Annotated in this window: 54 protein-coding genes, 1 tRNA gene and 1 riboswitch (1 of these 56 running past the window's edge); of the genes, 42 read left to right on the forward strand and 13 right to left on the reverse strand. The window is 52.8% G+C overall.

Annotated features, from left to right (window positions below):
• Positions 1 to 26: 26 nt before the first annotated feature.
• A tRNA-Cys gene (locus SMB34_RS19290) sits at positions 27 to 100 on the reverse strand.
• Between the two features lie 294 nt (positions 101 to 394).
• On the opposite strand from SMB34_RS19290, the gene SMB34_RS19295 reads away from it, so the two are divergent.
• The 10 genes from SMB34_RS19295 to ribB all read left to right on the forward strand — a co-directional run bounded on the left by SMB34_RS19295 (position 395) and on the right by ribB (position 11,948).
• The gene (locus SMB34_RS19295) at positions 395 to 1,048 is read left to right on the forward strand and encodes a protein-L-isoaspartate O-methyltransferase family protein (protein ID WP_007089653.1); all 654 of its coding nucleotides are present in this window, start codon (positions 395 to 397) and stop codon (positions 1,046 to 1,048) included.
• Between the two features lie 103 nt (positions 1,049 to 1,151).
• Positions 1,152 to 1,475: a rhodanese-like domain-containing protein gene (locus SMB34_RS19300; protein ID WP_007089652.1), complete on the forward strand. Its 324-nt coding sequence runs from the start codon at positions 1,152 to 1,154 to the stop codon at positions 1,473 to 1,475.
• A 142-nt stretch (positions 1,476 to 1,617) separates the two neighbouring features.
• Positions 1,618 to 2,970, forward strand: coding sequence for a TolC family outer membrane protein (locus SMB34_RS19305; protein ID WP_007089651.1), 1,353 nt, complete (start codon positions 1,618 to 1,620; stop codon positions 2,968 to 2,970).
• Positions 2,971 to 3,082: 112 nt separating this feature from the next.
• The gene (locus SMB34_RS19310) at positions 3,083 to 3,691 is read left to right on the forward strand and encodes a DUF2497 domain-containing protein (protein ID WP_007089650.1); all 609 of its coding nucleotides are present in this window, start codon (positions 3,083 to 3,085) and stop codon (positions 3,689 to 3,691) included.
• An 89-nt stretch (positions 3,692 to 3,780) separates the two neighbouring features.
• The gene (locus SMB34_RS19315; RefSeq protein WP_037992503.1) at positions 3,781 to 6,447 is read left to right on the forward strand and encodes a valine--tRNA ligase; all 2,667 of its coding nucleotides are present in this window, start codon (positions 3,781 to 3,783) and stop codon (positions 6,445 to 6,447) included.
• A 187-nt stretch (positions 6,448 to 6,634) separates the two neighbouring features.
• Positions 6,635 to 8,032 (forward strand): aminodeoxychorismate synthase component I, encoded by a 1,398-nt coding sequence (pabB, locus tag SMB34_RS19320; RefSeq protein WP_007089648.1) that lies wholly within the window; start codon positions 6,635 to 6,637, stop codon positions 8,030 to 8,032.
• Between the two features lie 54 nt (positions 8,033 to 8,086).
• Positions 8,087 to 8,680: an anthranilate synthase component II gene (locus tag SMB34_RS19325; RefSeq protein WP_007089647.1), complete on the forward strand. Its 594-nt coding sequence runs from the start codon at positions 8,087 to 8,089 to the stop codon at positions 8,678 to 8,680.
• Positions 8,677 to 9,543 carry an aminotransferase class IV gene (locus SMB34_RS19330; RefSeq protein ID WP_037992505.1) on the forward strand — a complete coding sequence of 289 codons (867 nt, stop codon included), beginning with the start codon at positions 8,677 to 8,679 and terminating at the stop codon, positions 9,541 to 9,543. The genes SMB34_RS19325 and SMB34_RS19330 overlap by 4 nt, the downstream gene beginning before the upstream one ends.
• A 57-nt stretch (positions 9,544 to 9,600) precedes the next feature.
• On the forward strand, positions 9,601 to 10,878 hold the full coding sequence (locus SMB34_RS19335; RefSeq protein WP_037992632.1) for an EAL domain-containing protein: 1,278 nt from the start codon (positions 9,601 to 9,603) through the stop codon (positions 10,876 to 10,878).
• A gap of 131 nt (positions 10,879 to 11,009) precedes the next feature.
• Positions 11,010 to 11,160: riboswitch (FMN riboswitch) on the forward strand.
• A gap of 119 nt (positions 11,161 to 11,279) precedes the next feature.
• Positions 11,280 to 11,948, forward strand: a complete 669-nt coding sequence (gene ribB, locus SMB34_RS19345; protein WP_007089643.1) for a 3,4-dihydroxy-2-butanone-4-phosphate synthase — start codon at positions 11,280 to 11,282, stop codon at positions 11,946 to 11,948.
• Between the two features lie 202 nt (positions 11,949 to 12,150).
• On the opposite strand, the gene xth is transcribed toward ribB, so the two are convergent.
• Positions 12,151 to 12,978 (reverse strand): exodeoxyribonuclease III, encoded by an 828-nt coding sequence (gene xth / locus SMB34_RS19350; protein WP_007089642.1) that lies wholly within the window; start codon positions 12,976 to 12,978, stop codon positions 12,151 to 12,153.
• Positions 12,979 to 13,054: 76 nt separating this feature from the next.
• Positions 13,055 to 13,396, reverse strand: coding sequence for an iron-sulfur cluster insertion protein ErpA (gene erpA, locus SMB34_RS19355; RefSeq protein ID WP_007089641.1), 342 nt, complete (start codon positions 13,394 to 13,396; stop codon positions 13,055 to 13,057).
• A 268-nt stretch (positions 13,397 to 13,664) separates the two neighbouring features.
• Here erpA and argS point away from each other — a divergent pair, with 268 nt between their 5' ends.
• From argS to SMB34_RS19425, 14 genes are all read left to right on the forward strand, one after another.
• Complete coding sequence (gene argS / locus SMB34_RS19360; RefSeq protein ID WP_037992507.1) at positions 13,665 to 15,416, forward strand: arginine--tRNA ligase; 1,752 nt, start codon at positions 13,665 to 13,667, stop codon at positions 15,414 to 15,416.
• A 5-nt stretch (positions 15,417 to 15,421) separates the two neighbouring features.
• Positions 15,422 to 16,267, forward strand: a complete 846-nt coding sequence (locus tag SMB34_RS19365) for an SPOR domain-containing protein (RefSeq protein ID WP_037992510.1) — start codon at positions 15,422 to 15,424, stop codon at positions 16,265 to 16,267.
• A complete protein-coding gene (nagZ, locus tag SMB34_RS19370) occupies positions 16,254 to 17,321 on the forward strand; it encodes a beta-N-acetylhexosaminidase (RefSeq protein ID WP_037992512.1) in 1,068 nt (355 codons plus the stop codon). Before SMB34_RS19365 ends, nagZ begins: the two co-directional genes overlap by 14 nt.
• A 14-nt stretch (positions 17,322 to 17,335) precedes the next feature.
• Positions 17,336 to 18,019, forward strand: a complete 684-nt coding sequence (locus tag SMB34_RS19375; RefSeq protein WP_037992515.1) for a site-2 protease family protein — start codon at positions 17,336 to 17,338, stop codon at positions 18,017 to 18,019.
• Between the two features lie 26 nt (positions 18,020 to 18,045).
• Positions 18,046 to 18,954: a segregation and condensation protein A gene (locus SMB34_RS19380; protein ID WP_037992517.1), complete on the forward strand. Its 909-nt coding sequence runs from the start codon at positions 18,046 to 18,048 to the stop codon at positions 18,952 to 18,954.
• A complete protein-coding gene (gene scpB / locus SMB34_RS19385; protein WP_051682430.1) occupies positions 18,944 to 19,714 on the forward strand; it encodes an SMC-Scp complex subunit ScpB in 771 nt (256 codons plus the stop codon). The genes SMB34_RS19380 and scpB overlap by 11 nt, the downstream gene beginning before the upstream one ends.
• Before the next feature lie 135 nt (positions 19,715 to 19,849).
• Positions 19,850 to 20,893, forward strand: coding sequence for an ABC transporter ATP-binding protein (locus SMB34_RS19390; protein ID WP_037992519.1), 1,044 nt, complete (start codon positions 19,850 to 19,852; stop codon positions 20,891 to 20,893).
• Between the two features lie 165 nt (positions 20,894 to 21,058).
• Positions 21,059 to 21,289, forward strand: coding sequence for a twin-arginine translocase TatA/TatE family subunit (tatA, locus tag SMB34_RS19395; RefSeq protein ID WP_007089633.1), 231 nt, complete (start codon positions 21,059 to 21,061; stop codon positions 21,287 to 21,289).
• A 35-nt stretch (positions 21,290 to 21,324) separates the two neighbouring features.
• Positions 21,325 to 21,738 carry a Sec-independent protein translocase protein TatB gene (gene tatB, locus SMB34_RS19400; RefSeq protein ID WP_037992520.1) on the forward strand — a complete coding sequence of 138 codons (414 nt, stop codon included), beginning with the start codon at positions 21,325 to 21,327 and terminating at the stop codon, positions 21,736 to 21,738.
• A 2-nt stretch (positions 21,739 to 21,740) separates the two neighbouring features.
• Positions 21,741 to 22,739, forward strand: a complete 999-nt coding sequence (tatC, locus tag SMB34_RS19405) for a twin-arginine translocase subunit TatC (RefSeq protein ID WP_338057858.1) — start codon at positions 21,741 to 21,743, stop codon at positions 22,737 to 22,739.
• Between the two features lie 112 nt (positions 22,740 to 22,851).
• Positions 22,852 to 24,129, forward strand: a complete 1,278-nt coding sequence (gene serS, locus SMB34_RS19410; protein WP_037992523.1) for a serine--tRNA ligase — start codon at positions 22,852 to 22,854, stop codon at positions 24,127 to 24,129.
• Between the two features lie 12 nt (positions 24,130 to 24,141).
• Positions 24,142 to 24,909 (forward strand): 5'/3'-nucleotidase SurE, encoded by a 768-nt coding sequence (gene surE / locus SMB34_RS19415; protein ID WP_037992524.1) that lies wholly within the window; start codon positions 24,142 to 24,144, stop codon positions 24,907 to 24,909.
• Complete coding sequence (locus SMB34_RS19420; protein WP_037992525.1) at positions 24,906 to 25,559, forward strand: protein-L-isoaspartate(D-aspartate) O-methyltransferase; 654 nt, start codon at positions 24,906 to 24,908, stop codon at positions 25,557 to 25,559. Before surE ends, SMB34_RS19420 begins: the two co-directional genes overlap by 4 nt.
• A gap of 57 nt (positions 25,560 to 25,616) precedes the next feature.
• On the forward strand, positions 25,617 to 26,711 hold the full coding sequence (locus SMB34_RS19425) for a peptidoglycan DD-metalloendopeptidase family protein (RefSeq protein ID WP_240478879.1): 1,095 nt from the start codon (positions 25,617 to 25,619) through the stop codon (positions 26,709 to 26,711).
• 60 nt (positions 26,712 to 26,771) lie between these two features.
• Here SMB34_RS19425 and SMB34_RS19430 read toward each other — a convergent pair whose 3' ends face one another.
• The gene (locus tag SMB34_RS19430; RefSeq protein WP_037992528.1) at positions 26,772 to 27,635 is read right to left on the reverse strand and encodes an ATP-binding protein; all 864 of its coding nucleotides are present in this window, start codon (positions 27,633 to 27,635) and stop codon (positions 26,772 to 26,774) included.
• A 236-nt stretch (positions 27,636 to 27,871) separates the two neighbouring features.
• On the opposite strand from SMB34_RS19430, the gene yajC reads away from it, so the two are divergent.
• The 5 genes from yajC (at position 27,872) to SMB34_RS19455 (ending at position 32,385) form a co-directional block, all read left to right on the forward strand.
• Entirely contained in the window at positions 27,872 to 28,249 is a 378-nt protein-coding gene (yajC, locus tag SMB34_RS19435) for a preprotein translocase subunit YajC (RefSeq protein ID WP_007089625.1), read from the forward strand.
• Between the two features lie 135 nt (positions 28,250 to 28,384).
• Positions 28,385 to 29,959 carry a protein translocase subunit SecD gene (secD, locus tag SMB34_RS19440; RefSeq protein WP_007089624.1) on the forward strand — a complete coding sequence of 525 codons (1,575 nt, stop codon included), beginning with the start codon at positions 28,385 to 28,387 and terminating at the stop codon, positions 29,957 to 29,959.
• Between the two features lie 19 nt (positions 29,960 to 29,978).
• The gene (secF, locus tag SMB34_RS19445) at positions 29,979 to 30,908 is read left to right on the forward strand and encodes a protein translocase subunit SecF (protein WP_007089623.1); all 930 of its coding nucleotides are present in this window, start codon (positions 29,979 to 29,981) and stop codon (positions 30,906 to 30,908) included.
• Between the two features lie 146 nt (positions 30,909 to 31,054).
• Positions 31,055 to 31,954: a DMT family transporter gene (locus SMB34_RS19450; protein WP_037992529.1), complete on the forward strand. Its 900-nt coding sequence runs from the start codon at positions 31,055 to 31,057 to the stop codon at positions 31,952 to 31,954.
• 50 nt (positions 31,955 to 32,004) lie between these two features.
• On the forward strand, positions 32,005 to 32,385 hold the full coding sequence (locus SMB34_RS19455; RefSeq protein WP_007089621.1) for an Mth938-like domain-containing protein: 381 nt from the start codon (positions 32,005 to 32,007) through the stop codon (positions 32,383 to 32,385).
• A 6-nt stretch (positions 32,386 to 32,391) separates the two neighbouring features.
• On the opposite strand, the gene SMB34_RS19460 is transcribed toward SMB34_RS19455, so the two are convergent.
• The gene (locus SMB34_RS19460; RefSeq protein WP_037992532.1) at positions 32,392 to 33,750 is read right to left on the reverse strand and encodes an NAD(P)-binding protein; all 1,359 of its coding nucleotides are present in this window, start codon (positions 33,748 to 33,750) and stop codon (positions 32,392 to 32,394) included.
• A 111-nt stretch (positions 33,751 to 33,861) separates the two neighbouring features.
• Here SMB34_RS19460 and SMB34_RS19465 point away from each other — a divergent pair, with 111 nt between their 5' ends.
• The 3 genes from SMB34_RS19465 (at position 33,862) to SMB34_RS19475 (ending at position 36,601) form a co-directional block, all read left to right on the forward strand.
• A complete protein-coding gene (locus SMB34_RS19465; RefSeq protein ID WP_037992534.1) occupies positions 33,862 to 35,040 on the forward strand; it encodes a mechanosensitive ion channel family protein in 1,179 nt (392 codons plus the stop codon).
• A 6-nt stretch (positions 35,041 to 35,046) separates the two neighbouring features.
• The gene (locus SMB34_RS19470) at positions 35,047 to 35,892 is read left to right on the forward strand and encodes a phytoene/squalene synthase family protein (RefSeq protein WP_037992535.1); all 846 of its coding nucleotides are present in this window, start codon (positions 35,047 to 35,049) and stop codon (positions 35,890 to 35,892) included.
• A 142-nt stretch (positions 35,893 to 36,034) separates the two neighbouring features.
• Positions 36,035 to 36,601, forward strand: coding sequence for a hypothetical protein (locus SMB34_RS19475; protein ID WP_051682437.1), 567 nt, complete (start codon positions 36,035 to 36,037; stop codon positions 36,599 to 36,601).
• A 37-nt stretch (positions 36,602 to 36,638) separates the two neighbouring features.
• Here the strand turns inward: SMB34_RS19475 and trmFO are convergent, their stop codons facing one another.
• Positions 36,639 to 37,985, reverse strand: a complete 1,347-nt coding sequence (gene trmFO / locus SMB34_RS19480; protein WP_037992537.1) for a methylenetetrahydrofolate--tRNA-(uracil(54)-C(5))-methyltransferase (FADH(2)-oxidizing) TrmFO — start codon at positions 37,983 to 37,985, stop codon at positions 36,639 to 36,641.
• 186 nt (positions 37,986 to 38,171) lie between these two features.
• On the opposite strand from trmFO, the gene SMB34_RS19485 reads away from it, so the two are divergent.
• Positions 38,172 to 39,152 (forward strand): hypothetical protein, encoded by a 981-nt coding sequence (locus SMB34_RS19485; protein ID WP_240478880.1) that lies wholly within the window; start codon positions 38,172 to 38,174, stop codon positions 39,150 to 39,152.
• 22 nt (positions 39,153 to 39,174) lie between these two features.
• Here the strand turns inward: SMB34_RS19485 and uvrA are convergent, their stop codons facing one another.
• From uvrA to SMB34_RS19520, 7 genes are all read right to left on the reverse strand, one after another.
• A complete protein-coding gene (gene uvrA, locus SMB34_RS19490; protein WP_037992541.1) occupies positions 39,175 to 42,003 on the reverse strand; it encodes an excinuclease ABC subunit UvrA in 2,829 nt (942 codons plus the stop codon).
• 191 nt (positions 42,004 to 42,194) lie between these two features.
• The gene (fbaA, locus tag SMB34_RS19495) at positions 42,195 to 43,274 is read right to left on the reverse strand and encodes a class II fructose-bisphosphate aldolase (RefSeq protein WP_037992544.1); all 1,080 of its coding nucleotides are present in this window, start codon (positions 43,272 to 43,274) and stop codon (positions 42,195 to 42,197) included.
• 20 nt (positions 43,275 to 43,294) lie between these two features.
• Complete coding sequence (locus tag SMB34_RS19500) at positions 43,295 to 44,362, reverse strand: Gfo/Idh/MocA family protein (protein ID WP_037992545.1); 1,068 nt, start codon at positions 44,360 to 44,362, stop codon at positions 43,295 to 43,297.
• A 43-nt stretch (positions 44,363 to 44,405) separates the two neighbouring features.
• The gene (nagA, locus tag SMB34_RS19505) at positions 44,406 to 45,542 is read right to left on the reverse strand and encodes an N-acetylglucosamine-6-phosphate deacetylase (protein ID WP_037992548.1); all 1,137 of its coding nucleotides are present in this window, start codon (positions 45,540 to 45,542) and stop codon (positions 44,406 to 44,408) included.
• Positions 45,542 to 46,585, reverse strand: a complete 1,044-nt coding sequence (locus SMB34_RS19510) for an SIS domain-containing protein (RefSeq protein WP_037992549.1) — start codon at positions 46,583 to 46,585, stop codon at positions 45,542 to 45,544. The genes nagA and SMB34_RS19510 overlap by 1 nt, the downstream gene beginning before the upstream one ends.
• A 48-nt stretch (positions 46,586 to 46,633) precedes the next feature.
• The gene (locus SMB34_RS19515) at positions 46,634 to 47,395 is read right to left on the reverse strand and encodes a GntR family transcriptional regulator (protein WP_037992551.1); all 762 of its coding nucleotides are present in this window, start codon (positions 47,393 to 47,395) and stop codon (positions 46,634 to 46,636) included.
• Positions 47,392 to 48,282: a glucosamine kinase nucleotide-binding domain-containing protein gene (locus SMB34_RS19520; protein WP_037992639.1), complete on the reverse strand. Its 891-nt coding sequence runs from the start codon at positions 48,280 to 48,282 to the stop codon at positions 47,392 to 47,394. The genes SMB34_RS19515 and SMB34_RS19520 overlap by 4 nt, the downstream gene beginning before the upstream one ends.
• A 266-nt stretch (positions 48,283 to 48,548) precedes the next feature.
• Here SMB34_RS19520 and SMB34_RS19525 point away from each other — a divergent pair, with 266 nt between their 5' ends.
• The 9 genes from SMB34_RS19525 to SMB34_RS19565 all read left to right on the forward strand — a co-directional run.
• Entirely contained in the window at positions 48,549 to 49,436 is an 888-nt protein-coding gene (locus SMB34_RS19525; protein WP_037992553.1) for an N-acetylmuramic acid 6-phosphate etherase, read from the forward strand.
• A 47-nt stretch (positions 49,437 to 49,483) separates the two neighbouring features.
• Positions 49,484 to 50,746, forward strand: a complete 1,263-nt coding sequence (locus SMB34_RS19530; RefSeq protein ID WP_037992556.1) for an ABC transporter substrate-binding protein — start codon at positions 49,484 to 49,486, stop codon at positions 50,744 to 50,746.
• A 189-nt stretch (positions 50,747 to 50,935) separates the two neighbouring features.
• Positions 50,936 to 51,874 carry a carbohydrate ABC transporter permease gene (locus SMB34_RS19535; protein ID WP_037992557.1) on the forward strand — a complete coding sequence of 313 codons (939 nt, stop codon included), beginning with the start codon at positions 50,936 to 50,938 and terminating at the stop codon, positions 51,872 to 51,874.
• A gap of 12 nt (positions 51,875 to 51,886) precedes the next feature.
• Positions 51,887 to 52,738 carry a carbohydrate ABC transporter permease gene (locus SMB34_RS19540; protein WP_037992558.1) on the forward strand — a complete coding sequence of 284 codons (852 nt, stop codon included), beginning with the start codon at positions 51,887 to 51,889 and terminating at the stop codon, positions 52,736 to 52,738.
• 27 nt (positions 52,739 to 52,765) lie between these two features.
• The gene (locus SMB34_RS19545; RefSeq protein ID WP_037992559.1) at positions 52,766 to 53,884 is read left to right on the forward strand and encodes an ABC transporter ATP-binding protein; all 1,119 of its coding nucleotides are present in this window, start codon (positions 52,766 to 52,768) and stop codon (positions 53,882 to 53,884) included.
• A 306-nt stretch (positions 53,885 to 54,190) separates the two neighbouring features.
• Entirely contained in the window at positions 54,191 to 55,279 is a 1,089-nt protein-coding gene (locus SMB34_RS19550) for an extracellular solute-binding protein (RefSeq protein ID WP_110252359.1), read from the forward strand.
• 133 nt (positions 55,280 to 55,412) lie between these two features.
• The gene (locus SMB34_RS19555) at positions 55,413 to 56,525 is read left to right on the forward strand and encodes an ABC transporter ATP-binding protein (RefSeq protein WP_037992643.1); all 1,113 of its coding nucleotides are present in this window, start codon (positions 55,413 to 55,415) and stop codon (positions 56,523 to 56,525) included.
• A complete protein-coding gene (locus SMB34_RS19560) occupies positions 56,522 to 57,403 on the forward strand; it encodes an ABC transporter permease (protein ID WP_007089600.1) in 882 nt (293 codons plus the stop codon). The genes SMB34_RS19555 and SMB34_RS19560 overlap by 4 nt, the downstream gene beginning before the upstream one ends.
• Positions 57,404 to 57,417: 14 nt before the next feature.
• On the forward strand, positions 57,418 to 57,671 hold the 5' end (the start) of the coding sequence (locus SMB34_RS19565) for an ABC transporter permease (RefSeq protein ID WP_007089599.1). Its footprint extends 607 nt past the window's final position; the window shows 254 of its 861 coding nt (coding positions 1-254); the start codon lies at positions 57,418 to 57,420; its stop codon lies beyond the right edge, outside the window.

A 57,671-nucleotide genomic window follows, 5' to 3' on the forward strand; every position in this document is an offset into this window, starting at 1 on the left:
CTACCAACTGAGCTATGCCGGATTAGTGGAGGCGCGAGCCGGAATCGAACCGGCGTGCAAGGATTTGCAGTCCTCTGCGTAACCACTCCGCCATCGCGCCTTCGCGTTGGCTGGCCGGTGTATAGCCCTATCGAATACAGGCCGTCAAGCACCCAATTTTAGATTTTTAAACAGAAAACAATCTGAAGATCGCCAACAAACAATTTGTGCGCGGATAAATCCATTCTGGATATGTTTTCAATATGTTTTCGCGAATAATTGCCGCTCTGCCGTTGATCCGTTGTTGTCAGTTGCCCATGTGCTGACTATAAACAGGGCAACATCTGTGACGTGGTTTTGGGGACAAAGACCGGTTGCAGGCTTTTTCTCGCGAGAATTTTCAGGTCAGATAAACATGGATTACCAAATCGCGCGCCATAACATGGTGGAAAATCAGGTTCGGACCAACAAGGTTACCGATCCCTTGGTCATCGCTGCGATGGAGGAGGTTCCACGCGAGCTGTTCCTGCCGGAAGGCAAGCGTGGCATTGCCTATGTCGATGAAGATATTCCTGTCGGAAATGGCCGATATGCGATGGAGCCGATGGTAATCGCACGCATGATGCAGTCTGCCGAGATTGCACGTAGCGACGTCGCGCTGGTGATTGGCGCAGGCTATGGCTATACGGGAGCAGTTCTTTCGCGCGTTGCCGAAACCGTGGTTGCGGTTGAAAGCGATAAGGAAATGGCATCCATCGCTGAAAAGACATTCCAGGCGCACAGCTATGACAATGTCATCGTGGTGGAAGGCAATCTTGCCGAGGGTTACGCCAAGCAGTCGCCGTATAATGTGATCGTCTTTGACGGTGCGGTTGCCGAAGTTCCTGCCAACATTCTTGATCAGCTTTCCGAGGGGGGGCGTTTGCTGGTTGTCGTTCGGGCACCTGGCAAGGTTGGTGTTGCGCGTCTTTACGAACGTGAAAACGGGGTCGTTGGGCATCGTGATCTGTTCGATGCCAACATTCCCTATCTTCCCGGGTTCGAACCGGCAGAAAGTTTCGTGTTCTGATATGATTTTGTTTTGCCCGGGGAAAACTCCGGGCAAAATTTTATGTAAACCGGTTCAGCAACCCGATCAGGAAAATAGAGCAGGTAAGCAGGTAAGCAGGTAAATGGTGCGCGATCTTCGATGCAGCGAACTGGCATCAAGTCTTGAAGGAAACAATCCCCTCGTACTTGTTGATGTGCGCGAAGATTGGGAATTGGAGATTTGCGCAATCGCGGGCGCGATCCATATACCTTTGGGCGAATTGGCGGACCGGGCAGGGGAACTTGCCCCCGAAAAACCGGTCGCACTTCTTTGCCATCATGGCGTTCGCAGTCGCCATGCCGCAATGCTGCTTGAGGATCGCGGATTTAAAGATGTTTTTAATGTTGCTGGCGGTATAGATGTCTGGGCGTTGGAAATCGACCCGGATATGACACGTTACGATTGATAATTTGATGGCGAAAAGGTCGGCATTTTTATTTTTTCTCAAACAAATGCCTCTTTTGTTGGAAAATATTCGTTCCGTCGTTACCATATGCGAAACTGCGCCGGGGTCGGGACTTGGTGTAGGATCTTACAAGGGTAGATAAATGTTAAAACGGTTCTTGCTGACCTGCAGTATTCTGGCCACTGGTGGCATCGTTGCCAATGGGGCCTCTGCAGAGAGCCTTGAAGAAGCTTTGATCAAGGCATATCAAAGCAACCCGACGCTGGAATCCGGTCGTGCGTCGCTTCGTGCCACGGATGAACAGGTTTCGCAGGCGCTGTCAAACTGGCGCCCGAACGTTTCGCTTTCGGGCGAAGCTGGCTTCCGGGACTTGGATACCGATCAAAATGGTACCGAAACGGACAATAGCCTGACGCCTTATACTGTCGGTGCAGAAGTTGTTCAGCCTCTCTATCGTGGTGGTCGTACCGTTGCTGAAACTGATCGGGCGGAAGCGCGTATCCGTGCGGCACGTGCGGCCCTGCGTTCTTCAGAACAGGATGTGCTGCTGCAGGTTGCAACGGCCTATTTCAACGTTTTGCGTGATACGGCAGTTGTCGAACTTAATCAGAATAACGTCCGCGTGCTTGAACGTCAGCTTGAAGCAACGCGTGACCGCTTCTCGGTTGGTGAAGTGACACGTACCGACGTCTCACAGGCCGAAGCCCGTCTTGCCGGTTCCAAGGCAGACCTGATCTCAGCCCAGGGTAACCTTGCCAATACCCGTGCCCAGTACGAGCGTCTGGTGGGTAACAAGCCTGATAATCTTGAAATTCCGAATCCGCTGTCGGGGCTTCCGACCAGTGTTACGGATGTTCTGGCGATTGCCCAGGAACAGCATCCTGATGTGGTTCAGGCCCAGTATACCGAAGATGCGGCAAAGTCTGACATCCGGCTGAGCGAAGGGTCGCTTTATCCGGAAGTCAATCTGAGTGCCGGTGTGCAGCGCGCTTACGAAGCCTCGCAGGAGGATCTGACCTCGGACAGTGCAGAAATACTCGCACAGGTCACCGTTCCGCTTTATCAGAAAGGTGCGGTTTATTCATCTGTTCGTGCGGCCAAGCAAACAGCCGGTCAGGCCCGGGTTCAGGTTGATGAGGCCCGTCGCGCCGTGATTGAAAATGCAACCAGTTCCTGGGAAACCCTCGTGACGGCACGTGCGAGCATCGAATCCCAGCAGGCGCAGGTATCATCTGCCGAGGTCGCTCTTGATGGAGTGCAGCGCGAAGCTTCTGTTGGTTCGCGTACCGTCCTTGACGTTCTAGATCAGGAACAGGAACTGCTTCAGGCACGTGTGAACCTTGTTGGTTCGCGCCGTGACGCAGCGGTTGCCGAATTCCAGGTCAAGGCGGCGATGGGAGCCTTGAATGCGCAGGTTCTCGGCCTTCCGGTCGAAATTTATGACACTGAATCCAACTATAACAAAGTCAAGGATCAGTGGTGGGGAACGGATTGACCTGATTGCTGACAGGGCCTTTGGGCCCTGTCAGACCTTGGGGAAGGGTCGGTTCGGTAATGAAATCTAGTGCGGAAGATAAAAAATGAGTGACGGGCAACAAGAACCTTCAATGGAGGACATCCTCCAGTCCATCCGCAAGATTCTTGCTGATGAAGGGGATGATGACAAGAAACAGGCCGCTCCTGAACCAGAACCGATGCCGGAACCAGAACCCGAACCGGAAATTGAAGAAGAGATCGACGAGCTCGAACTTGATGAAGAGCCCGAAGAACTTGAATTCGATGAAGAACCGGAAGAGCTTGAGCTTGACGAGCCCGAAGAAGAGCTCGAACTCGACGATATGCTCGATTTCGATGAAACCCCGGAAGAAGACGAATTCGAAGAACCTGAACCCGATCTGATGGATGACTTCGACGAACCGGAACCCGAACCGGCAATGCCGACGGTCTACGAGGACGACGAAGATGACGAGCCGCTGATTTCCCGTGCTACCGAAAACACGGCAACCGGAACCATCTCGGATTTGGCGCAAGCCGTTGCAAAGAAACGTGCCGTCGCCCTTGGCCTTAACGCTGGTCATATCACGCTTGAAGACCTTGTGCGCGATATGCTGCGTCCGTTGCTTAAGGAATGGCTTGACGAAAACCTTCCCTATATGATCGAACGCCTTGTGAAAAAGGAAATCGAGCGGATTGTGAACCGCGCCGAAGACCTGTAGGCGAGCCGAAATATGATTTACAGCGGCGCGCCAACGGTGCGCCGCTTTTTCTTTGTACAGTGATAAAACCCGCAGCGGATCAAAAGACCATGTTGGAGAAGACATATAGCCCGGCCGACGTTGAAGGCAGACTTTACGATAAATGGGAAAAATCGGGGGCGTTTGCCGCCGATCCGGCATCAGGTGCAAATCCCTATGTCATCATGATGCCGCCGCCCAACGTAACCGGCAGCCTCCATATGGGGCATGCACTGACCTTTACGCTTCAGGATATTCTGGTGCGCTATAACCGGATGTCGGGCAAGGATACGCTGTGGCAGCCCGGTACCGACCATGCCGGTATCGCGACACAGATGGTCGTTGAACGCCAGCTTGGCGAACAAAACGTGACGCGTCATGACCTTGGCCGCGAAAAGTTCATCGAAAAAGTCTGGGAATGGAAAGAAAAATCCGGCGGCACTATCACCAATCAGCTTCGCCGTCTGGGCGCATCACCAGATTGGCCACGTGAACGCTTTACCATGGACGATGGTCTGTCGGCTGCTGTTCGCAAGGTATTCGTTACCCTGCACAAACAGGGACTTATTTACCGTGACAAGCGTCTGGTCAACTGGGACCCGAAACTTCTGACCGCGATTTCCGATCTTGAAGTCGTTCAGAAAGAAGTCAAAGGCCATTACTGGCACTTCAAATACCCGATCGAGGGCAAGGAAGGCGAGTTCATCACCGTTGCGACCACGCGTCCGGAAACCATGTTGGGCGATACCGGTGTTGCGGTTCATCCTGATGATGAACGTTACAAGGATCTGATTGGTCAGTATTGCATTCTGCCAATCGTGGGACGCCGAATCAAAATCGTTGCTGATGAATATGCCGATCCTGAAAAGGGATCGGGTGCCGTTAAAATCACCCCAGCGCATGATTTCAACGACTTTGAAGTCGGCAAACGCAATGATCTCGAAAAAATCAACATCATGGATGATCATGCGCGCATCAATGATGACGCGCCGGAAGAATATCGTGGTCTGGATCGGTTCAAGGCACGCGAACTGATCGTTGGCAAAATGGAAGAACTCGGTCTGCTTGAAAAGATCGAAGACACCGTTCACATGGTGCCTTACGGCGACCGTTCAAACGTCGTGATCGAGCCGTACCTGACCGATCAGTGGTTTGTGAATGCCGAAGTTCTGGCCAAACCGGCGACCGAGGCAGTTGAAGACGGTCGTATCAAATTTGTGCCCAAGAACTGGGAAAACACCTATTTTGAATGGATGCGCAATATCCAGCCATGGTGCATATCGCGTCAGCTTTGGTGGGGACATCGCATTCCGGCATGGTTTGGTCCGGACGGTGAAATCTTTGTCGAGGAAACCGAAGAAAAAGCCTTGGCGGCGGCCAAGGCGCATTTCGGCAAGGATGTTGAACTTACCCAGGAAACCGACGTTCTTGATACGTGGTTCTCATCGGCATTATGGCCATTCTCGACCCTTGGCTGGCCGGATAAAACCCCGGAACTGAACAAATACTATCCGGGTGATGTGCTGGTTACCGGTTTTGACATCATCTTCTTCTGGGTTGCCCGCATGATCATGATGGGCATGCATTTCATGGACGGTAAAGTTCCGTTCAAGGATGTCTATATCCATGCGCTGGTCCGTGATGAACATGGTCAGAAGATGTCGAAATCCAAGGGCAACGTGATTGATCCGCTGGAACTGATTGACGAATATGGCTGTGACGCGCTGCGTCTGACCCTGACGGCACTGGCTGCTCAGGGCCGCGATATCAAGCTTGCAGCGTCCCGCGTTGAAGGGTATCGGAACTTCGCGACCAAGCTTTGGAATGCGGCACGTTTCGCTGAAATGAACGAATGCAAACCGGTCGACGGGTTCAATCCTGCCAATGTCAGTTCGACACTGGCACGCTGGATTGTCGGTAAGACCGCCGAGGCGGCAAAAACCGTTTCATCGGGCATCGAAAGCTATCGTTTCAATGATGCCGCGAACGGTGCTTATCAGTTTGTCTGGGGCACTTTCTGCGACTGGTATCTGGAACTGGCAAAACCGGTCCTTATGGGCCAGGACGAAGACGCCAAAGCCGAAATCCGGGCTGTGACTGCATGGGTTCTGGATCAGATTCTTCTGATCCTGCACCCGATCATGCCCTATATCACCGAAGAACTTTGGGAAAAGTCGGCTGATAATCGTGCGACGCTTCTGATGTCGCAGGCTTATCCGAAATTCGACGATGCACTGATTGACCGTGCCGCCGAAGATGAAATCGATCTTGCCATCCGCCTGATCGGTAATATTCGTGGTGTTCGTTCCGAAATGAACGTACCGCCTGCGGCTGAGGTTCCGATCTATCTGGTCGATGCATCCGATGCAATGAAGGCAGCCGTGTCCGCGCAGGAAGCCCAGGTTAAACGTCTGGCACGTGTGGCTGTGGTTGAATTCAAAGGGCAGGGCGATGTTGAAGCCATCGCCAAAGGGGCCATTCAGACCGTCGTTGACGGTGTAACCGTCTTCGTTTCGGTTGCCGATTTCATCAATGTCGTGGCCGAAAAGTCGCGCCTTGAGAAGGAAATCGACGGCAAAACCAAATATATCAAGGGTCAGGAAGGCAAATTGTCGAACGAAAGTTTCGTCAGCCGTGCGCCTGAACATATTGTCGCGACCGAAAAAGCCAAGCTTGAAGAAGCGCGCGATACCCTTGCCAAACTTCAGGAAGCTCACGCCCGCATCGCGGCGATGTAATTCCGGTTGTTGTGATCACGTCAAAGGGCCAGTCCATCGGATTGGCCCTTTTGCGTTTCATTCACTCTGATCTTTGACGAATTTTGAAATTCATCCTCGCCAGAGTTATAGAATCGCATAAATTGGCGACCAACCGTTATCTCGCTATCTGACGCAACTTTATCCCGATGATGGGCCGAACCGTAAAATGCTGATTGAAGAATGCCCTTATATCGAACCGCTTGATGCCTACGGTGCCTTTGCCGGGTTCGCAGACAGTCATTTTCTTGATTCCGGTGACCGGGACCGCTTTGCTTATGTTGTTGCATCGCCGTTGCATAAACTGACTGCCAAGAACGGGCAGGTGAAGCTTGACGGTTTTCCCGTTCCCGGTGATCCGTTCGGGGTTCTTGCCGATCTGATGGCACGCTATCGCGTGGAAGCCGGTCCGGATTTACCCCCGTTTCAGGGCGGGGCTGTCGGTTATTTCGGTTATGAGCTTGCCCAACAGCTCGAAACGCTCCCCCAAGCTCCGCAGGACTGGCTCAACATGCCCGACATAGCGGTTGGCATCTATGACCTTGTCATCGCATTCGATCAGCTTGATCGCCGCATGTGGCTTATTTCGACGGGGATTCCCGAAACATCGCCGACTGCACGGAAAAAACGTGCGGCTGATCGCATCGGGATTATTCGTAAGTACCTTCGGTTTGCACGGCCAATGCTTGAAACGCCCGAAATTCCTCATACGCCAGATATCATGCCGTGGCAGTCGAATTTTGATCGTGTCGGCTACGAAGGTGCCGTGCAGACCGTCGTTGATTACATCCATGCCGGGGATATTTTTCAGGCTAACCTGTCGCAAAGTTTCCGGGCCGAATATGCTTATGATGTCATTCCCAAACGGTTTGACCTTTATCGCCGCCTCAGCCTTGCCAGTCCGGCACCATTCGGGGCTTTCCTGAATTTTGGCGATGTGGCAGTCCTGTCCAATTCGCCCGAGCGGTTTCTGAAGGTCGCGGATGGGCAGGTGGAAACCAGACCGATCAAGGGCACACGCAGGCGCGGGGCCATGCCTGTCGAGGATGCCGAACTCGCACAGGAATTGATGTTATCTGCGAAAGATCGCGCAGAAAATATTATGATTGTTGATCTTCTGCGTAACGATTTATCGAAAGTATGCAAGCCGCATAGCGTAAAGACGCCGCAGATTTGTACGCTTGAGAGTTATGCAAATGTCCATCATTTGGTTTCGACTGTGACCGGGGAATTGCAGGATGGCAAGTCTGCTGTCGATTTGCTAGCAGCCTGTTTCCCGGGCGGTTCGATTACAGGCGCACCAAAAATCCGCGCAATGGAAATCATTACCGAACTTGAAGGATCGACGCGTGGTGCGTATTGCGGAGCAATCGGCTTTATCGGCTTTAATGGCAGCATGGATACCAATATTGCGATCCGAAGCATTTGTGTAAATGGCGGTCGCATGGCGTTCAATGTAGGTGGTGGAATCGTCGCCGATAGCATTCCCGCTGCTGAATATGATGAGACGCTGGTCAAGGCCGCCAAGATATTCGAAGCATTGGGGATCCGGCCCTATGCGGTGTAAGATGGTTGACCTTATGCATTATCATCAACGCACTCATGGACGGATCGGGTTGAAATGATCCTGCTGATCGACAATTACGATTCCTTTGTTTTCAATCTGGCGCGCTATTTCGTGGAGCTTGGACAGAAGGTTGATGTCGTGCGCAATGATCGGATCGATGTTGATGAAGTACGTCGGTTGAATCCCGATGCCATCGTCTTTTCCCCCGGACCATGCGGCCCGGATGAAGCGGGAAACAGTATCGACCTGATTACCAAATTATCCGGCGATTACCCGATGCTGGGGGTCTGCCTGGGGCATCAGTCGATTGCACGGGCATTTGGTGGCGTCGTAAAACGCGCAAATCGGCCGGTACATGGCATGACATCGGCAATTGATCACAATGGTTCGGCACTGTTTAACGGTATCAAATCTCCGCTGACGGTAACGCGCTATCACTCGCTGGTTGTTGATCTTCCGCTGGATGGCACTTTGGTTCAGACCGCGACGGGACCGGACGGCGAAATCATGGCTTTTGCCCATCGGGATCTGCCGATCTTTGGTGTCCAATTCCATCCCGAAGCCGTCTTGACCGAGCAGGGACATGATTTGTTGTCTAACTTCCTTGCCATTGCCGGTGCGACCGTTCCGCGAAAGGCTGCGTCGTGACGAAAGTCTGGCTTAATAGCAATATCATTGGTCAGACGGATGCGCATATTGCCGTCACGGATCGCGGATTGCTGTTGGGAGATGGTTTTTTTGAAACCATGCGGGCCCATAAGGGCAGGGTTGCATGGCTTGAGCGGCATCTTGATCGTTTGACCAGCCATGCCGAATTAATCGGCCTTGATCCGATATTGCTGCCTAATGCCCAAACAGTTGCCGAAGCTATCGCATCGCTTTGTATGGAACTTGGTGGGAATGATGCGGTTATTCGCCTGACCGTTACGCGTGGTAGCGGCCCGCGCGGTTTATTGCCACCCCAGGATTGCCATCCCACGGTTCTTATAACGGCGTCATCCTTTATCAAACCGGCAAAGGATGAGGGATTGATCCTTGCGACGTCAAAACGGGTTCGGCGCAATCCGTGGTCGATTGCAGGCAAGGTCAAAAGCCTTAACTATCTCGACAATATAGCAGCGCGACAGGAAGTCGCCGCTTGTGGCGCGGACGAGGCACTCGTTCTTTCTGTTGATGGTTCTGTCGCGGAAACAACAATCGCCAACCTGTTCGGGATTCGTGACAACACGTTTTATACTGCACCTGCCAATTGCGGAATTCTTGCCGGGTTGGCACGGAAATTCGTCATTGATTGGTGTCGAGATCAGGCGGTTGCCGTCCACGAGGAGTCTATCGATCTGAAAGACCTGCTGTCAATGGATTTGGTTTTTGTCTGTAACGCATTGCAGGGAATAAGGTTTGTTCGCTCGATTGATGGCGTTGCTTTTGACTTTGATCAGGCGAAACACGATCCCGCTATGCAATTGGTGAGTGATTTTGAAAAATCACTATGCCTTGGTATAGATGTTTAACTAAAATTAACTTCAATCGGGCATTTTCGTTTCCCACGCCTTTTGACGGGAATGCACATGACCGCGTCTTCAACAAAATCGGAACTGACCTTAGCAAGGTTCGTTGAAAACCTGCGCAAACACGGGGCCAATGGCAAGCGGTCGATTGTTGCAATTTTGAATATCCCCGTATCCTTGCGCCTTGAACCGCAGGATTATCAGGATATTTCGCGTGATGCATTTCATCATCTGCCTGAAAAGACCCAAGAATATCGTCTTGAAAACGGTATGGTCGCTTTTATTCGTCCATCCAAATCGTTTGGTGAAACCGATACGTTTTTGACCAGTGTGACCGAAACGCTCAAGGACGTTATCCATCGACAGGGTTTGGGCGACATCCCGCAAAAGCTTTGGAACGAATTTTCCTGGCCAGAAGACCGCAAGGCAATGTTTGGTTTGTTGGGGCTTCCTGAAGAAAACCATTTTCCAAACGAAAGCCTGCAACGCTTTGATATGGCCGAAATGCTGCGTTCTGCCATCACTGATGAAGCGGTTTTCGATTCCTGTCGCCGTCAGGCTATTCTGGAATTTCACGACAGCCGTCGCGAAATCCTTGGCCATGAACTTTATTGTTCGCTGGATTATCTGCGTCAGCACCATCTTGCCAGTTTCCTTCTGGAAGGCCCGGGCGAGGTTGAAATCCTGTCGCGCGTGCTTGATGAGAAGGTGATGGATGTCACCAAAAGTCTGGCCCCTCAAATGCTGCCGGATACCTTGCATCTGAATATGATGGTGCAAACGGTATTCAGTGATCGCTTTGCCGAGTTTCTGGGCTCGGAAGACAGTCGTTTTGCTGAAAATCTGGCGATTGAAATCTCGCTTGAAAATGCGATTTCAGATTGGTGGGAATTCGAAGATGCCTGCAATCTGCTGCATTCTGCTGGCGTGCGTGTGGGGCTTGATCGTATCACCTTGCCATCGCTTGAATTCCTGTCGCCTCAAAAGATCAATGTCGATTTCGTCAAGGTGATCTGGGATCAGAACATTATCGGCTCCAAACGGGCTGACGCGACAGACAGGCTTCGCGAATTTGCTTCTGTTTTTGCCGACCGCAACCTGATTCTGACCCGGTGTGACAGTCGCACGGCACTGCGCATGGGCCGAAGCCTTGGTGTGGATGCGTTTCAGGGAAGCTACATCGACGCGCTTTTGGGGAAATACCTGCATAAGGAATGTAAATCGCGTAATACCACTTCGGATCGTAAATGTGCTGTATGTCAGTGGGCACCGCGCGAATTACGCAAAAATGGTTGCGAATTTCATTTCAGGGCTGGAAAAATTCTGGCCGAGATTTGACCTTGTCGCCCTACTACCCGGCAACACAGTGTTTCCACTGACACCCTGTATGGGGGTTTGACAACAATCTTTCCATTTTCTAAAGTGAAGAGGTCTGATCAAGGTGGTCAGGCATGTCGTTGAAACACGGCGCTTATTCTCAGGGCAGGGTGAAATTCCTGACCGGCGGTAATCCTGATTTCAGGGAAGCCCGCGAGCGCCTGCCAAAGCAATTTGGCAGGGTCAGCAGATCCGGTGAGATTCCGGAGCCGACGGTAACAGTCCGGATGGGAGAGGATAAAGCGTGGCGGATAACGGGGGAACCTGTTGTCGTCAGCCTATGACTGGCGTGCGGCTTTGCCGTGCGTGCAGACCTTTCTTTTGATGCCTTGATTCGTAAGCTCCTTAAACGGAGAACCGTTATGAATCAGAGTGTTCATCAGGAACCGGAACTTTCGATCTTTGGCGATCCGATCGCACGTATGGAACGTGCACTTTCGGATTTGCGCAATGGCAAGGGGGTTCTGGTCGTCGATGATGAAGATCGCGAAAATGAAGGCGATCTTATTTTTTCCGCAGAAAATCTGACCAATGAACAGATGGCGATGCTGATCCGCGATTGCAGCGGCATTGTCTGCCTGTGTCTGACCGATGAAATGGCAACTGCACTTGATCTACCGCCGATGGTTGCCAACAACACGTCGAGCATGGGAACCGGTTTTACCGTTTCCATCGAGGCAAAGGTTGGCGTGACCACCGGTGTTTCCGCTGCTGATCGCGTGACTACGGTCAAAACCGCAATTGCCGATGGAGCAAAGCCGGATGACCTTGCCCGTCCGGGGCACGTCTTCCCGCTACGTGCGCGTGCAGGGGGTGTTCTGGAACGTCGCGGTCATACCGAAGGAACGGTTGATCTGATGCGTCTGGCGGGCTTTAAACCGGCAGGTGTTCTTTGCGAAGTCACCAATCCGGACGGCACAATGGCGCGTTTACCGGAACTGATTGCCTACGCACAGCAGCACGACATTGTTGTGATCAGCATCGAAGATATCGTTGCCTATCGCGGCGTTTTACAGCTTGCCGCGGAATAGATATGTCAGACAGGGACCGTCTGGGGGTGAGAGTTTAATCTGACTTTGCGCTTCTTGGGCCCTTGGCGAGCGAGTAGCACGACAAATTTGCGCACTTGGCAAGGCTTGCTTCATGCTTTGCCCAAGCTGAAAGGCAGCAGAGTTTTTCTGCTGCCTTTTGCGTTCGATGACTTTGTATTGCCGGGCCGCGAACGATCCTTGATCAGTCGTCGATCATGCACCAGACCGGGGTGTGATCCGATGCCTTTTCCTTGGCGCGCGGGTCGCGATCAATATCCGATGCGCTGAGCCGGTCGGCTGCGGCCGGAGTCAACAGCAGGTGATCGATGCGAAGCCCGTTATCCTTGTTCCACGCCCCCGCACGGTAATCCCACCAGCTATATTGGTGGCCCTGCGGATTGAAGGTCCGGAATGCGTCGGTGTAGCCCATATTCATCATGGTTCGCAGTTTTTTGCGTTCCACGGTCGAACATAGAACGGTTTCGTGCAGCTTGATCGGGTCGTAAACATCCGAGTCATCCGGCGCGATGTTGTAGTCACCGCCCATAACGGCGGCGTCGCCACTTTCACGGATTTTCTCAAAACGCTTGATCAGGCGATCCAGGAAGTTCAGCTTATATTCGAATTTCTCCGATCCGACCTCGCTTCCCATCGGGACGTAGATCGATGCCACACGAATCGGACGATTTCCCGATATAGTGGCTTCGATATAGCGTGCCTGTTCGTCGTTGTCATTGCCCGGCAGGCCGCGTTCGACATCTTCAATCGGGAATTTTGACAGGATCGCCACCCCATTATAGGTCTTCTGGCCGTGCAGGGCGATGTTATAGCCAAGATCCTCGATTTCCATAGCCGGGAAGCTGTCATCGACAGTTTTGGTTTCCTGAAGCAGGACAACATCGGGCTTTGCGTCGCCAAGCCATTCAAGGATATTGGGCAGGCGAGCCTTGATCGAGTTGACGTTCCATGTGGCGATTTTCATGCGGGCCTCGATGTTCAGGATGAATTTTGCGGCTTTATGCACAGACATAACAGCATTATGTCCAAACAAAAACGAGGTCCGTGAAACACGAACCCCGCTTTATAAATCGTTTTTCCGACGCGGATCAAACCGAGAAACTGGATCCGCAACCGCACGATGATGTTGCGTTTGGATTATTCACACGAAACGCTGCACCAACCAGTTCGCGGACAAAATCGATTTCCGCACCGCCGAGAAGATCAAGCGATACGTCATCAATCACCATTTTCGCGCCGTGATTTTCGAAAATGTGGTCTTCATCGGTCTTGTCGGAATCAAGCGAGAATTCATACTGAAAACCGCTACACCCGCCACCGGAAACCTGAAGACGCAACATCAGGCCTGACTTTCCATCGCTGGCAATCAGTTCCTGAATACGTTTTGCGGCACTTTCGGTCATCTGGACCTGCCGGGCAGTTTCCGTCATTCGACACTCCTTGATGTGCTATCCCGAAATATTCCAGTTACCGGATATTCACGGGCAACCCAACGGGTATATTGACGATCATGGTGGCAACTTTAACACAGCCTGATCGCGTTCCTTAAGGGTCTATTTAGTGTGCATGGCAGAAATGTCAAAACCTGAGAGCAGGGCCACTAAGCGGTTGCTTGCGTTTTGATGCGAAATGTCCCAAAACAGCCACATCAAAATGGTTGTGATAAACCATGAACGAAATTTGCAAAGACCAAAAGTGATGAATGTTTTCAGCCTGTTGAAAAGCGACATCGAGAACCAGATTCTCGCCCTTGAAAAAGACGGCGTTTTGCCCGCTGGCAGCGATACCGCACGTATCACGGTCGAACCGCCGCGCGATGCCGCTCATGGCGATGCCGCGACCAATGCCGCGATGCTGCTTTCCAAGGCTGCGGGGATGAAGCCACGTGATCTGGCAGAAAAGCTTGCCGAAAAACTCGGCACGCTTGATCATATCGAACAGGTCGAGATCGCCGGGCCCGGCTTCATCAATCTACGAATGGCCGATGATTTCTGGCTGTCACAGATCACCGAAGTGCTTGAAAACGGTAAGACCTATGGCAACAGCAATCTTGGTGCAAACACCAAGATGAATGTCGAATATGTCTCGGCCAATCCGACCGGCCCGATGCATGTCGGCCATTGCCGCGGGGCGGTTGTTGGCGATGTTCTGGCAAATCTGCTGGCCAAGGCCGGTTATGACGTGACCAAGGAATATTACATCAACGATGCCGGTGCGCAGGTCGATGTTCTGGCGCGATCCCTGCATCTGCGTTACCGCGAAGCGCTTGGCGAAACCATTGATGAAATTCCGGCTGGTCTTTATCCGGGCGATTATCTGGTGGCACCGGGCAAAAAGCTTGCGGCACGTGATGGCGATAAATGGGTCAAGGCACCCGAAGAAGACTGGCTGGAAGAGTTCCGAGGTTTTGCGATTGTCGAGATGATGGCATTGATCAAGGAAGATCTGCGTCTTCTGGGCGTTGATCACGACGTCTTTACGTCTGAAGCCGGACTTGTTGCCGCAGGCAAGGTGCAGGCCGCGTTCGAGCATCTGGAGAAAAAGGGCGACATTTATGTCGGCGTTCTGGAACCGCCAAAAGGCAAAACGCCCGATGATTGGGAACCGCGCCCGCAGACGCTGTTCCGGGCGACTGAATTTGGTGATGATGTTGACCGCCCTCTGAAAAAGTCGGATGGCAGTTGGACCTATTTTGCGTCCGACATTGCCTATCACTTTGACAAATACGAACGTGGTTTCAACCACATGATCGATATTTTCGGTGCTGATCATGGCGGTTACGTCAAACGTATGAAAGCCGCGACCAAGGCGATTACGGGCGGCGAGGGCGACCTTGATGTCAAGCTTTGCCAATTGGTCAGCCTATTTGACAATGGTGAGCCGGTTAAAATGTCCAAACGTGCCGGAACGTTCGTGACCCTGCGTGATGTGGTTGAACGCGTTGGTAAGGATGTCGTGCGGTTCATCATGTTGACGCGCAAGAACGACGCGACGCTTGATTTTGACTTTGCCAAAGTGACCGAACAGTCCAAAGACAACCCGGTATTTTACGTTCAATACGCCCATGCCCGCGTTAATTCGGTATTCCGTCAGGCGCGCGAAGCGTTCCCTAATCAGGATTTCTCGGATGCGGCACTGGTCGGGGCCGATCTATCGGCTTTGGTGTCGGAAGATGAAAAGATGCTGGTGCGTCGGATGGCTGAATGGCCGCGTATTGTTGAACAGGCCGCCGTTGCACATGAGCCACATCGTATCGCATTCTTCCTGAGCGAAATTGCTGCCGAATTCCACGCCTTGTGGAACAAGGGGCGTGACAATACCGCATTGCGTTTCATCGTTGCCGATGATCTGGCGGTGACGCAGGCGCGCCTTGCCATGATCCGTGCTGCCGCATTGGTTATTGCGTCCGGTCTTGATGTGCTGGGCGTTGACCCGGTCGAGGAGATGTAATCACGATGAACGAAGAACAGGGTTTCGGCCTTAGAGCGGAGCAGCGTTATCAAGGGGCTGGCAAAAAAGCCCCGGGCGGCGGCTTGGCTAAAGGGGTTGGAACCATCGTTCTTGGTCTTGTGATTATTGTTGGTGGTCTGGGCGGGGCCGGTTACTGGTTATATAATCAGGGGCAGCCAGCACAGGAAGAAGGCAAATTGCCAATCCTTTTGCCAGATCCTCTGCCGATCAAGTTGCGACCGGATGATCCCGGCGGAATGGAAGTTCCCCACCGGGATACAACGATTTATGAACAGCTTGATAGTAGCCAGCCCGAGGATCAGGTGGTTCTTCAGGAACTGCCTGATATGCCAAAGGCGCCCGATGTCATACCATCCCCCGATAGTACGGGAGAACCAGCGGTGATCGAACAGACACCGGAGGCCGAGATTGTCGCAAATGCAGCGCAGATCGGTTCGGGCAAAGATGTAAATGCGTCTGCGACAAATCCGGCTGAAACAGCAATTGCCGCAACAAGTGATGCAGAAAAAGCAATCGCTGTTGCCAAGGCCAAGGAACAGGCCGCAGCACCGGCTGCCGCCAGCGCCAGCGGCGTATCGGAGAAAGACTTCCGCATTCAATTGGCGTCAGTTCGCGATACGTCGGGGGCTGAAGCGGAATGGAAAAGATTGTTCTCTAAAAACAATGACTTGCTTGGTAGTCTTCAGATGTATCTGAAACGTGCAGACCTTGGTGACAAGGGTGTGTTCTATCGTTTGCAAGCCGGTCCTTTGCCGGACGCTGCTGCGGCTGAAACGCTTTGTGGCAACTTGAAACAACGCAATGTGGGGTGTCTGATTGTCCGGCCTTGAGGTAAGAAAACCGCGCGCCTGTATTCTTGGTGTTGAAGGTACAGAACTAAGCAATTGGGAGAAGGGCTTCTTTCGTGAAGCTGATCCCTATGGCTTTATCCTTTTTGCGCGCAACGTCACGGACCACAAGCAGATCAAGGCGTTGAACAATCAACTGCGCGAGGTTGTCGGCAATATCAATGTGCCAATTTTTGTCGATCAGGAAGGCGGGCGCGTCATGCGCCTGAAGCCGCCGCAATGGCGCAAAATTCCCGCAGCCGGTGTATTTGGCCAATTGTTTGAAACAGCACCGGAAGATGCCCGCGAAGCCGCATATATTAATGCGCGCCTGATGGCGACGGATTTGCGTGATGCCGGGTTTAACATCACCTGTGCGCCGGTGCTTGATATCCGCTTCCCTGGTATGAGCGACGTGGTTGGCGACCGTTCCTATGGTTCGACGGTGGAACAGATTGTGCCGTTGGCAAGTGCGGTTGCCGCCGGGTTGCTGGACGGCGGGATCGCACCGGTCATCAAACATATTCCGGGTCACGGGCGTGCATCGGTCGACAGTCACAAGGATTTGCCGATCGTGACCGCGTCGCGCGAAGAACTGAGTCGCCTTGATTTCGAACCGTTCCGTCAGATGAAGGATGTGGTTGCAGCGATGTCGGCCCATTTGCTGTTTACCGCGATTGATGATCAACGCCCGGGAACCGTATCGGCCAAGGTCATTTCCGAAATTGTCCGCGGTGATATCGGGTTTGAAAACCTTCTGATCAGTGATGATCTATCAATGGAAGCGCTTGGTGGATCGATTGCTAGCCGGACTCACGAATGCCTTGCCGCCGGGTGCGACATTGCCCTTCATTGCAATGGCAAGCGCACGGAAATGGAGGAAGTCGTATCCATGGCCCCGAAACTTGCCGGTGAGGCGCTGACACGTTCGCAATTGCTGAGCAATCAGATCGCAGGTTTTAATATTACACAGCCACCCTCGGCGCAGATTGCCGATTGGCAGGCCCGACTGGCTGAATTGCTATCACCGGTCTGGTCGGCTGGAGAGCAGGCGTAAGGGAAGCTGAATAGGTGAACGACATTATCGAGATTATCATTTCCGCGTCTACGTGGGTGTTGCCGGTATTGCTGGCGGTGACTTTGCACGAAGCCGCGCACGGCTTTGCAGCCAAGCTGTTCGGGGATGATACAGCGCAACGCGCCGGGCGGCTTAGCCTGAACCCGATCCGCCATATTGATCCGGTGGGGACCATTCTGATTCCCGGTTTGCTGTTGCTGACCGGTGCGCCGTTCCTGTTTGGTTATGCCAAACCGGTCCCGGTCGCGTTCCATCGTTTGCATCCGCAACGTCTTGGTGTAATCGGGGTGGCGGTTGCCGGGCCTGCAACCAACGTCGCATTGGCAATTGCATCAATTCTATTACTGGTCGGGTTGCCGTCATTTTCACCGGCGGTCAATGACTGGCTGGCAACGACGTTACAGCAGTCGATCTGGCTGAACTGCATTCTGGCGGTGTTTAACATGCTGCCAATTCCGCCATTGGATGGTGGGCGGGTTCTGACGGCGATATCGCCAATGCCAATTGCGCGGGTATTGGCGCGCATGGAAAAAACCGGCATGATCCTTCTGATTGCGCTGATCTTCCTGTTGCCCTACGTCACGGGGCTTCTTGGCGTTAATCTGCCGATATTCGACTGGCTGGTGATTGAGCCTGCATCTGCACTTGTTGATTTTCTGGCCGGTATTTTCGCCTGATATGAGGCGGACGGTCCGGGGGGATTATGGCCAAACAGTTCGAGCTCGATATTCCGGACGAGGTATTTGACAAGGCACCCGTTGATGATGGGCCAAGTCTTGCTGAACGCCTTATGCTGGATCTGGACGGGTTTGAAGGGCCGCTTGACCTTTTGCTGGAGCTGGCACGCGACCAGAAAGTCGACATCATCAGGATTTCGATCCTGGAGCTTGCCGAGCAGTATCTGACTTTCATTAATACCGCGCGTGAATTGCGATTGGAACTGGCGGCCGATTATCTGGTGATGGCGGCGTGGCTGGCTTATCTGAAATCTCGGTTGTTGCTGCCAAAGCAGGAGTCCGACGAGGAAGAGCTCAGTGCAGAGGAAATGGCAGAGCTTCTGGCCTTCCAGCTGAAGCGGCTGGAAGCGATGAAAGCTGCCGGTGAGAAACTGCTGGAGCGGCCCAACCTCGGGCGTGATTTCTTTGGCCGGGGTGATCCGGAGGAAGTCCGGGTCACGACGGCGTCGGTTTATGATGCGTCGCTTTATGACCTGTTGAAAGCCTATGCGCAGATCATGCTGACATCTGAATCCAAGACATTGGAGATTGAGGCATTCGATCTTTATGCGATGGACGATGCAATCCGGAGGTTGCGCGATCTGTTCGGGCGACGGGTTGTACCGACATGGACAAAGCTTCTGGAATTCATGCCACATGGTCTTGGCACGCCTTTGAAGGCACGGTCGGCACTGGCTGCGCATTTTGTTGCCAGCCTTGAAATGTGCCGCGATGGCGAATTGGAAATCTCGCAAGAGCAGGTGTTTGGCCCGATCATGCTGAGGTCACCGCAAAAAAGACGCGATCCTGAATTGGACATCACATCCGGGGATTACAGCGATATGGACAAGCTAGGAGCTAAATCCGGGGCAGGGATGGATAATAATGGTGACTGAGACAGTAACCGATCCGCAGTTTGAAATCGATGGTATCGAACACGGTCCTCAAATCGACTTTCAGCATCTTCGAATTGTTGAGGCTGTGCTGTTTGCGTCTGCGGAACCGGTCAGTGAACGGGTTCTTGCCGCGCGTTTGCCCGAAGGTTCAGATGTTTCCCTTTTGCTTAAAGAACTGCAGGCAAACTATTCAGAGCGTGGGATAAATCTGAATCATGTCGGTGAAAAATGGGCGTTTCGCACTGCGGCTGATTTGGCAGGTGATCTTCATATCGAGGTCGAAAAAGCAAAGAAAATGACGCGTGCAACGCTCGAAACGCTGGCGATCATTGCCTATCACGAGCCGGTTACACGTTCCGAAATTGAAGAAATTCGTGGTGTGGCTCTGTCCAAGGGGACGCTTGATATTCTGCTGGAAGCGAAATGGATCCGTCCGAAGGGGCGCAAACGTGTGCCGGGCCGTCCGGTTCTTTGGGCGACGACGGATGATTTTCTGGATCATTTCGGACTTGAACATCGTGACGATCTGCCGGGACTTGCCGATTTGAAGGCCGCTGGATTGCTTGATAGCCGTCCTGGCATGGGCCGATACGGTGCCAGTTCCGACGAGGAAGCATTGCCCGATCTGGTTGATGATGGCGAAGTTACCGATGCTGTTGTCGAAGAAGCTCTTACGACCCGCAATCTGGCCGATCTTGATGAAACCATCTACAGCGATAATCCCAATCTGGAAGAAGAATACGACGCGGAGAACCGTTAAATCGGGTCCATTCACATCTTTTATCGTGCTTCTTTGATCCAGCTTCTTGCATGCGCTGTTGGGTAGGATTAAATCTGGGAAAGATTTTGCAACTTAATTGCAGGGTTTCCCGGCAAAAGAATAAAGAGAGATCTGATGCCCGACGGCTTGAGAATGTCCAATGTCAGCCATGATTTCGGCAGTACCAAGGTTCTCAAAGACATAAGCTTTGACGTTGCGCCCGGCGAACTGGTTTGCCTTTTGGGGCCCTCGGGATGTGGCAAGACTACTGCATTGCGTATTGCCGCAGGGCTTGAAAAGCTTCAGCAAGGCAGCGTTTCAATTAATGATCAGCTTGTAGCGCGGCCCGGGGAATATCTTGAACCCGAAAAACGCGGTGTCGGTATGGTGTTTCAGGATTACGCCCTGTTTCCGCATCTGAGCGTTGCCAAGAATATCGGGTTCGGTCTGCGTTCATCATCTGAGATTGAACGCAAGGAAGCGGTCGAACGTGCGCTTCGGCAGGTCGGTATGGCAGAATATTACAATGCCTATCCCCACGAATTATCCGGCGGGCAGCAACAGCGGATTGCACTTGCCCGAGCTTTGGCGCCAACACCGCGCGTGATGTTGCTGGACGAGCCGTTTTCGGGGCTTGATGTTGCACGCCGTGCCGAACTTCGTGATACCACGTTGCATGTTTTGAAAAATGCCGGGATCGCAACCATCATGGTGACCCATGATCCGGAAGAAGCGATGTATATGGCGGATCGGATTATCATCATGAAGGAAGGGCAGGTGATGCAGGATGGCACCCCCGAAGACCTTTATTTCAATCCGCAAAATCGTTTTGTTGCATCTTTCTTTGGCGAGGTTAACCGTTTCCCCGGAACAGTGCAGGGTGGGATTGTGACGACGCCGCTTGGTGATGTGGCGCAGGGTGATCTTGATGACGGAACACAGGTTGAAGTTCTGGTGCGCCCGGAAGGATTGCAGATTGCCGATGCCATGAATGGACATGATATTCTGGCGCGGGTTGATGCTGTGCGGTCACTTGGTGAAATCAGTCTGATGCATTTATCGCTTCATGCGGGCGGGCATGTCCATGCGCGCGTGCCACGTAGACTTTCGTCAGTAAATCAGGGGGCGGTCGCTATTACGCTTGATCCTGACATGACCTTTGTGTTTCCTATGAATTAGGCCGATTTCAACGCGAAATAGGTCCGATGAGACTAAGAAACAAACATACAGGTTCGTAGCGGTGCACGGTATATTCACAATCGTTGCATTGCACAGTGGGGGGCTTTCTGCCATTATCCGGGCATTCTCGCCGGATGGCAGATTGGATCTTTGGAGATAGAAGTTATGGGTATTGGCGTTTGGCAAATCGTTCTGATTCTGGCGATTGTCCTGATCATCTTTGGTGCCGGCAAACTGCCGAAAGTCATGGGTGACATGGGTAAAGGGATCAAGAGCTTCAAAGCAGGCATAAACGAAAAAGACGAAGACAGCGCTGCTTCGGCCAAAACCATCGAAAACAACACGTCTGCTTCGGTTTCTGCTGAAAGCAAAGACAAGGATTCCGTGAAATCCTGATCGTCTGTCGGGTTTCCTTCAGATAGGCGTGTTCCATGTTTGATATCGGCTGGACCGAAATGGCACTTGTGGCCGTCGTCGCGTTGTTCGTCGTCGGCCCCAAGGACTTGCCCCATGTGCTTTACAAGCTTGCCGGGTACTGGAAAAAAGTGCGCGGTATGGCGCGCGAATTTCAGGGCGGTATCGATAATCTGATTCGTGAAGCCGAACTTGATGATCTGCGCAAGCAGGTCACCGATGCACGTTCGAGCACATCAGACTTCATCGAAAACAAGATTGCCGAGCCGAAAACCAAGCCAAAACAGGCAAAACCGGCAGATAAAACTGCCGAAAGCGAAACCGACAACAAATTGGAAACCAAAACCACAGCACCGAAGACCGATGCTGCGGCATCGGCAGAACCTGCTGCTGCAGATAAGAAGACTGATCATCCGGAGAGTCAGGCGTGAACATGCAGTCGGATGACAAGCAGATGCCGATCATGGAGCATCTGATCGAGCTTCGGAACCGTCTGACATGGGCGGTTCTGGCACTCTTTATCACTTTCGGTATTTGTTATTATTTCGTCGAAGATATTTACGGGTTCCTCGTAAAGCCCCTTGCTGACGTCATGGGGCCGGACCGGCGCATGATCTATACCGCATTGACCGAGGTGTTCTTCACCTATGTAAAGGTCGCGTTCTTTGCTGCCTGTTTTGTTTCCGCACCGGTCTTTCTTGGCCAGTTATGGGCCTTTGTCGCGCCGGGACTATACAAGAATGAACGTTCGGCATTCATGCCGTTCCTGTTTGCGACGCCGATCCTGTTTCTTGCGGGCGGGGCACTGGTTTACTACCTGATCATGCCGCTGGCGTGGAAATTCTTCCTTAGTTTCGAAAGTGCAGGCGGGGCATCGGGACTTGCCATTCAGCTTGAAGCCAAGGTCGGCGAATATCTTGCGCTGGTGATGAAGCTTATTTTTGCGTTTGGCCTGTGTTTCCAGCTGCCGGTATTGCTGACACTAATGGCGCGCGCTGGTATCGTAACCGCATCTTCGCTTGCCAAGCGGCGCAAATATGCGGTTGTGATCGCCTTTGTGTTTGCCGCAGTGCTGACGCCGCCGGATCTGATTTCGCAGGTTGGCCTGGCAATCCCCATCATCATTCTTTATGAAATTTCGATCCTGATGGCGCGGATGTCGGAACGTAAACGTGCCAAGCGCGAAGCGGAAGAAGATGCCGAGCTTGACGGTGACGATGAGGATACCGATCATAATAAAGACGACGTCGATACCCAGGGTTCGGCTGCGGCAGCTGCTGATTACGGGGACGATGATGGCAAAGCAGATGACAAGACCGATTTCAAAGCGCTTGCAGGTTCTGCGCCAAAATCTGATACGCCTTCGTCATCCCGATCTCTGGGATCCGCGAAAGGCGACGATGACGAGGATGATTTCAACAGCGCGCGCTGATTGAATTGTCCGGTTCTCGAATGACCGATCTGACGGGGTGGACCAAGCGTCCACCCCATCGTATAAAAGCCCGAATAATTGCCCGCATAGCTGAATAACAAGGTGCCGTTTCATGCACGACATTAAATGGATTCGTGATAATCCCGAGGCCTTTGACGCGGCGATGACCGCGCGCAAGGTCGAAATGACCGCCCAGCGTCTGATCGATATCGATGCAGACCGTCGTCGCCTGATGACTGAACATCAGGAAATGCTGGCGCGCCGCAAATCCATTTCCGGTGAAATTGGCAAATTGCGCCAGAGTGGGGGCGATGCTGACGAACTGATGGCCGAGATGGCTAAGCTCAAAGACCGGATCAAGGATGCCGAAGACGGGCAGGCCGGTTTAAACGAGCAGCTTGATCTTTTGCTATCGTCGCTTCCGAACGTTATGGATGCAGAAGTTCCGGCAGGCGAAAGCGAAGAAGACAATGTTGAAGTTCGCAAATGGGGAACTCCCGGCGAATTTGACTTTAAGCCGCTTGAACATTTCGAGATCGGCGACAAGCTTGGCATGATGGATTTCGAAACTGCGGCTAAACTTTCGGGTTCGCGTTTTGTTATTCTGCGTGGTGGCCTGGCAAAGCTTGAACGGGCATTGGGCCAGTTCATGCTGGACCTGCATGTAAACGAGCATGGTTATGAAGAAACCATCACGCCGATGCTGGTACGCGATGATGCGATGTTTGGCACCGGTCAGTTGCCGAAGTTTGCCGAAGATTCGTTCAGAACCACCAATGACATGTGGCTGATCCCGACGTCGGAAGTGACGCTTACCAATCAGGTCGCGGGCGAGATTATCGACGAAGCCGCATTGCCGCTGCGCTATACCGCATTGACCCAGTGTTTCCGTTCGGAAGCCGGTTCGGCCGGGCGTGATACGCGCGGCATGATCCGCCAGCATCAGTTTTCAAAGGTTGAAATGGTGTCGGTTGTGGCCGCCGAAAAATCGAACGAGGAACTTGATCGAAAAACCCGCTGTGCGGAGACCGTTCTTGAGCGTCTCGGTCTTCCCTACCGGACGGTGGTTCTGTGTTCAGGCGATATCGGTTTTGCCGCGCGCAAAACATTTGATATTGAAGTCTGGCTTCCGGGGCAGGGTAAATATCGTGAAATTTCATCCTGTTCTAACACCGGTGATTTCCAGGCACGGCGCATGAATGCGCGTTATCGTGCCGCTGGCGACAAGAAAACCAGTTTTGTTCATACCCTGAATGGGTCGGGGCTTGCTGTTGGACGTTGCCTGATTGCGGTGATGGAAAACTATCAGCAGGCAGATGGTTCAATTCGTGTACCGGATGAATTGAGGCCCTATATGGGCGGTGTCGAGGTGATTTCACCGCGCGGATAGGGGGGGGGCGATATGGTCGATCTGCAAAATGCCCGCATCCTGATCAGCAACGATGACGGGATTGATGCGCCGGGGATTCGGCTTTTGGAAAAGCTTGCCTGTTCGCTTTCCGATGATGTCTGGGTTGTCGCACCGACGACCGAGCAAAGCGGGGCCGGGCATTCGCTTACCCTGCGCCATCCGTTGCGGATACGCAAACGTGACGAGCGACATTTTTCTGTCGACGGAACGCCAACCGATTGCGTTCTGCTGGCCCTTCAGCAAATCATGCGTGACAGTCCGCCCGATATTGTTCTTTCGGGGATCAACCGGGGTGGCAACCTTGGCGAGGATGTAACCTATTCCGGTACGGTTGCTGCCGCGATGGAAGCAACGTTGCTGAATGTGCCTGCAATTGCCTTTTCCCAGTTTTTTTCCGGCAATCTGATCGACTGGTCGGTTGCGGAAAAGCATCTTTTACCGGTTGCGGAAACCCTTATTCACACGACTTGGCCACGTGGCGTTCTGATTAACGTCAATTTTCCGGAAGCCGAACGTGACGGCGGAGCCCGTATCGAGGTTTCCAGACAGGGACAGCGCAAGATTGGCGATCATATTGCCGAACGCCTTGATCCGCGCGGAGAGCCTTATTATTGGATTGGTGCAATCAAGTCGGAATTGCCCAAAGATGAAAATGCGGACTTGCGGGTCATTGAGAGGGGCGATATTTCGGTAACTCCGATCAGTCTCGATTTCACGCATTACGAGACGCACGCAAAACTGACGAAGGCATTTCCGTGAACGAGCCTGTCATTGCCCGAGAAGCTGAAATCGAACATCTGCTTGCGATCCTGCGCAATGACGGGATCCATGACGAGGACGTTTTACGTGCGCTGGCCAGCATCCCGCGCGAAATTTTCGTCGCCGAGCCGTTTGTCAGCCGGGCATGGGAAAATGTCGCCCTTCCGATCAGCAAGGGCCAGACGATTTCACAGCCCTATATCGTCGCCCTGATGACGCAGGCGCTTGAGCTGAATGACCGGATGAAGGTGCTTGAGGTCGGTACCGGATCGGGCTATCAGGCCGCCATCCTCGCCAAGCTGGCACGCCGGGTTTACACGCTTGAACGGCACAAGCCGCTTCTGCGTGAGGCGGAAGACAAATTCCGCGAATTGGGGTTGCATACGATTTCGACCCTGCATGGTGATGGCGGGCTTGGCTGGAAGGCGCAGGCACCGTTTGATCGTATTATCGTGACTGCGGCAGCACAAGATGTACCGCCTGTTCTGGTCGATCAGTTGGCGATTGGCGGGATCATGGTCGTGCCGGTGGGCGAGGTATCCCATACGCAACTGCTTTTGCGGGTTTTGCGTACCCCCACCGGGATTGATGTAACAGAATTGATGCCGGTCCGTTTCGTTCCGATGTTGCCGGGTACCGAAGAATTCTGAGCCGATTGCTGCATCTGATTACGGATTGTTAACGGCTGATCGCAGACAATGTTTTCCATGATGGAAAATAGTGTCAAACAGGCAGTTCGAAGAATACGGACGCTGGCGCTTGTCTGTGGGACAACCGCAGCGCTTGGCGGCTGTTTGCTTAATTCCGTCCCTGTGCCAGTAGTTTACGGCGAAGGTGCGACTTACAGCCCCTATAGCATGCCCAAGCTTAAAAATGGTGAGCGGGTTATTACGGTTGAACCGGGTGATACTGTTTCGGGGCTTGCCAACCGGTATCGCACCGATTTTGGCCGTTTTACCGAGCGAAACAAATTGGCGAAGCCTTATGTGATCTATCCGGGGCAGCGGCTTGTGCTGCCGCCTTGGGATCCGTCTTATGACAGCAACAGCCAGACTGCAGTTGCAAGCCGGTCGTCATCGACGACACCAAGTTCAACAAGCTCCGCGCCGCGTAAGACCGTCACCATGGGCGGCAAGCGCGAAGTTGTCAGTGTGCCGCTTGGTACATCTGAAACGGCGGCAGCACCCGAACGCTCGTCAACGGTTCAAACCGCGCGTATTAGCCCGAATAACGGCGGCAGCATCCCGACGCCTGGCCTGAAGCCACAGGATTTCGCCGCGCGCGCCGAACAGCGTTACGCATCTGCCAATAGCTGGAATAACGATACCCGCCAGATGCCCGAAGCAACACCGGTTGCGGGGCAAGGCAGTGCAGTTCGTAAGAATGTCGTTATTGCCGAACCTGACAATCGCAAGGGCTTTGTCTGGCCGGTTCGCGGTGACATTGTTCTTAAATACGGTGCCAGCACGGGCGGTCTTTACAATGACGGAATTAACATCAAGGCTGCGCGTGGTACGCCGATCCTTGCTGCGGATAATGGCGTTGTGACCTATGTCGGGAATGAGTTGCGCGGCTTTGGCAATCTGATCCTGATCAAGCATGCTGATGATTATGTGACAGCCTATGCCCATACGGAAAATCCGATGGTGGCACGCGGCGACGTTGTCGAGCGCGGTCAGAAGATTTCAAGTGTCGGCAGCACGGGTGCCGTTAACCAGCCGCAACTTCATTTTGAAATTCGTCGTGGACGAAAATCCACGGACCCGATGAAATACCTGCCACAGATGATGGTATCGCGATAAACAAAACGCCCGGACCTTGATGTTCCGGGCGTTTTGTTTATACGCTGCTGTCCTGGGCAGTCAGCCAAGCTTTTTCCCCATTTCGCCGGCTAATTCCTGAATGAATTGCCATGCAACGCGGCCTGAACGACTGCCACGTGTGACCGTCCATTCCTTGGCTCGGGCACGTAGGTCTTCAATCGGAACATCAAGCCCGAATTCCTTGGCGTACCCTTCGATGATTTCAAAATAGACATCCTGTGAAATGTTGTGGAAGCCAAGCCACAGGCCGAAGCGGTCGGATAGGGATACCTTTTCCTCGACGGCCTCGGACGGATTGATCGCGGTTGATCGTTCATTTTCGATCATATCGCGCGCCATCAAATGACGACGGTTCGATGTCGCATAGAAAATCACATTGTTGGGGCGGCCTTCGATGCCGCCTTCAAGCACAGCCTTAAGCGACTTGTAGGATTCATCCTGCAAATCGAATGAGAGGTCATCACAGAACAGAACCGTCTTGCGACCGCTTTCTTCGAGAATATGCAGAAGATGGGGCAGGGTCGGGATGTCTTCGCGATGGATTTCGACCAATGCCAATGCGCCAGCCTTTTCCGTGTTGATTTTGGCGTGCATCGCCTTGACGATCGAACTTTTGCCGGTGCCACGTGCGCCCCAAAGCAACGCATTGTTGGCCGGAAGTCCATTGGCGAACCGTTTGGTATTGTTATAAAGAATCGTCTTTTGCTGTTCGATTCCCTGCAAAAGATCGATATCAATCCGGTTCACATTGCGCACCGGTTGCAGATAACCGCTTTCGGCCTGCCAGACAAAGGCATCAGCCGCGGCAAGGTCATTGGTTTTATGCGCAGGTGGGGCCATGCGTTCCAGCGCGTCGGCAATGCGCTCAAGGGTGGGCAGCAATTGATTGAAATCGTTGGTCATTAAAGCCTCTTGGATGTTTCTTTTTATCGTGGTGGCGACGAATATGCCCAAAACGCTATCACAAGGCGATCTGGCAATAACAGTGCCATATGATTTAGCGCGCTTTTGGTGACGTGAACAGAACCACAGAATACGGGATTTAACCGATAAAAATCCTGTTCTTCCTTGCGTTGACGGGACACACCGTTATATTCCGGCAGTTGATTTGTTTTGTTGTATGGGATTAGGAGTTCCTAATGTTGATTTCGCCGGCTTTCGCGCAGGGCGCAGGTGGCGCAGGTGGTGCAGATATGCTTACCAGCTTCCTGCCGCTGATCCTGATTTTTGTTGTTTTTTATTTCCTGCTTATCCGTCCGCAGCAGAAAAAACAGAAAGAGCATAAAGCGATGCTCGCTGCTGTTCGTCGTGGTGACAAAATCGTTACCGCCGGTGGTCTGATCGGTACCGTTGCCAAGGTTATTGGTGACGATGAACTTTCGGTCGAGATTGCTGAAGGGGTCAAAGTCAAGGTTGCACGCGGCATGGTTTCGACAGTTCTGTCGAAAACCGAGCCAGCCAAAGGCGACGACAAAGACGAAGACGAAAAAGAAGCTGAAGAGACCAAAAAAGACTGATCTCTTTGATGACTTGCAAGGCGGGGCAAAATGCTCCGCCTTCTTGTTTACAGCCGGTGGCCTGCGGGGTGTAACTCTCCCGATGTTCGATAGAACCAGACCAAGGTTTTCCAGACAAATCTGGTTAAAGGACACATGCTTTATTTTACGAAATGGAAAGCAGCACTGGTTCTGCTGGTGTGCGCTTTGGGCGTTATATACGCTGCACCGAATTTCCTGCCCAAGGGCACGTTGGCAACTGAAGCCAGCTATCTTCCGGGTAAACAGATCAGCCTTGGTCTTGATCTGCGCGGCGGATCGCACATGCTGCTTGAGGTAGACATTAACAGCGTGATCCGCGAGCGTTATGAAGCGCTTGGCGATACGATCCGTTCGACACTGCGCGAGGAACGCATTCGTTACCGTCCGCGCGATGCCGGATTGGACGGCGCTGAAGTCACCATCGTCAATGCCGACGAGGTCGAAAAAGCCCGCGATCTGATCCGCGATGTCGAACCTAATACCGTCATGAGTGGTGACGGCAACAACATTATCGTTTCCTACACCGAACAGGCCCGCAAAGAGCTTGTTGATCGCGCGATCAGCCAGTCACTTGAGGTGGTGCGCCGTCGTGTTGACGAACTGGGAACGACCGAACCGTCGATCCAGCGCCAAGGTGAAGACCGTATTGTTGTTCAGGTACCTGGACTTGATGATCCATCGCGATTGCGCGCGATTCTTGGCCGTACCGCGAAAATGAACTTCCACCTCGTGAACGAGGAAAAAACGGCTTCCCAAGCGCGTGCCACCGGCATGCCGCCGGGAACCATTATCCTGCCATCGGCTGATGCCGGTGACCGTGCGGCCGGTATCAACGAATATCTGATTGACCGTCGCGTGGTTGTTTCGGGTGATAACCTTATCGATTCACAACCCACCTTTAACGATGGTCGCCCCGTTGTTTCATTCCGCTTTGACGCGGCAGGTGGTGCGCGGTTTGGCGACATGACGTCGAAAAATGCCGGTCGTCGTCTGGCGATCGTTCTGGATGGCGAAGTGATTTCAGCCCCGCGGATCAATGAACCGATCCTTGGTGGTAACGGTATCATTACCGGCCAGTTCAGTGTTCAGGAGGCCAACGATCTTTCGTTGCTGTTGCGTGCCGGTGCATTGCCCGCACCGATGCAGATCCTTGAAGAACGTTCAGTCGGCCCGGGGCTAGGACAGGATTCTGTCGAGGCCGGTGAAATTGCAGCCGTCCTTGGTCTTGTCTTCGTTATTGCCTTTATGGTGATCAGCTACGGGCGGTTCGGGATTTATGCCGATATCGCACTTCTGATGAACCTTATCCTCGTGCTGGCAGTGATGTCGGTATTGCAGGCAACTCTGACACTGCCGGGTATCGCCGGTATCGTTTTGACGGTCGGTATGGCGGTTGACGCCAACGTACTGATTTTCGAACGTATCCGTGAAGAACGTAATAATGGCCGTACGATCATCAACGCAATTGATGCCGGTTATCGCAGTGCGATGTCGACCATCCTTGACGCCAACCTAACCACGCTGATTGCGGCTCTTGTGCTATTCAGCTTTGGTTCCGGGCCGATCAAGGGTTTTGCCGTCACGCTTGCCATCGGCATTATCACGTCGATGTTCTCGGCAATCTGGGTGACCCGACTGTTGATTTCGGTGTGGGTTAAACGCCGTCGTCCGACGGAACTGGTACTTTGAGGAAGGGAGCAGGAAAATTATGAAACCATTGCATCTTGTTCCGGATGACGTGAACGTCCCGTTCCTCAAATTCCGGAAAATCTTTTATATTGTCTCGCTGGTCATGGTGCTGGCATCTGTTGGCTTATTTGTAACCAAGGGGCTGAATTTCGGCATCGATTTCCGGGGCGGTATTCTCCTTGAAATCAAAACCGACGGTCCGGCCGATATTGGCGCGCTGCGTGATAATCTTGGTTCTCTTGGACTGGGGGATGTATCAATTCAGGAATTCGGCGAACCCGATGATGTCCTGATCCAGTTGCAGCGCCAGGACGGTGATGAAAAAGCCCAGATGGCAGCGCTTGCTACTGTGACCGAGGCACTTGGTGACAATGTTACCATTCGCCGTAGCGAACTGGTCGGCCCGAAGGTTGGTGACGAGCTGAAGGAAGCTGGAGTCTATTCGGTTGCCATCTCGCTTTTGCTGATCATGGTCTATATCTGGTTCCGGTTCGAATGGCAGTTTGCCGTGGCATCGGTTGTGGCACTTCTGCATGATGTTCTGATTACCATCGGTTTCTTTGTGATCACCGGTGTTCAGTTCGATCTGGCGACGCTTGCAGCGGTTCTGACCGTTGCCGGTTATTCGATCAACGATACGGTGGTTGTATTTGACCGTATTCGCGAATATCTGCGCAAATTCCGCAAGATGGAAATACCCGATCTTCTTGATCTGTCGATCAATTCGACCCTGTCACGTACGACCATGACATCATTTACCACCTTGCTGGCGCTGATTGCGTTGTTCGTATTTGGTGGTGAAGCGATCCGTGGTTTCACGATGGCGCTGATTTTCGGCATTGTCATAGGGACTTATTCGTCAATCTGTGTGGCGTCTCCGTTGCTGATGGTTCTGCGGCTTAACCGCAAGATTCCCGAAGGCGAAGAGACCCAGAAGGCCGGTGCCTGATTCCTCAGCCGCACGACATGGATTTACAGAAAGGCCGGGTTTGTGCGAAAACAACCCGGCCTTTTCCTTTAGTGCGCAGTGGCGTATGACCTTTGCGAGCTGATTTAAACCATTTTCAAAACTGGTTCTTGCCTGTGGCGCTTAATATGGACGCAAGAGATGGTCATCGGGCAAATTTGCTCGGTAGTCTGTGGATGATGGCGGCAATGGCAGCATTCGCCGTTGAAGACGCATTTGTGAAGGCCGTTTCGGCGACGCATCCAGTGGGACAGGTTTTGATCCTGTTTGGTGTCGGAGGGGCGGTTTTATTTGCCGCGATTGCCAAAGCCCAGAATAAACGACTGCTTGACCCGGCGGTTCTGTCGCGTCCTATGTGTGTAAGGATCGTGTTCGAGGTTATCGGGCGACTGTTTTATGTGCTTGCGCTTGCTTTAACACCTTTGTCTTCGACCACGGCCATTTTACAGGCAACGCCGCTTATTGTGGTTCTTGGCGCGGCGCTCATTTTTGGTGAAAAAGTGGGATGGCGCAGATGGTTGGCAATTTTTGTTGGTCTGATCGGTGTTCTGATCATTCTTCGTCCGAGCGCGGATGGCTTTTCAGTCCTGTCGTTGCTGGCGGTGATCGGAACAATCGGTTTTGCCGGTCGTGATCTAGCCAGCCGGGCAGCCCCGATATCGTTGGGGACGTCTATTCTGGGATTCTATGGTTTTATTGCCATTATTATTGCCGGTATCCTGTTTTCGGTTTGGGAAGGCAAAGCATTTACGCTACCCGACGGCCAAAGCCTTTTCTATTTTTCCGGTGCGGTCCTGATGGGGATTTCTGCTTATGCCGCCCTGATGAAAGCGATGCGCAGCGGTGATGTTTCGTCGGTTACACCGTTCAGGTATACTCGGTTGTTGTTCGGTATTGCCTTGGGCGTGTTCCTGTTTGGTGAGGAACTCGACATGCCCATGTTGATCGGGTGTAGTATCGTTGTTGTTTCCGGGTTGTTTATTTTGTGGCGCGGGAAAAAAGCAAAGGCACCTGCAGCTGCGCTTTGAGGCAGACAACGCCGGAAGAACTTTTCAAGGTTGCGTCAAGAGGGAATGATATGTCTTTGGAAGTAAGTCCGCTGATCGCAGAAGGCCGAAAGATCGTTACCAGCTATGGGGATGGCCTGTTTCGTTTTGGCGAAGAAGTTGTCACTGGTTCGGTTTTACTGTTTCCCAAGAATGTCTATTCCTGGCCGTATGAGAATATTGATCAGGTTGATGTCGATGCCTTTGGTCGGGTGATTGAAGCATCCGACGAGATTGATATCCTGCTGCTGGGAATGGGAAGTGGCATGAAACCATTGCCTGCTGAATGGCGCATTGCACTTCGCAAACATGGCATTGTCGTCGAGCCGATGGATACCGGTGCTGCGTGTCGCACCTATAATGTTCTGGTATCGGAAGCCCGTCGGGTTGCCGCAGCCCTGATTTCGGTTTGACCCGTGTTATAAGTCGCGCAGTTTCAGATATTCATGCAACTGCGCACGGACCTTCATCACACTTGCGATAACCGCTGCCGGTCCGGGCGGATAATCCGGCGGAAAGGCATCCCCGCATAAAAACAGGTTCCGCCAAGGTGGCGTAATCCGGTGGCGAAGTGCTGCAACCCCCGGACTGAGTTCCGGAAAAGGGGCTTCACAATCAACATAACTGAAAGCCGGATGCTCATCGCCGGTTTCAATTTTTGTCCTTTCCGACAGATCAAGATTTAAATGCTGATCGCAAAGCTCTGTGACGCGCTGCCAGATCGTTGCGGCCAACTGAACCGCTGTGCCGTCGCTTGGCAGAATCAGACTGCTGTTCATGCTGACCTGTATGTGACGACGGTTGCAATAAATCGCACGTACCAGATCATCATCAGCCAGGACACAGCATGGTTCGGCAAAGCTTTTGCTGGCCTGAAACACAAAAGTTCGTCGATGCGCTGGGGCCGGCGGAATGCCGATATCAGGTACCGCATCGCAAAGTGGCCTTGGATGAAGTGCAAGCACCACGGCATCTTGCGGGCGCACTTCGATCTGATCATCGCCGAAAAACAGGTCGGTGGCGAAATCCGTCGTACTGTCGATATCACCAAGTTCCATACCGCTTATGATGTCGCCGCCAGCTGCGATAAAATGATCGCGCATAGTGGGCAGCGCGATATCGTTTAGGATGATTGGGTCAATCGCCGCGAAGGCGTGGCTTGCATTATGGCGGCGTATTTCACGCAATGTCGGCATTAAAACGCGCCCCAGCAAAGCGGCCGAGCAATTGTGGGCTGGCATTGAAAACAGCACCTCGGCCAGTGTCGCAAGTGCACCCTGATGATAGGTTGCTGTCGGTGTTTCCATATCTTCACCCAAATCAGCAGCGACCCGCATTCGTTGACTGACACGCCGATCTTCACTGGCGTAACGGGAGAACCATAAATTCCATGCCGTAAACAGCCGTGCGAAAATTGTCGGGCGACGTGCAATCAAAGCCGCGGCAATACCGTGATCAAGATCAATGATGGCGGGGCTTCGTCCGGGGTGTTTAAGGCCGATAACCGCATGGGCCGGTCGGATCAGTTTTCGCGGAATTTCCGGCCATTGCGAGAAAAAATACCGAACCAGATCCTCGGGATCATAGAAAATTTCGGGTTCGGCAACCTTGTGGTTTTTGGGGGAAGTTTTCATGCCGCGTGTCCAGCGGCTGGCGAAAAGTTCGCCGGAATCGTACAACGTTACGGATACACCATCCTGCGCCATTTGAGTTGCAAGTGCTGAGCCAGCAAGTCCGGCGCCAATGACATGAAGTCTTGGTGCAGCAAAGGATGCCATATGCCTGTCCTGTTTTAGTTGTTATACAGGGGCCGCAAGAAACAATCCGTAGCGGTAACCGTTAAGTCATTGTTTGATTTAAAACCTTAACAGCAGATTACATGTGAAGTCATGGACGAAATTACATCCGAAATTGATAGCCTGAACAGCGAAGTCATTGATCAGATGACCAATTGGGTCGAGATGCTGGGCGGCGGAGAAATCGGCAAATATGTCGTCGCAGGGGCGGTGCTGCTGTTTGTGTTCGTCCTGAAACGTGTTCTGGCACTTGGTGTCATTGGTAGCCTGCGCAAGCTGGCGCATCAGCACAAACATAGTACAGCCGCCCATGTTCTGGACGCCTTCGAGGCACCGATTCAGCTTCTGGTGATTCTGGGGGGCGTGTATTTTGCGATCGAGATTCTTGATCTTCCGGAAAACTTTGACGCCGTTCTGTTTGAGCTGATCGGCATTTTTGCGACCTTCTCGGTCTTTTGGGCGCTATTCAGGTCGATTGAACCGCTGGCAATGTCATTTAACAATCTGGCATGGCGTTTTGGGGGCGGTCTTGGTGATGATTTGCGACAGTTCTTTATTCGGGCGGTCAAGACGCTGATTGTTGTGATCGGCGTTGTCGTTCTGTTGGAAAACTGGGGCCTTGATGTTTCTGCATTTCTGGGCGGTCTTGGTCTTGCCGGTATGGCCGTGGCATTGGCCGCAAAGGATTCAGTCGCCAATGTTTTCGGCGGCCTGACCATTCTGGCAGATAACCTTTACAAGCGGGGCGACTGGATCGAAACACCGCAGTTTGAAGGAACGGTCGAGGTCGTCGGCCTTCGCGCGACCAAGGTGCGAACGTTTGCCAAGGCCTTGGTGACGATGCCCAATGCGCAAATCGTCGATTCCCCGGTAATCAACTGGTCCCGCATGACCCATCGCCGCATCAAGATGGTGATTGGGGTCGAATATCGCACCACAGCCGATCAGATTGAGAAGATCGTCGACGATATCCGATCCTTCCTGAAAAACGATGATGATGTCGCGCAAACCGATGTGGCGCAGATGGTGCATTTGTCTGATTTCGGGGCAAGTTCGATCAACATCGATCTGTATTACTTTACGACCACTACCGATTGGGTGACATGGCGCGATATCCGCAACCGGCATATCATTGCATTCAAACGTATTGTCGAGGATAACGATGCGGCGTTTGCCTTCCCGTCGCAGTCGCTTTATGTCGAAACCCTGCCGGAAAAAATGACCGATAACACCAATGATGATCGCGCTGAAACATCGCGCAAGATCGGATAACGTGCGATGACTGACACGCCAAAACTTTCCTATTGTGCCGATTACGTGCGTCGAAATGACAAGGACCGGTTTTTATGTTCGCTTTTCGCAAGTCCGGACAAACGTGAAAGCCTTTTCACGCTTTATGCCTTTAATCAGGAAGTATCGAAAACGCGCGAAATGGTTAGCGACACCATGCTGGGCCATATCCGGTTGCAATGGTGGCGTGACACCCTTGCTGAGATTGAGCAGGGTAAAATCCGCAAGCATGAAGTTGTTGAACCTCTCTCGGTCGTGATCCAGTCCGGGCGGCTTGATGCGCGTAATCTGGAAACCCTGATAGCTGCGCGTGAATTTGACCTTGCCGATAAGGCGCCGGCAAATCAGGCTGAACTCGATCACTATATCGATCAGACGTCCGGGCATCTGGCGGTGATGGCGACCGAACTGCTTGGTGTGGATGATGCTGATGCCAGACACGCCGCCCGACTGGCCGGGAATGCTTATGGTTTGGTGGGAATTCTGCGCGCCATGGTTTTCCATGGCCGGGCAAAACGGCTTTACCTGCCTCATGATCGGATGGAACATTATGGGGTCGGGCAGGGCGACATTTTTGAATTCCGCAAAACAGACACAGTCAAAGCACTGACGCGCGAGATCGCCGAACTGGCGCAAAACCGGATCAGGGAAGCCAGAAAGTATCGTAAATATCTGCCGTCAAATGCATTGGCCGCGGCATTGCCTGTGGTTCTGGCTGATGGATATTTACGCAAGCTTGAAAAGGCCGGTTTTGATCCATTCAGTGCCGAGTTTGGTCTTGCCCGCCCGGCCAGTTTCCGGCTGACGGTAAAGGCATTTTTAAATCGATACTGAGCACTACGCTGGATATTGGCGAAATCTCATCTAAATAGATGTAATGGATACAATATTTTCGTAAAGTCTTGTGGTAGCGTTATTTGACGCTGGTGGCCTGATGGCAAACGGGGCGGACGAAATGAACATAACGAGGTCCAACATGATGAATTTGCATGCGCCGATCAAAGCTGTGGGGCTGTTTGGCATGCTTTTGATCATGTGGCTTGTTGTGCCAGCGCCTTGTCATGCGGAAAATATCGGCCCGTTTGTTGGCGAGTATCACGGGACATCGATCTATAACGCCGAGGAAGAACTTAAAGCGCGCGATCTTGACGTGAAAATCACGGAAACCGGGCGTGGCTTTACCATTGATTGGTCAACGGTAATTCACAAGGCTGATGGTCGCGAAAAAAACGTATCGCTGAGTATCGAGTTCTATACCACGGATCGGCCCGACATTTATGGAAGTGCGATGCGCACAGGCCTGTTTGGCAAACGTGTTCCCAATGACCCGTTGCAGGGTGAACCTTTTGTCTGGGCGCGTATCGTCGGAAAAACCCTGACCGTTCATGCGCTTTACATCACGGATGACGGTGGTTACGAAATGCAGGTCTATGAACGCAGCCTGGATGCAGATGGCAATATGGATCTCGTGTTCAAACGGTTCCGAAATGGCGAACCTATCCGCGATGTCACCGGAAAGCTCAAACGCCAGAGCAAATATTGAAATTTAAAAGGCCACATCGGATGATGCGGCCTTTGTTTCATGCAGCGTTGATGTCTGAAAGCCATCCGTCAAACAAGGGAATAGCGCGGTCGCTATAAAGCTTCTTGCGGTCGCGGCCTTTCACCCGTTTGGTCAGTTCAAGTTCCGGGAAAAGCCCGAAATTGACATTCATCGGTTGGAAGGTGCTTTCGTCAGCACCGCCAGTGATATGGTTTAAAAGGGCTCCCATGGCGGTTGCAAGCGGCGGTGTCGGGATTGTTTTGCCTTGCTTTTCAGCCGCAGCAAAACGCCCAACCATCAGGCCTACAGCGGCACTTTCCACATATCCCTCACAGCCGGTGATCTGCCCGGCAAATCGGATATCGGTCCGGGCTTTCAGACGAAGCGTGCCATCCAGAAGACGTGGGGAATTCAGGAAGGTGTTGCGATGAATACCGCCTAGACGGGCGAATTCGGCATTTTCAAGCCCCGGGATCATGCGAAACACATCGGCTTGCGCACCATATTTAAGTTTCGTCTGGAAACCGACCATGTTGTAGAGCGTGCCCAAAGCATTGTCTTGGCGCAGTTGCACGATGGCGCGTGGCTTACGGGTCGGATCATGCGGATTGGTCAGACCAACCGGCTTCATCGGGCCGTGACGAAGGGTTTCGCGGCCACGTTCAGCCATGACTTCAATCGGCAGGCAACCATCGAAATAGGGAGTATCTTTTTCCCATTCCTTGAATTCGGTTTTATCACCTTCGATCAGGGCGTCGATGAAGGCGTTGTATTGCTCTTCATTCATCGGACAATTGATATAGTCCTTACCATCGCCCTTGTCGTAACGCGACTGGAACCATGCCTTGTCAAAGTCGATGCTTTCCTTATAGACGATCGGGGCAATAGCATCGAAGAAGGCAAGGCTTTCCTCGCCGGTGGCCTTGCGAATGTCTTCGGCCAGTGCGCTTGAGGTCAGCGGGCCGGTTGCGATGATTGTGCTTTCCCATTCGACCGGTGGCAGGCCATCAATTTCGCCACGCTCCATGGTGACCAGAGGATGATTCATCAGCGCTTCGGTTACCGCCTGCGAGAAACCTTCGCGATCAACCGCAAGAGCGGCACCGGCGGGAACCTTGTGTGCGTCCGCACAGCGAATGATCAGCGACCCGGCACGGCGCATTTCATCATGGATCAGGCCGACCGCGTTATATTCCTTGTCGTCAGACCGAAACGAGTTGGAACAGACCAGTTCGGCACATTTGTCCGTGTGATGTGCGTCGGTCGGTCGGGTAGGGCGCATTTCGTGCAGGATAACCGGAATGTCGGCCTCTACCAGTTGCCATGCGGCTTCGCTACCGGCAAGACCGGCACCGATAATATGAACAGGTTTGACCGTGCTCACGGTTGCGAACTCCTCAGCAAAAACAGAATTAAACTTTCTGGCACACACATAGCGGTGCAGGAGGCCTGATTTCAAGTGAATTGCGCCATTTCGCTGCTGCATATCACTTATGTGACCGTAAATTATTCACAAACCACCTGTTGCTGCGTCGCTGATACCAGACACATCCATCACAAGGACGGCATCATGAGCTATCCGCATCGACCCTATGGTTACGATCCGGCCCATTGCCCTGTGATGGGGCTTGTTCCAATCCGGCGATCCAGACAGAGCACGACGATTGATTGTTTGCCTGATGGAAATGGCGGTGATGGTGCGACAGACGGAGATGATAACATATCTGCGCGCAAAACTGCCGCCTCTACCATCGGACGGATTGCCTTTCCATTTGGTGATATCGGTGCCAACAAGTTTGGCAGCAGTGATGTTGAAAACATGATTGATTATGTTGTCGCCACCCGTCAGGGATGGCGCGCATCGCTTGTCATGCGGTCGTTTTTGCGCTGGTGGCGCAAGGATGAAGGGCTCGATGCCGATGCCCAAATGCGCAAAACGTCAGATGCAATCGTCATGTTGTTGGCGCTCAATCAAGGGCGGGACGGATTTGTGCATGGTTATCTGTCTGATCTGGTGGGCGGGCGCGATCAGCTTGATAACACACAGCGGGCTTTTTTCCGTTCGCTTCGGGTGGCAGCAATTGCGCTGGCGCTTTCGCCGATATTGCTGGTCGTGTCGGTGATGCTGTTTTTACACGTAGACCAGATCGTCAGCGCCGGGCACGGCAAACTGTTCGGCTTCAGTTATGATTTGTTATTCTTTGTCGGCAGTTTCGGTGCGATAGGGGCACTGGTCAGCATGATGATGCGGTTGGGTAAGGATGTCGACTGGGCGGAAATGGAACCGGCGTCGGTTTTTTTCAATTTTTTGTTTCGACCCTGCCTTGGTTTTTGCTTCGCTCTGATCGTGTTACTGGCACTGCGCGCCGGTATTCTGCCGATCCCGCTGGATCAGTTGCACAATATTTCCGACATGGATCAGATCGGAACGATTTCTGGTGCGGGGCAACAGATTTCCATCGTACTGGTGCTGGCATTCCTGTCAGGCTTTAGCGAGCGGCTAAGCTCTGCTCTTGTCAAACGGGTCGAAGATCGGGTCGAAGCGGGCTAGGTGCCCGCTTCGCTTTAAGGCATTACTTCAGGCCGAGATGGCGTTTAAGGTATTTGCCGGTATAGCTTTCCTCGTTGGCCATGATGACCTCTGGTGTGCCGCAACCAACCAGCTTGCCGCCACCATCACCACCCTCGGGACCGATATCAATGATCCAGTCGGCAGTTTTTATGACATCAAGGTTATGTTCGATCACAACCACCGTGTTGCCCTGATCGACAATGGTGTGCAACACTTCCAGGAGCTTGCGGATATCATGGAAATGAAGCCCGGTGGTTGGTTCATCAAGGATGTATAGCGTGCGGCCAGTGGCCCGCTTTGACAGTTCCTTGGCAAGCTTCACGCGCTGCGCTTCACCACCCGAAAGGGTCGTTGCCTGCTGACCGAGATGGATGTAGCTCAACCCGACCTGTTTTAAGGTTTCCATCTTGTCGCGAATGGACGGAACGGCCTTGAAGAAATCGGCCCCTTCTTCGACTGTCATATCAAGAATGTCAGATATCGATTTGCCTTTAAATGATATTTCCAGCGTTTCGCGGTTGTATCGCTTCCCCTTACATTGATCACAGGTAACGTAAACATCAGGCAGGAAATGCATTTCGATCTTTATCACGCCATCGCCCTGACAAGCTTCACAACGGCCACCCTTGACGTTGAACGAGAAACGGCCGGGCTTGTAACCGCGTGTTTTGGCTTCGGGCAATTGCGCGAACCAGTCACGGATCGGGGTGAAGGCCCCGGTATAGGTGACCGGGTTGGAACGTGGGGTGCGGCCAATCGGGCTTTGGTCGATATCGATGATTTTGTCGATATGTTCGATGCCGGTGATGGTGCCATGGGCACCGGGGTGATTGCGTGCATTATGCATCCGCTTGGCAAGTGCTTTATACAGCGTTTCAATGACAAGGCTGGACTTGCCGCCACCCGAAACACCGGTAACACAGATGAATTTGCCAAGCGGGAATTTGGCATCGACATTTTGCAGGTTGTTGGCGCGGGCACCCTTGATCGCAATCGATTTGCCATTACCCTTGCGGCGCTCCTTGGGAACGGCGATCTGTTCAACCCCGACAAGATACTTTCCGGTCAGGCTGTTCGGGTTCTGCTGGATCTGTTCGGGTGTGCCTTCGGCAACAATACGACCGCCATGGATACCAGCACCAGGGCCCATATCAACGACGTAATCGGCGGCACGAATGGCGTCTTCGTCATGTTCAACAACAAGCACGGTGTTGCCCAGATCGCGAAGACGTTTAAGGGTCTCAAGCAAGCGGTCATTGTCACGCTGATGCAGGCCAATGGAAGGTTCATCCAGAACATACAAGACCCCGGTCAGGCCGGACCCGATTTGCGACGCCAGCCGGATACGCTGGCTTTCGCCACCTGAAAGTGTGCCAGATGTACGCGACATCGACAGATAATCCAGCCCGACATCCCGCAGGAAACGCAGGCGATCATTGATTTCACGCAGGATGCGTCGCGCGATTTCGGTTTCTTTTTCGTTCAGTTTGCCTTCAAGCGCCTGGAACCAGTCGGCGGCCTTGCCAATCGAAAGATCGGTGATCTCCGAAATCGTGGATTTGTCGATCTTCACGGCCAGTGCCTCGGGTTTCAGGCGATGGCCGTGGCAAGTCGGGCAGCTTGAAACCGTCTGATATTTCGAAAGTTCATCGCGTGCCCACTGGCTGTCGGTTTCGCGCCAGCGGCGCGACATGTTGGGAATGACGCCTTCGAACGGTCGGGCAACCTTGTAGCTGCGCGAACCGTCATCGTAGGTCACCGTGACGTCTTCATCACCTGAACCATACAGAATGATGTCCTGTGCTGTTTTCGGAAGCTTTTCCCATGCGACATTGGTCTTGAAGCCGAAATGCTTGGCGACCGCCCGTAGGGTTTGAAGATAATATTTCGATGTGGTGCTGGCCCAAGGCGCAACAGCGCCGTCGTCAAGGCTTTTGCCTTCATCGGGGACGACCAGTTCCGGGTCGAATTCCATCTGGGTGCCAAGACCATCGCAAGCCGGGCAGGCGCCAAACGGGTTGTTGAACGAAAACAGGCGTGGCTCGATTTCTTCTATCGTAAAGCCGGAAACCGGGCAGGCGAACTTTGCCGAGAACACGGTTGTTTCCCCGGTTTTGGCATCTTCGGTCAGAACGATACCGTCTGTCAGTTCAAGGGCGGTTTCAAAACTGTCGGCAAGGCGGGTTGCAATCCCTTCCTTGACGATTAGACGGTCGACAACGACCGAGATATCGTGCTTTAGCTTTTTGTTCAGTTCAGGCGCTTCGTCGATGTCATACATTTCGCCATCAATCTTGACGCGCTGGAAGCCGCGCGTGCGCAGATCACGTAGTTCCTTTTTGTATTCACCCTTGCGCCCCCGAACAAACGGTGCCAGCAGATAAAGCCGCGTGCCTTCGGGCATTTCCATAACGCGGTCAACCATCTGCGATACGGTCTGGCTGACAATCGGAAGGCCGGTTGCCGGGGAATACGGGATGCCAACGCGCGCCCAGAGAAGACGCATATAGTCATAAATTTCGGTAACCGTTCCCACAGTCGAGCGCGGGTTGCGCGATGTTGTTTTCTGTTCGATGGAAATGGCAGGAGACAGGCCATCAATATATTCCACATCGGGTTTTTGCATCAATTCAAGGAATTGACGTGCATACGCTGACAGGCTTTCGACATAACGACGCTGTCCTTCGGCATAAATCGTATCGAACGCCAGCGAACTTTTGCCCGACCCTGACAGACCAGTGATGACCACCAGAGCATCGCGAGGCAGTTCAACATCGATATTTTGCAGGTTATGTTCTTTCGCACCGCGAACCGAAATTTTCGTCAGCATGTCGGGCCTTTTGTTCCTGTAATGTTCGGGAAAGGTATAGAGGAGCCAATCCTGATACGCAAGCGCGCCCCTGACAGTTCCTGTCAGTATCTGTCAGGAGTGGTTTATTTTTGCAGTGGCGCAAGATCGCCCACGAAAAAAACCCGCCGGAAAAACCGGCGGGTTGAACATGCTTTTGCAATCCTAAAGGATCACCCTTTGGTAACCGACCGACCGGTTGCGCCAAGATCCTTGAAAGCTTCTTCGAGGCGGGCCGCCATCGAGAGTTCGGCTTCGCGGACCCATACGCGCGGGTCGTACTGTTTTTTGTAGGGCTGATCGGTATCCGGATCGACCTGATATTTGAAAGCACGTGCATTGGCTTCGACATATTCGCCAACCGGGCGCGAATAGGCGAACTGGGTATCGGTATCGATATTCATCTTGAAGACGCCGTAGCTGACGGCTTCTTCGATTTTTTCTTTTTCCGAACCCGAACCGCCATGGAATACGAAGTCCAGCGGCCGGTCGCCAAGGTTATGCTTTTCCGAAACGTATTTCTGGGATTCCAGAAGGATTTCCGGACGAAGTTTGACGTTGCCAGGTTTATAAACACCGTGAACGTTACCGAATGCCGCCGCGACCGAGAAATGGCCAAGCGGAGCAAGGCGGCGGTATGCTTCTTCGACTTCTTCTGGGCGGGTATAAAGGCGCGGATCAATTTCCTCGACACTAGTATCAAGGTCATGGCCGATACCGTCTTCTTCGCCGCCGGTCACGCCCAGTTCGATTTCCAGACTCATTTCGATTTTCGACATGCGTTTGAGGAACTCTTCGCAGGTCGACAGGTTGTCTTCGAGCGGTTCCTCGGACAGGTCCAGCATATGGGAGCTATAAAGCGCCTTGCCGGTCTCGGCATAGGCCTTTTCGCTCCATTTCAGCATTTCATCGACCCACGGAACGAATTTCCGGTTTGCGTGGTCGGTATGCATGACGACAGCAACACCATAATATTCAGCCATCAGCTGGGCATGGCGTGCCGCCGAAACGGCGCCTACCACACGGGCAGCCGCAGCGTCCTTGATGCCCTTGCCGGCAAAGAACTGTGCACCGCCATTCGAAAGCTGAATGATGATGTCAGAACCGGCATTTGCAGCGGCTTCAAGGGCGGCATTCATCGTGCTGGACGATGTGATATTGACGGCGGGAAGGGCGTAACCGTCCTGCTTGCAGGCAGCGACAAGGTCACGATAGGCAGAACCGGTAACAACACCGGGTTTAACGGAAGGCATGTGGGTACTCCTCCTGGGGGTCAGAGTATTATTGTTTCCCCCGTGCGCACCGACTGATCCGCAGCGAGGGCAATCCGTAAGGAGCCCAATGCATCTTCCATATGCTGCGTAAGGTCAAGGTTTTCCATTATAGACTTTAGGAAAAATTGCTGTTCACGCAGACACAGGCCGTCATGATCGGGCTCGTCGTCTGTGCGGATGATTTCGTCAGATTGTGTAAATTTTCCGGCAGCATCTGTGGCAGCATGGTGAAGCTTTAAGGCATTCGTCTTTGTGTGGGTGTCGATATCGGCTGAACCGGCACCTTTTTCTTCAACATCGGTGATGGAAACACAGCCTTTCGGTCCGATCACATCTTTGACGAAAAAGGCGGTTTCGCTGATCATTGGTCCCCAACCGGCCTCGTACCAGCCAACTGATCCGTCATCAAAGCGCACCTGCAACTGACCATAGTTATACATTTCAGGTGCAACTTCATCAGACAGGCGTACGCCGATGGCGCTGACCGATACCGGTTTTGCGCCGGTCATCAGGCACATCATGTCAAGATAATGCACACCACAATCGACAATCGGTGAAACACTGTTGAGCAACCGTTTATGGGTTTCCCAGAAAGCACCGCTGCTTTGTTGGTTCAGGTTCATGCGCATGACGAGCGGCTTGCCGAGTGTCTTTGCAACTTCAACGAACTTTTCCCAAGACGGATGATGGCGCAGGATATAGCCGATCACCAGTTTGCGACCGTGCTTTTTGGCTGCATTGACCACACGTTCGGCATCCTCGGCAGTAGCTGCCAACGGCTTTTCAATAAAGACATGCGCCCCGGCTTCAAATGCGGCGATGGCAAAATCAGCATGGGTTTCGGTATATGTGTTGATCGAAACTGCATCAGGTTTTGTTGCCGCCAGGGCAGTATGAAAATCGGTAAATTGCGGGTAGGCGGCAAAACCATCCGGAAGGTTTTCTGCCGGGATTTCGGAACGGGCACACAGTCCGACGATTTCGTACCCTTCAAGCGCGTGATAGGCTTTGGCATGCGATAATCCCATATTGCCAAGACCGACGACAAGAATACGAACCGGCTTCATGTTGTGCCTCCTGATAAGTTTTTAATGCTTTGTTGTATTGAGATTATTCTACGCCTTTGATCCAGCTGCGAGTGACGTTGTAATCGTCATCAAACAGGATCATGTCGGCCTGATAGCCCGGTGCGATGCGACCCATGACATCGTCAAGTTTCAGGAACGCGGCCGGATACAGGGATGCCATGCGAAGGGCTTCGCCAAGATCGATGCCGACCATTTCGACGCAATTCTTAACCGCGGCGATCATGTCGAGGTCCGATCCGGCCAATGTACCATCAGCCAGCGCGCAGCGACCATCGGTGGCCATGATCTCCTCGCCACCCAGAACAAAGCGTTTTTCGTCAGCCCCGACTGTTGGCATGGCGTCGGTCACCAGCATGATCTTGCCTTTGGCCTTGGCGTGAATGGCAACCTTCAGAACGGCTGGATGCACATGATAGCCATCAGCGATCAATCCGCACCAGGTGCTGTCATCGGCCATCGCCGCACCGGCAACACCGGGTTCACGGTGGGTCATCGGGCTCATGGCATTAAACAAATGCGTGAAGCCGCGCATGCCTTCGGCAATGGCAGCCTGTACGTGGTTATAAGTGCCTGCAGTATGACCGGCACAAACCAGAACGCCACGATCAGCCAGCTTTTTAATTGTGCCTTTGGCGGCCTTTTCCGGGGCCATGGTCACCAGGATACGGCCATTGGTAAGGCGGGTCAGAAGATCAATCGCGTCACCTTCCATCGGGCGGATGATGTTCGCGTCATGCACGCCTTTGCGTTCGGCATTCAGATACGGGCCTTCCAGATGGATGCCGACAATGCCCGGCACATCCTGGCTGATCGCATCGGTGACGGCCGTTATCGCGGCTTCCATTTTATCGCGGTGATCGGTGATCAGGGTCGGCAGCATGGCCGTGGTGCCATATTTACGGTGGGCAGCCATAATCGCACGAATACCGTCGACATCGGGTTCGTCATTCAGCAACACACCGCCGCCACCATTGACCTGAACATCGATAAGGCCCGGTGCAAGTGTCTGATTTTTTGCATCAATCACGTTGATGTTTTCAGTAATATCGCTGCTTTCGACAATTGCATCTACCTTGCCGTTCCGGACAATGACAGCTTTGCCGTTATGGAAATCTGTACCGTCAAAGACACGTGCATTGGTAATGGCAAAATCGGTCATCAGTGCGTCTCCGTTACTTTGGACAGGTGTGGTGGCGCATCTGGATTGCAACCACGTTCCAGCGCAACATGTTCTGCGAGCGTATAGAATGTCTGGATCATTGCGATGGGGGCCAGAAGCGGGTGGATATCCTCGACCACCGGAAGATGGCCCTTGATATCAGCGTGACCGGTTTCGGCGGCGAACAGATTATTGGTTTTCGCCCGCATTTCTTCGAGGAAACCCTCGACACTTTCGCGCGATGCATCCTGTTGGGAAAATACCAGCAACGGGAAGTCCTTGGTTACCAGTGCCATCGGGCCATGCTTCACTTCGGCTGCGCTGAAAGCTTCGGCATGCAAGCTACTGGTTTCCTTGAATTTAAGGGCTGCTTCCTGTGCGATGGCAAAGGCCGGACCTCGGCCGATCACATAAAGACCGTTTGATTTCGCAATCGCGTCAGCAGCATCAAGCCAATCCTTGCCAAGTGCCTTTTCTAGTGACGCGGGCAGGGTGGAAAGTGCTTTGTTAAAGGCTGGATCCCGGGTCCATCCCCCAACGATCTGTGCGATGGCAGAAAGGGTTGCGATATAGGATTTAGTGGCGGCAACACTTGTTTCAGGTCCTGCCATCAGCGGAATGACATGGTCAACCGTATCGGCCAACGGGGAATCAACGACATTGACCAATGCCAGGGTGCGGGCACCGGCATTATGGGCGGCCTCGGCATTCTTGACCAAGTCCGGGCTTTTGCCCGACTGGGAGACGGCAATGAACAGGGCGTCCTTGCTGGCGATAGACCGGTTATATATCGAGACGATCGATGGGGCCGCAGATACGACCGGAATACCAAGCTGGCTTTCAATCAGATATTTTGCATAAAGCGTTGCATGATCAGAGCTGCCGCGCCCACACGTCACAACGAATTTCGGCGGGTTGGCACGCAGGTCTGCGACCAGAGCATCAATTGCAGCCTTGTTATGATCAAGCTGCTTGGCAACGACGACCGGGGCTTCGGCCAGTTCGCGACCCATCTGGGTTTTTGGTTTCCAGCGCGTGCTCATATCGAGTGTTTCCTCAAACTTTTGGGGCGACGTGCGACGCGATCATTTTCAACGCGCATCAACTTGCATTTCGGCGATGAAGTCGTAACTGTCGCCACGGTAATAGGAACGGGTGAATTCGACAGGGGTGCCGTTCGCAAGGAAGGAACGGCGTTCGATGTAAAGGGCTGCGCTGCCATCAGGTACGCCAAGGATTTTTGCCGTTTCGCCATCAAACAGTTCAGCCCGAAGACGTTGAAGAGCGCGTTCAGGCTTTTTGCCGTATTTTGCCAGCGCATCATAAAGCGACTTTTCGACTTCATCCGGGCTTGGCAGGAAGGCGCGTGGCACGACTGCGTATTCGAGAGCCATCGGTTTGTCATTGGCTGTACGTAAACGCCGCAACCTTGTTACTTCTGTACCCGGCGAAAGATTAAGCGCCATGGCTTCTTCGGGCGAGGCATGACCGAGGGTTTTTTCAATCCAGACTGCACCGGGCTTCATACCACGCGTGATCATATCCTCGGTAAAGGATGTCAGGCGCGAAAGGGCCTGTTCAACGCGCGGGGCGACAAATGTGCCTGCGCCGTGACGCTGTACAAGGACGCCTTCTTCTACAAGGGCACGCATGGCATTTCGTACGGTAACGCGTGAAATACCAAGTTCATTAGCTAGATCGCGTTCGCTTGGCAGGGCGTCATCGACTTTCAGGATACCATCATCGATAACGGCCTTGATTGCCGTTTGCAGGCGGCGATACAGCGGGCCATGACCGATATTTTCGATGTCCCGGGCACGCAGGCTTGCGATGACGTCTGCTGTACTGATCATGCATGCACCTTTTGATATTTCCTGGCCATCAGGATTGCCCCATGCAGGGCATCGTTTTGTGCCGGAACCAGATCGGACCGGATATCGTCAGGCATGCGTTTGGCCATCTGCTCGGCAAGGCCGCCCATCAAACTCAGCCGTTTCGCGCCGAATTCCTGAAGCTTGTGCAGAATATTGCGATTTGCGGTTACAGCAACATCAATGATGGCGGCGGCAGTCGAGTCACCATGGCTGTCGGCATCGAATACCATTGGGCAGAATGCGCCATAATCAGCTGGTCGGGCTTTCTCGGCAAAAGCGACGATTTCTTCTGGATTGTCGTTAAAATGTTTCATGACGGCGCGAGTCAGTTCGGATGACACCGCCAAACCTTCGTGGGCAAGCAGGGCGGTTTCAATCGCCGTCCGGCCAATACGGGCGCCGCTTCCGATATCAGAAATCTCGAAGCCCCAACCAGCAAGTGCCAATTCACGACCCTCGACAATCGCCTGTCCGCAGGTACCGGTTCCAACAATCAATATGGCACCATCAGCACCATCATGTGCGCCAAGGCATGCAGTGTAGGCATCGGTCGCAAAACAGGCACTGGCGAACGGATGTTTATAGGATTCGGCAAGTTTGCGTTCGCGCTCCAACGGCAAACCGGCCAGTCCAAGTCCTGCGTGCAAATCCGAAATGCGGCTGTCGGAAAGGCCTGCTTCCTTGAGTGCCATGGTCGCAGCGGCAATGATTTCACCAAAGACGTGGTTTATGCCAAGGCGGGTATTTGCCCCGCCGCGCATGGCTTCACCGAGGGTTTCGCCCGCGCTATTGACAATGCGCGCCCGGCAGCGCGTACCGCCACCATCAATGCCAAGGTAGAGCTTTTCTTTTTGTGCGTTTTGCATTCCGACCATCCCTAACTGAAGGGATCATAGCAGAGTGGTATCTTGAAAAGCAATACCAATATAAATCCACTAATGCTGTTCTCGGTCCCATTTTGGCATTGTGTAGATAAGGATGGCGCTGCCGGTGATAAATTGAAATCACCTATTATCTATTTGAAAACAAGTGAAATATGAGGTGCATTTGAGTAAATTTCGGGGTACGTGCAGGAAGTGCCTTGCCTTGCTGGTATCATAATGGTATTTAATTGATGGAGGGAGATTGGAAAATGGCATCACGCACTGAAGAATTTGATATGCGCTTTGCCGGGTTGGATCGGTGGTCCGACGCCGATTTCCTTATGGTTTTGTGGGAAGGCCAGATGCGCGCGGTCGCATCGCTGGGGCCGGTCCTGTCGGATATGGCAATAGCTGCAAACGGGATAGCACGTCGCCTGGAGGGCGGCGGGCGTCTCGTTTATGTTGGTGCTGGAACTTCCGGCACGGTGGCCTGGCAGGATGCCAAGGAACTTGGCGGAACTTTTGGCTGGCCCGAAGACATGACCATTGTCATGTTGGCAGGCGGTTTACAAAGCGAGCCGGGTGTATTCAATTCCGCTGAAGACGATACCAAAGCAGCCGAAAATGAAATTACCCGACATCGCATAGGTGAAGGTGACGCGGTCATTGCCGTCGCGGCCAGTGGCTCTACGCCTTATACATTGCGCGCCGTTAAACTGGCCCGCGAGCGCGGTGCTTACACCGTTGGTCTTTGCAATAACCCTGATGGCAAACTTTTGACGACGGCAGAGTGCGGTATTTTTCTTGATAGCGCGCCCGAAGTTATCGCTGGCTCAACCCGGATGGGGGCAGGGACCGCGCAGAAGGCTGCCATAAATATCCTTTCATCGCTTGTCATGAGCAAGCTGGGGCGACTTTTTGATAATCTGATGGTCGGCATGCGTGCCGAAAACATCAAGTTGCATGATCGCGCCATCCGCATTACGGGGCATATTGCTGGTTGCGATGCGCGGAATGCCGAAAGCGCCCTTGAAAAAGCACAGTTTGATATCCGCATCGCGGTCCTGATTGCCAAAGGGCACGAGACCGCGAAAGCCAAAGAAATTCTTGCGATGTTTAACGGAAATCTCCGGGCAGCGCTTGAGTATAAGGACTGACATCTGCAGGGATAGCAGTCCGCCGACATTGATCAGAGGAGGCATAAATGTCGAATAAAGTGTTTGCAAAAGGCCTGGCAGCGGCCCTGGCGGCAAGTGTCGCCCTGGTTCCGTTGATGGCATCTGCCGGCGAACTCGTGATCGAGAGCTGGCGTAACGACGATATCGATATCTGGAATGATCAGATTATTCCGGCCTTTAACAAGGAATATCCTGAAATCAAGGTGACTTTCTCGCCGACCCCGCCGACAGATTATAACGCGCTGATCAATGCGAAATTCGCAGGCGGTACTGCTGGCGATCTGATTACCTGCCGTCCGTTCGATGCGTCGCTTGAACTTTACAAGCAGGGAAATCTTGCACCGCTTGATGACATCAAGGGGATGGACAATTTCTCGGACGTTGCGAAATCCGCATGGCAGACCGATGATGGTTCCGCCACCTTCTGTCTGCCAATGGCATCGGTTATTCATGGCTTTATTTATAACAAGGAAGCCTTCGAGGCGGCCGGTGTAGAAGTGCCGAAAACCCGCGAAGAGTTCTATGCCGCCCTTGATAAAATCAAGGAAGAAGGCAGCTATATCCCGATGGCAATGGGGACTGCTGATCAGTGGGAAGCCGCCACAATGGGCTTCCAGAACATTGGTCCGAATTACTGGAAAGGCGAAGAGGGCCGTAAAGCCCTGATCGATGGTAGCCAGAAATTCACCGACAAGCCGTATATTGATACCTTTACTGAACTGGCGAGCTGGTCGAACTATCTGCCGGACGGTTATGAAGCCATTTCCTATCCGGATGCGCAGAACCTGTTCTCGCTTGGTCGCGCGGCAGTTTATCCGGCCGGTTCGTGGGATATTTCCCTGTTTAACAGCCAGGCCGATTTTGAATTCGGTGCCTTCCCACCGCCCCCGGCTGCGGGTTCGGATACCTGCTATATCAGTGATCATACCGATATCGCGCTGGGTCTGAATGCCAAATCGCCGAATGCCGCCGAAGCAAAGATCTTTCTCGAATGGATGACCGGTTCGGAATTTGCGTCGCTTTATTCGAACGCGCTGCCGGGTTTCTTCTCGTTGTCGAACCACAAGGTTGAAATCAGCGATCCGGTTGCCAACGAGTTCGTCAGCTGGCGCCAGAAATGCGAGTCAACCATTCGTAACTCGTATCAGATTCTGTCACGCGGCACGCCGAACCTTGAAAACGAACTGTGGAACATTTCCGCACAGGTTATCAACGGCACCGTTACCCCGGAAGAGGCAGGCAAAGCTACCGAAGCCGGACTTGCGAAGTGGTATGCGCCGCATCAGTAAGGCCTGAATACAGATGGCAGGTGACTTCTTGCGCCTGCCATCCTTGTATCCGCAGTAATATGTTGCAGTTCCGCAGATCACGCTGATTGACAAATGCGGCGGACAGGACTGCAATCAGGCGCTTAGATGAACGCTTTCGACCGGGGGCGCGTTCCCCTTACGCTTAATCTCAGAAAGACAGGATAAGGTATGGCGCATTCCGGGCCCATGACCGATTGGCGCAAGGCAAAATTGCCTGTGTTTGCCTTTCTGGCACCTGCGACGATCATCTACACATTGTTCATGATCTATCCGCTGATCGATTCCATACGTCTCAGTTTTTATTCCACGCCAAGCGGCGGGGAGATGGCCTTTGTCGGTTTCGATAACTATCGAACCATTCTGGGAGATCCGGACTGGTCGGCGACCTTCTGGAACAGTTTCTGGAACAACATGAAATTCTTTGCGGTTCACATGCTGGTGCAGAACCCGATCGGGATCGCGCTTGCGGGTATTTTAAGCCTTCCGCAACTGAGGTTCCGCAACACCTATCGCACGATGATGATCATGCCAACCATGCTGTCGGTGGTGATTGTCGGTTTCATCTGGCAACTGATCCTGAGCCCTGTCTGGGGTGTGGGCGTCGATATCCTTGATATTTTCGGCCTGAAATCACTGTTTGGTCCGTGGCTTGGCAAGGAAGGTTCGGCCCTGATCACGCTTTCCTTTATCTCGGTCTGGCAGTGGGTCGGCATCCCGCTGATGCTGATTTATGCGGCCCTTCTGGCTATCCCCGATGATCTGGTCGATGCGGCGATTGTCGATGGCGCGACCCATTTCGAGGTGTTTCTGCATATCAAGCTGCCGCTGGTTCTGCCGACGGTTGCGATGGTGTCGATCCTGACATTTGTGGGTAACTTCAATGCGTTCGACCTGATTTATGCCGTAAAGGGTGCGTTGGCCGGTCCGAATTTCTCGACCGATATCATGGGCACACTGTTCTATCGCACATTCTTTGGCTACCAGTTGCAGCTTGGCGATCCGAGCCTGGGGGCGACGGTCGCGTCACTGATGTTCCTGATCATTCTTGCTGGTGTTCTGTTCTATCTGTTCGCCGTGCAGCGCCGTCTGGCGCGCTACCAGTTGTAAGGAGGCGGCCAGATGATGATGAATAAAAATATTCGCAGGGAAGACATGTCGCGTGCCGTGATCGTGCATGCGATCCTGCTGACCTACACGTTGGTGGCGCTGTATCCGATCTTTCTCGTGATCATCAACGCATTCAAATCCCGCAAAGGTATTTTTAAAGACCCGATGGGGTTGCCGAATGCGGAAACCTTTAGTCTTGACGGTTTTACCAAAGTCCTGGCCAAGTCGAATTTCGAGCTGTTTTTCTTTAACAGCTTTACCGTAACCGTCGTTACCATCGTTATTGTTCTGCTGCTTGCATCGATGGCCGCCTGGGCGCTTTCGGAATACAAGTTTCCGGGCAATACGTGGCTTGCGCTGTATCTGGCTGTTGGCATCATGGTTCCGATCCGTCTGGGATCGGTTTCAATCCTGAACCTGATTGTGGAGTTGGGATTGATCAATACGTTGACCGCACTTGTGTTGGTCTATGTGGCGCAGGGGTTGCCTTTGGCGATCTTTATCCTGACAGAATTCATGCACCAGATACCCAAGGATTTGAAAGAAGCCGCCCGTTGCGACGGGGTCGGTGAATTCAAGATTTTCTTTGCAGTTATCCTGCCGCTGATCCGACCGGCCGTGGCAACGGTCGCCGTGTTTACCATGATCCCGATCTGGAATGATCTTTGGTTCCCGCTGATCCTTGCCCCGGGGGATGGCAAGCAGACCATTACGCTTGGTATCCAGCAATTCATTGGACAGTACGTTACCGACTGGAACGCGGTTCTGGCATCGTTGAGCCTCGCGATCATTCCGATCCTGATTCTTTATCTGATTTTCTCCCGACAACTCATTCGCGGCCTGACATCTGGCGCGGTGAAATGAGTATGATTGTGACAGGAGCTTACCTAAATGGCTGATTTGAAACTGGACCAGATCCGCAAAAGCTATGGCGCTGTTGACGTGCTGCATGGCATTGATCTGGATGTGAAGGACGGAGAGTTCGTCGTATTTGTTGGGCCGTCCGGCTGCGGCAAATCGACGTTACTGCGTATCATTGCCGGTCTGGAAGATATCACCGGTGGTGATCTGATGATCGACGGGGATATCGTCAATACCAAAAGCCCGCGCGACCGCGGGATTGCGATGGTATTCCAGTCCTATGCGCTTTATCCGCATATGACGGTCTATAAAAATATGGCGTTCGGCTTGAAGCTTGCCAATCACGACAAAAGCGCGATTGACCAGCGGGTGCGAGAAGCCGCCCGCATTCTGCAACTGGACAAGCTGCTGGATCGTCGTCCTTCTGAATTGTCGGGCGGGCAACGTCAGCGTGTCGCAATTGGTCGCGCCATTGTGCGTCAGCCGAAAGTTTTCCTGTTTGATGAACCACTGTCGAACCTGGATGCGGCGTTGCGCGTTCAAACCCGTATCGAGATCGCCAAGCTGCATCAGGAACTAAAATCAACGATTGTCTACGTCACACATGATCAGGTCGAAGCGATGACGCTTGCCGACAAGATCGTTGTGATGAATGCCGGCAATGTCGAGCAGGTCGGATCACCGATGCAGCTTTATCATCATCCGCAAACACGCTTTGTTGCCGGTTTTATCGGATCGCCTGCAATGAATTTCACAACGGTTCATATTGATGCCGTCGAACAGGGCAAGGTAACCGTTACCGTGCCGGGAGGCGCCAAGGCTGTTCTGCCGTTTGACGTGCCCGCAGGTGATGTCGGCAAGGATGTCGAACTGGGAGTCCGGCCGGAGCATCTTTCACCGGGTGAGCAGGGGGATTTGTCGATTTCCGGCGAGGTCGATGTTGTCGAGAAGCTCGGCGACTCTACCTATCTGTACCTCAAGCTGGCGAATGGGGACCGCTTCACAGTTCGCGCGCCTGGCCACAGCCGTATTAAAATTGGCGAAACTCTCAGTGCCGCAGCCGAAGCCGGGGCTTCTCATCTGTTTGATGCCAACGGAAAGGCCTATGACAAGCTTCAATGCCCACCGGAATATAGTGCCGCCGAATAGAGTTTAGCTTCCAGATATTTAGACATGAAGGGGTAGCCGGTTTGGCTGCCCCTTTTTTATTTGCAAGCAGATGCGTTTGGGGCCCGAAATTCCGAAAAATTGTTGCAGAAGTTTAACTTGCAGAAAGTCCGGTTTCACGGCGAGAATTGAAACGAATTGTTCAAAAGAACGCAAAATGATCGATTTTGCTTTCGTTTCAACAGAGTTTCTTGCGATACTGGTGCTGTCCCGGAACGTTAGCAATGCCCTAGAATGCATTGACGCCGGACAGGGGAAGTGCCGTCACGTCAACAGAGAGGTAAAATAATGTCGAAAAAGCATGGCGCACTGCGCGGTTCTTTGCTGGGGCTTACTGCTCTTGCCGGAATGGCGATGCTTGGTGCAAACGCACAGGCTGAAGAGCTTCGTTTGCTGACCTGGGGTGGATATGCCCCGGATGACGTCGTCGAGATGTTTGAGAAAGAGACCGGAATCGACGTTGAAGTCACGCTTTCGAACAACGAAGACATGATTTCCAAACTGCGTGCTACCGGTGGTGGCGGTTTCGATCTTGCCCAGCCGTCCCAGGACCGCATTTCTGGTGCACAGCTCGAATATGGCATTTACAAGCCGATTGATCTTTCCAAGATTGATGCTGCGAAGTTCATTCCGTCGATGCTGGAAGCAACCAAGAAAAATACCACGCTTGATGGCGAGGTTTATGGTGTCCCACATGTCTGGGGGACCAGCGGCCTGATCGTTGACACGACCAAAGCTGGTGACGTCAAAGATTATACCGATCTTTGCAATGCCGATATTTCGGGCAAGGTTTCCTATCGCCTGAAACGTCCAACCCTGATCGGATTTGCTTTTGCAATGGGTATGGACCCGTTTGCGGCATATGGCGATGAAGCCAAGTATCAGGAAATTCTTGATGCGGTTGAGAAAAAGCTGGTTGAGTGCAAGCCAAACGTCAAAACCTATTGGGAAGGCGGCGATGCACTGCTTAACCTTGTGCGGTCGGGCGAAGTTGTTGCCGCAATGGCATGGGATACCGGTGGCTGGAAACTCAATAACGACAACGCCGATATCACGTTTGTTGCCCCTGCATCAGGTGCATTGGGCTGGATCGATACCTTCGTCTTGCCGCGCAAATCCGATAACGAAGATGCTGCTTACAAGTGGATCAATTTCGTCATGCAGCCTGAGATTGCTGCCAAAATCACCGCAAGTGCCGGTAACTTTACCGCATCCAAAGGTGCGGACGAGTTTGCGGATGACAAGCTGAAGGCGCAGTTCCAGGGAAGCTTCCCAGCCGAAGCCCTTGATAACATTAAATGGTATCCGACGGTTCCGGCTGGCCTGGAAACCCTTGAAGGCAAAACGCTTGATCGTGTGAAAGCAGCACAGTCGTAAGCCAAGTTGCTCTGATCCTGTTTGGATCGGATGATAATGTCCCCGGCATATGTTGCCGGGGACATTGCATTTTTTCATTTCTGCGATAGCCGGGTTCAAGCTGGCATCGGTAATTCATTTCAAGCAGGCTCCTATGGCAGATCAATTCGACCTTGAATGTCGTGACGTGGTCAAAAAGTTTGACGCTTTTACCGCGGTAGATTCGATTTCACTTACGATTCCCAAAGGGTCCTTCTTTTCTATTCTGGGGCCAAGTGGTTGCGGTAAAACCACGCTGTTGCGCATGCTGGCCGGGTTTCAGGCACCGACATCGGGCGATATCCTTATCAAGGGATCATCGGTGCTGGGTGTCCCGCCAAACCGTCGACCGGTGAATATGGTATTTCAGCATCTGGCGCTGTTTCCGATGATGAATGTTTCGGAGAACGTGGCATACGGACTGAAACGCCGTGGTGCTGATCGGGCTACAATCGAGAAAAAGGTCATTGATACACTGGCACGTGTCGGGTTGCCGGATTCCGGCCCCAAACAGATCAGTCAGCTTTCTGGAGGGCAGAAACAGCGTATCGCAATTGCTCGCTGCCTTGTGCTGGAACCAGCGGTGCTGCTGCTTGATGAGCCGCTCGGCGCTCTTGATCTCAAGTTGCGTGAGCATATGAAGGTGGAGCTCAAGCAATTGCAGCACGAGATCGGCACGACCTTTGTTTACATCACGCACGACCAATCCGAAGCCTTGGTAATGTCCGATCAGGTGGCCGTCATGAATGCAGGCCGGTTTGAGCAGGTTGGGGCTCCGCAGGATCTTTATTACAACCCGCATACGGCTTTCGTTGCCGGATTTGTTGGAGAAAGCAATCGCTGGAAGGGGACGGTTGGCATGACGCATGACGATCATATCGTTATCAATCTACCGACCGGTGGGGCCGTTCTGGCATCTCGCAAGACTCATCCAACACTGGCTGAAGGGCAACCTGTTGATGTTTTTGTCCGTCCGGAAGCCATCGCGATTGACGGGCAGGGCAAGACTGACAATGCGATTGCCGCAAAAGTTGACAATGTTCTGTTTAATGGTGCCGCCAGCAGTGTTCAGGTCCGCGATAAGGCAACGGGCCATGAAATGACGGTTGCGTTACCGCAAACGGGTGTTTTTGCCAATCTGAAATCCGGTGATCTGGTCAATTTGACCTGGGGGGCTGAACAGACCCGATGCTTTGTCGCAGCACAAAATCAAGAGGCGACAGCATGACAAATCCTGCATCCTCGGGCACTGGCGGGGCTGTTCGCTTTGGCGCGCTATTGCTGGCTATGCCCTTGTTGCTTTGGCTGTTTTTGCTGGTGATCCTGCCGCATGTCGACTTGTTGCTTGTGTCGCTGCGTGAACGGATTTCATATGGCAAGTACGAATTCAGCCTGATCAATTACACCGAGTTTTTTGTCGAGCCGCTTTATTGGAACACCTATGTTCGAACGGCGGTGATGTCGATCATGGCGACCGTACTTACGCTTTTGATCGGTTTTCCTGTTTCCTATTACATCGCCAAAGTCATGCGGGGCAAAGGCAAGAATGTTTTGTTCCTGCTATGTCTGATCCCGTTCTGGGTATCAGAGCTGGTGCGGACGTTTGGCTGGATGATTTTGCTGCGCGAAAGCGGTGTGATCAGCAATTTCCTGCAATGGGCCGGGATCGCCGATGGGCCTGTTGAGATGCTTTATAATGATGCCACCATCATGGTGGGGCTTGTATATACGTCGATGTTGTTCATGGTCGTGCCTCTTGTGTCAGTACTTGACAGCCTTGACGACAGTTTGATTGAGGCAGGCTATGACCTTGGCGGAAATGCATTCACGGTGACACGCGATATCGTCATTCCGCATGCCATGCCCGGAATCGCGTCAGGCTGCATCGTTGTTTTCATGCTGACACTTGGTAACTATCTGACCCCGAACCTTTTGGGCGGCAAGGATAGCCTTTGGTTTACCGAGCAAATCTATACACAGTTCATCACGCGGTTTAACTGGGAATCCGGATCGGCATTCGGGTTCCTGCTGCTGGTTCTGTCATCGATGATTGTTTGGATCGGTCTGAAGCTGAGCCGCCAGACACTTTCAGAAACCGTGAGCTGAGGGAGGAAACCGCCATGATTCCGAGCATTCCGCAGCCGCGCTTTTACAAAGGCATTTACGCAGGGTATATCGCTCTATTTTTCATCTACCTTAGTGCGCCGTTGATTGTTGTTGGTGTGTTTGCCTTCAATGATAGCTTGTTCCCGTCCATGCCATGGGAGGGAGGCACACTCAAATGGTTCTTTGGCAGCGACGGTCCGTATATCGGAATATTCAATGACGGCAAGTTGCTGGAAAGCGTTGGGGTTTCAGCCTTTGTCGCATTTTG

Origin of the sequence: Thalassospira permensis NBRC 106175 (assembly GCF_000714555.1) — a bacterium.
In the GTDB taxonomy this organism is placed as follows: domain Bacteria; phylum Pseudomonadota; class Alphaproteobacteria; order Rhodospirillales; family Thalassospiraceae; genus Thalassospira; species Thalassospira xiamenensis.

Bases quoted from the DNA above. Each gene is read 5' to 3' on its own strand.
- SMB34_RS19555 (WP_037992643.1), top strand. From the start codon at position 55,413: ATGGCAGATCAATTCGACCTTGAATGTCGTGACGTGGTCAAAAAGTTT.
- serS (WP_037992523.1), top strand. From the start codon at position 22,852: ATGCACGACATTAAATGGATTCGTGATAATCCCGAGGCCTTTGACGCG.
- pabB (WP_007089648.1), top strand. From the start codon at position 6,635: ATGCTGATTGAAGAATGCCCTTATATCGAACCGCTTGATGCCTACGGT.
- secF (WP_007089623.1), top strand. From the start codon at position 29,979: ATGAAACCATTGCATCTTGTTCCGGATGACGTGAACGTCCCGTTCCTC.
- tatB (WP_037992520.1), top strand. From the start codon at position 21,325: ATGTTTGATATCGGCTGGACCGAAATGGCACTTGTGGCCGTCGTCGCG.
- SMB34_RS19485 (WP_240478880.1), top strand. From the start codon at position 38,172: ATGAGCTATCCGCATCGACCCTATGGTTACGATCCGGCCCATTGCCCT.
- scpB (WP_051682430.1), top strand. From the start codon at position 18,944: ATGGTGACTGAGACAGTAACCGATCCGCAGTTTGAAATCGATGGTATC.
- SMB34_RS19335 (WP_037992632.1), top strand. From the start codon at position 9,601: ATGACCGCGTCTTCAACAAAATCGGAACTGACCTTAGCAAGGTTCGTT.
- SMB34_RS19525 (WP_037992553.1), top strand. From the start codon at position 48,549: ATGGCATCACGCACTGAAGAATTTGATATGCGCTTTGCCGGGTTGGAT.
- argS (WP_037992507.1), top strand. From the start codon at position 13,665: ATGAATGTTTTCAGCCTGTTGAAAAGCGACATCGAGAACCAGATTCTC.
- SMB34_RS19530 (WP_037992556.1), top strand. From the start codon at position 49,484: ATGTCGAATAAAGTGTTTGCAAAAGGCCTGGCAGCGGCCCTGGCGGCA.
- nagA (WP_037992548.1), bottom strand. From the start codon at position 45,542: ATGACCGATTTTGCCATTACCAATGCACGTGTCTTTGACGGTACAGAT.
- SMB34_RS19520 (WP_037992639.1), bottom strand. From the start codon at position 48,282: ATGCAAAACGCACAAAAAGAAAAGCTCTACCTTGGCATTGATGGTGGC.
- SMB34_RS19365 (WP_037992510.1), top strand. From the start codon at position 15,422: ATGAACGAAGAACAGGGTTTCGGCCTTAGAGCGGAGCAGCGTTATCAA.
- SMB34_RS19560 (WP_007089600.1), top strand. From the start codon at position 56,522: ATGACAAATCCTGCATCCTCGGGCACTGGCGGGGCTGTTCGCTTTGGC.
- SMB34_RS19325 (WP_007089647.1), top strand. From the start codon at position 8,087: ATGATCCTGCTGATCGACAATTACGATTCCTTTGTTTTCAATCTGGCG.
- SMB34_RS19545 (WP_037992559.1), top strand. From the start codon at position 52,766: ATGGCTGATTTGAAACTGGACCAGATCCGCAAAAGCTATGGCGCTGTT.
- SMB34_RS19295 (WP_007089653.1), top strand. From the start codon at position 395: ATGGATTACCAAATCGCGCGCCATAACATGGTGGAAAATCAGGTTCGG.
- SMB34_RS19500 (WP_037992545.1), bottom strand. From the start codon at position 44,362: ATGAAGCCGGTTCGTATTCTTGTCGTCGGTCTTGGCAATATGGGATTA.
- uvrA (WP_037992541.1), bottom strand. From the start codon at position 42,003: ATGCTGACGAAAATTTCGGTTCGCGGTGCGAAAGAACATAACCTGCAA.
- SMB34_RS19315 (WP_037992503.1), top strand. From the start codon at position 3,781: ATGTTGGAGAAGACATATAGCCCGGCCGACGTTGAAGGCAGACTTTAC.
- SMB34_RS19390 (WP_037992519.1), top strand. From the start codon at position 19,850: ATGCCCGACGGCTTGAGAATGTCCAATGTCAGCCATGATTTCGGCAGT.
- xth (WP_007089642.1), bottom strand. From the start codon at position 12,978: ATGTCTGTGCATAAAGCCGCAAAATTCATCCTGAACATCGAGGCCCGC.
- surE (WP_037992524.1), top strand. From the start codon at position 24,142: ATGGTCGATCTGCAAAATGCCCGCATCCTGATCAGCAACGATGACGGG.
- tatA (WP_007089633.1), top strand. From the start codon at position 21,059: ATGGGTATTGGCGTTTGGCAAATCGTTCTGATTCTGGCGATTGTCCTG.
- SMB34_RS19310 (WP_007089650.1), top strand. From the start codon at position 3,083: ATGGAGGACATCCTCCAGTCCATCCGCAAGATTCTTGCTGATGAAGGG.
- SMB34_RS19380 (WP_037992517.1), top strand. From the start codon at position 18,046: ATGGCCAAACAGTTCGAGCTCGATATTCCGGACGAGGTATTTGACAAG.
- SMB34_RS19535 (WP_037992557.1), top strand. From the start codon at position 50,936: ATGGCGCATTCCGGGCCCATGACCGATTGGCGCAAGGCAAAATTGCCT.
- SMB34_RS19510 (WP_037992549.1), bottom strand. From the start codon at position 46,585: ATGAGCACGCGCTGGAAACCAAAAACCCAGATGGGTCGCGAACTGGCC.
- SMB34_RS19300 (WP_007089652.1), top strand. From the start codon at position 1,152: ATGGTGCGCGATCTTCGATGCAGCGAACTGGCATCAAGTCTTGAAGGA.
- SMB34_RS19475 (WP_051682437.1), top strand. From the start codon at position 36,035: ATGATGAATTTGCATGCGCCGATCAAAGCTGTGGGGCTGTTTGGCATG.
- SMB34_RS19465 (WP_037992534.1), top strand. From the start codon at position 33,862: ATGGACGAAATTACATCCGAAATTGATAGCCTGAACAGCGAAGTCATT.
- SMB34_RS19550 (WP_110252359.1), top strand. From the start codon at position 54,191: ATGTCGAAAAAGCATGGCGCACTGCGCGGTTCTTTGCTGGGGCTTACT.
- tatC (WP_338057858.1), top strand. From the start codon at position 21,741: ATGCAGTCGGATGACAAGCAGATGCCGATCATGGAGCATCTGATCGAG.
- yajC (WP_007089625.1), top strand. From the start codon at position 27,872: ATGTTGATTTCGCCGGCTTTCGCGCAGGGCGCAGGTGGCGCAGGTGGT.
- SMB34_RS19455 (WP_007089621.1), top strand. From the start codon at position 32,005: ATGTCTTTGGAAGTAAGTCCGCTGATCGCAGAAGGCCGAAAGATCGTT.
- SMB34_RS19450 (WP_037992529.1), top strand. From the start codon at position 31,055: ATGGACGCAAGAGATGGTCATCGGGCAAATTTGCTCGGTAGTCTGTGG.
- SMB34_RS19305 (WP_007089651.1), top strand. From the start codon at position 1,618: ATGTTAAAACGGTTCTTGCTGACCTGCAGTATTCTGGCCACTGGTGGC.
- erpA (WP_007089641.1), bottom strand. From the start codon at position 13,396: ATGACGGAAACTGCCCGGCAGGTCCAGATGACCGAAAGTGCCGCAAAA.
- SMB34_RS19470 (WP_037992535.1), top strand. From the start codon at position 35,047: ATGACTGACACGCCAAAACTTTCCTATTGTGCCGATTACGTGCGTCGA.
- ribB (WP_007089643.1), top strand. From the start codon at position 11,280: ATGAATCAGAGTGTTCATCAGGAACCGGAACTTTCGATCTTTGGCGAT.
- SMB34_RS19540 (WP_037992558.1), top strand. From the start codon at position 51,887: ATGATGATGAATAAAAATATTCGCAGGGAAGACATGTCGCGTGCCGTG.
- SMB34_RS19430 (WP_037992528.1), bottom strand. From the start codon at position 27,635: ATGACCAACGATTTCAATCAATTGCTGCCCACCCTTGAGCGCATTGCC.
- SMB34_RS19460 (WP_037992532.1), bottom strand. From the start codon at position 33,750: ATGGCATCCTTTGCTGCACCAAGACTTCATGTCATTGGCGCCGGACTT.
- SMB34_RS19515 (WP_037992551.1), bottom strand. From the start codon at position 47,395: ATGATCAGTACAGCAGACGTCATCGCAAGCCTGCGTGCCCGGGACATC.
- SMB34_RS19425 (WP_240478879.1), top strand. From the start codon at position 25,617: ATGATGGAAAATAGTGTCAAACAGGCAGTTCGAAGAATACGGACGCTG.
- secD (WP_007089624.1), top strand. From the start codon at position 28,385: ATGCTTTATTTTACGAAATGGAAAGCAGCACTGGTTCTGCTGGTGTGC.
- fbaA (WP_037992544.1), bottom strand. From the start codon at position 43,274: ATGCCTTCCGTTAAACCCGGTGTTGTTACCGGTTCTGCCTATCGTGAC.